At 69.9% G+C, this 56,121-nt stretch carries 55 protein-coding genes (1 of these 55 only partly in view); 25 read left to right on the top strand and 30 right to left on the bottom strand.

Features of this window, described 5'->3' with window-relative positions; genetic code table 11:
• The 3 genes in view from ACIBF7_RS06330 to ACIBF7_RS06320 are tightly spaced (at most 45 nt apart) and all read left to right on the top strand, a layout consistent with a single transcriptional unit that may run on beyond the window.
• Nucleotides 1-1,070: the 3' portion of a sensor histidine kinase gene (locus ACIBF7_RS06330; RefSeq protein ID WP_397196581.1), read on the top strand. 58 nt of this gene lie to the left of the window's left edge; the window shows 1,070 of its 1,128 coding nt (coding positions 59-1,128); its start codon lies off the left edge, out of view; it ends in the stop codon at nt 1,068-1,070.
• Nucleotides 1,067-1,660: a DNA-binding response regulator gene (locus ACIBF7_RS06325; RefSeq protein ID WP_397196580.1), complete on the top strand. Its 594-nt coding sequence runs from the start codon at nt 1,067-1,069 to the stop codon at nt 1,658-1,660. Before ACIBF7_RS06330 ends, ACIBF7_RS06325 begins: the two co-directional genes overlap by 4 nt.
• Before the next feature lie 45 nt (nt 1,661-1,705).
• The gene (locus ACIBF7_RS06320) at nt 1,706-2,695 is read left to right on the top strand and encodes a hypothetical protein (protein WP_397196579.1); all 990 of its coding nucleotides are present in this window, start codon (nt 1,706-1,708) and stop codon (nt 2,693-2,695) included.
• On the opposite strand, the gene ACIBF7_RS06315 is transcribed toward ACIBF7_RS06320, so the two are convergent.
• Nucleotides 2,674-3,225, bottom strand: a complete 552-nt coding sequence (locus tag ACIBF7_RS06315; protein ID WP_397196578.1) for a CGNR zinc finger domain-containing protein — start codon at nt 3,223-3,225, stop codon at nt 2,674-2,676. The genes ACIBF7_RS06320 and ACIBF7_RS06315 overlap by 22 nt on opposite strands.
• Nucleotides 3,226-3,310: 85 nt before the next feature.
• Here ACIBF7_RS06315 and ACIBF7_RS06310 point away from each other — a divergent pair, with 85 nt between their 5' ends.
• From ACIBF7_RS06310 to ACIBF7_RS06300, 3 genes are all read left to right on the top strand, one after another.
• A complete protein-coding gene (locus ACIBF7_RS06310) occupies nt 3,311-4,567 on the top strand; it encodes an MFS transporter (RefSeq protein WP_397196577.1) in 1,257 nt (418 codons plus the stop codon).
• A gap of 109 nt (nt 4,568-4,676) precedes the next feature.
• Nucleotides 4,677-5,792, top strand: coding sequence for a MacS family sensor histidine kinase (macS, locus tag ACIBF7_RS06305; RefSeq protein ID WP_397196576.1), 1,116 nt, complete (start codon nt 4,677-4,679; stop codon nt 5,790-5,792).
• A 21-nt stretch (nt 5,793-5,813) separates the two neighbouring features.
• The gene (locus ACIBF7_RS06300; RefSeq protein ID WP_271276667.1) at nt 5,814-6,464 is read left to right on the top strand and encodes a response regulator transcription factor; all 651 of its coding nucleotides are present in this window, start codon (nt 5,814-5,816) and stop codon (nt 6,462-6,464) included.
• A 6-nt stretch (nt 6,465-6,470) separates the two neighbouring features.
• On the opposite strand, the gene ACIBF7_RS06295 is transcribed toward ACIBF7_RS06300, so the two are convergent.
• A complete protein-coding gene (locus ACIBF7_RS06295; protein WP_148036186.1) occupies nt 6,471-6,761 on the bottom strand; it encodes a YiaA/YiaB family inner membrane protein in 291 nt (96 codons plus the stop codon).
• Between the two features lie 133 nt (nt 6,762-6,894).
• On the opposite strand from ACIBF7_RS06295, the gene ACIBF7_RS06290 reads away from it, so the two are divergent.
• Nucleotides 6,895-7,770: a hypothetical protein gene (locus ACIBF7_RS06290; protein WP_397196575.1), complete on the top strand. Its 876-nt coding sequence runs from the start codon at nt 6,895-6,897 to the stop codon at nt 7,768-7,770.
• A 10-nt stretch (nt 7,771-7,780) separates the two neighbouring features.
• Here the strand turns inward: ACIBF7_RS06290 and ACIBF7_RS06285 are convergent, their stop codons facing one another.
• Genes ACIBF7_RS06285 through ACIBF7_RS06275 form a run of 3 tightly spaced genes read right to left on the bottom strand, consistent with a single transcriptional unit; the run spans nt 7,781 to nt 9,645 of the window.
• Entirely contained in the window at nt 7,781-8,236 is a 456-nt protein-coding gene (locus ACIBF7_RS06285; protein WP_219545459.1) for a nuclear transport factor 2 family protein, read from the bottom strand.
• A 16-nt stretch (nt 8,237-8,252) separates the two neighbouring features.
• The gene (locus tag ACIBF7_RS06280) at nt 8,253-9,170 is read right to left on the bottom strand and encodes a pyridoxamine 5'-phosphate oxidase family protein (RefSeq protein ID WP_397196574.1); all 918 of its coding nucleotides are present in this window, start codon (nt 9,168-9,170) and stop codon (nt 8,253-8,255) included.
• 22 nt (nt 9,171-9,192) lie between these two features.
• The gene (locus ACIBF7_RS06275) at nt 9,193-9,645 is read right to left on the bottom strand and encodes a VOC family protein (RefSeq protein ID WP_271276664.1); all 453 of its coding nucleotides are present in this window, start codon (nt 9,643-9,645) and stop codon (nt 9,193-9,195) included.
• A 113-nt stretch (nt 9,646-9,758) separates the two neighbouring features.
• On the opposite strand from ACIBF7_RS06275, the gene ACIBF7_RS06270 reads away from it, so the two are divergent.
• The gene (locus ACIBF7_RS06270; protein WP_271276663.1) at nt 9,759-10,349 is read left to right on the top strand and encodes a CGNR zinc finger domain-containing protein; all 591 of its coding nucleotides are present in this window, start codon (nt 9,759-9,761) and stop codon (nt 10,347-10,349) included.
• 8 nt (nt 10,350-10,357) lie between these two features.
• Here ACIBF7_RS06270 and ACIBF7_RS06265 read toward each other — a convergent pair whose 3' ends face one another.
• Nucleotides 10,358-12,490 carry a DEAD/DEAH box helicase gene (locus ACIBF7_RS06265; protein WP_397196573.1) on the bottom strand — a complete coding sequence of 711 codons (2,133 nt, stop codon included), beginning with the start codon at nt 12,488-12,490 and terminating at the stop codon, nt 10,358-10,360.
• Between the two features lie 369 nt (nt 12,491-12,859).
• Between ACIBF7_RS06265 and ACIBF7_RS06260 the strand changes: the two genes are divergently transcribed.
• Complete coding sequence (locus ACIBF7_RS06260; RefSeq protein ID WP_148036179.1) at nt 12,860-13,045, top strand: hypothetical protein; 186 nt, start codon at nt 12,860-12,862, stop codon at nt 13,043-13,045.
• 110 nt (nt 13,046-13,155) lie between these two features.
• Complete coding sequence (locus ACIBF7_RS06255) at nt 13,156-13,908, top strand: DUF899 family protein (protein WP_397196572.1); 753 nt, start codon at nt 13,156-13,158, stop codon at nt 13,906-13,908.
• A 711-nt stretch (nt 13,909-14,619) separates the two neighbouring features.
• Here ACIBF7_RS06255 and ACIBF7_RS06250 read toward each other — a convergent pair.
• Together ACIBF7_RS06250 and ACIBF7_RS06245 are read right to left on the bottom strand one after the other, a co-directional pair.
• A complete protein-coding gene (locus ACIBF7_RS06250) occupies nt 14,620-16,230 on the bottom strand; it encodes a hypothetical protein (protein WP_397196571.1) in 1,611 nt (536 codons plus the stop codon).
• 27 nt (nt 16,231-16,257) lie between these two features.
• Nucleotides 16,258-17,063 (bottom strand): IS5 family transposase gene (locus tag ACIBF7_RS06245; RefSeq protein ID WP_378525268.1). Its coding sequence is split into 2 segments (ribosomal slippage): nt 16,258-16,715 and nt 16,715-17,063, totalling 807 coding nucleotides; the frame shifts between segments, so codons are not numbered across the junction.
• Nucleotides 17,064-17,523: 460 nt separating this feature from the next.
• Between ACIBF7_RS06245 and ACIBF7_RS06240 the strand changes: the two genes are divergently transcribed.
• Nucleotides 17,524-18,345, top strand: coding sequence for a hypothetical protein (locus tag ACIBF7_RS06240; protein WP_397196570.1), 822 nt, complete (start codon nt 17,524-17,526; stop codon nt 18,343-18,345).
• Between the two features lie 16 nt (nt 18,346-18,361).
• Here the strand turns inward: ACIBF7_RS06240 and ACIBF7_RS06235 are convergent, their stop codons facing one another.
• The 15 genes from ACIBF7_RS06235 to ACIBF7_RS06165 are packed head-to-tail and all read right to left on the bottom strand — an operon-like array spanning nt 18,362 to nt 32,217.
• Nucleotides 18,362-18,991, bottom strand: a complete 630-nt coding sequence (locus tag ACIBF7_RS06235; protein ID WP_364231877.1) for a histidine phosphatase family protein — start codon at nt 18,989-18,991, stop codon at nt 18,362-18,364.
• Between the two features lie 11 nt (nt 18,992-19,002).
• A complete protein-coding gene (locus ACIBF7_RS06230; protein WP_397196569.1) occupies nt 19,003-19,854 on the bottom strand; it encodes a sulfite exporter TauE/SafE family protein in 852 nt (283 codons plus the stop codon).
• Entirely contained in the window at nt 19,851-21,242 is a 1,392-nt protein-coding gene (locus ACIBF7_RS06225; protein WP_397196568.1) for a rhodanese-like domain-containing protein, read from the bottom strand. Before ACIBF7_RS06225 ends, ACIBF7_RS06230 begins: the two co-directional genes overlap by 4 nt.
• On the bottom strand, nt 21,239-23,539 hold the full coding sequence (locus tag ACIBF7_RS06220) for a xanthine dehydrogenase family protein molybdopterin-binding subunit (RefSeq protein WP_397196567.1): 2,301 nt from the start codon (nt 23,537-23,539) through the stop codon (nt 21,239-21,241). The genes ACIBF7_RS06225 and ACIBF7_RS06220 overlap by 4 nt, the downstream gene beginning before the upstream one ends.
• On the bottom strand, nt 23,536-24,012 hold the full coding sequence (locus tag ACIBF7_RS06215; protein ID WP_148036171.1) for a (2Fe-2S)-binding protein: 477 nt from the start codon (nt 24,010-24,012) through the stop codon (nt 23,536-23,538). Before ACIBF7_RS06215 ends, ACIBF7_RS06220 begins: the two co-directional genes overlap by 4 nt.
• Nucleotides 24,009-24,881: a xanthine dehydrogenase family protein subunit M gene (locus ACIBF7_RS06210; protein ID WP_271276652.1), complete on the bottom strand. Its 873-nt coding sequence runs from the start codon at nt 24,879-24,881 to the stop codon at nt 24,009-24,011. The genes ACIBF7_RS06215 and ACIBF7_RS06210 overlap by 4 nt, the downstream gene beginning before the upstream one ends.
• Nucleotides 24,881-25,495: an SRPBCC family protein gene (locus ACIBF7_RS06205; RefSeq protein WP_397196566.1), complete on the bottom strand. Its 615-nt coding sequence runs from the start codon at nt 25,493-25,495 to the stop codon at nt 24,881-24,883. The genes ACIBF7_RS06210 and ACIBF7_RS06205 overlap by 1 nt, the downstream gene beginning before the upstream one ends.
• A 13-nt stretch (nt 25,496-25,508) precedes the next feature.
• Complete coding sequence (locus tag ACIBF7_RS06200; protein ID WP_397196565.1) at nt 25,509-25,895, bottom strand: RidA family protein; 387 nt, start codon at nt 25,893-25,895, stop codon at nt 25,509-25,511.
• Nucleotides 25,892-26,713 carry a sulfurtransferase gene (locus tag ACIBF7_RS06195; RefSeq protein ID WP_397196564.1) on the bottom strand — a complete coding sequence of 274 codons (822 nt, stop codon included), beginning with the start codon at nt 26,711-26,713 and terminating at the stop codon, nt 25,892-25,894. The genes ACIBF7_RS06200 and ACIBF7_RS06195 overlap by 4 nt, the downstream gene beginning before the upstream one ends.
• Nucleotides 26,714-26,715: 2 nt before the next feature.
• Nucleotides 26,716-27,489, bottom strand: coding sequence for an ABC transporter ATP-binding protein (locus ACIBF7_RS06190; protein ID WP_271276648.1), 774 nt, complete (start codon nt 27,487-27,489; stop codon nt 26,716-26,718).
• Nucleotides 27,486-28,286 (bottom strand): ABC transporter ATP-binding protein, encoded by an 801-nt coding sequence (locus ACIBF7_RS06185; RefSeq protein ID WP_397196563.1) that lies wholly within the window; start codon nt 28,284-28,286, stop codon nt 27,486-27,488. Before ACIBF7_RS06185 ends, ACIBF7_RS06190 begins: the two co-directional genes overlap by 4 nt.
• A complete protein-coding gene (locus ACIBF7_RS06180) occupies nt 28,283-29,311 on the bottom strand; it encodes a branched-chain amino acid ABC transporter permease (RefSeq protein ID WP_397196562.1) in 1,029 nt (342 codons plus the stop codon). The genes ACIBF7_RS06185 and ACIBF7_RS06180 overlap by 4 nt, the downstream gene beginning before the upstream one ends.
• Entirely contained in the window at nt 29,308-30,183 is an 876-nt protein-coding gene (locus tag ACIBF7_RS06175) for a branched-chain amino acid ABC transporter permease (RefSeq protein ID WP_148036164.1), read from the bottom strand. The genes ACIBF7_RS06180 and ACIBF7_RS06175 overlap by 4 nt, the downstream gene beginning before the upstream one ends.
• Before the next feature lie 3 nt (nt 30,184-30,186).
• The gene (locus tag ACIBF7_RS06170) at nt 30,187-31,368 is read right to left on the bottom strand and encodes an ABC transporter substrate-binding protein (RefSeq protein WP_148036163.1); all 1,182 of its coding nucleotides are present in this window, start codon (nt 31,366-31,368) and stop codon (nt 30,187-30,189) included.
• A gap of 57 nt (nt 31,369-31,425) precedes the next feature.
• Complete coding sequence (locus ACIBF7_RS06165; protein WP_397196561.1) at nt 31,426-32,217, bottom strand: MBL fold metallo-hydrolase; 792 nt, start codon at nt 32,215-32,217, stop codon at nt 31,426-31,428.
• 325 nt (nt 32,218-32,542) lie between these two features.
• Here ACIBF7_RS06165 and ACIBF7_RS06160 point away from each other — a divergent pair, with 325 nt between their 5' ends.
• The 3 genes from ACIBF7_RS06160 (at nt 32,543) to ACIBF7_RS06150 (ending at nt 35,722) form a co-directional block, all read left to right on the top strand.
• Nucleotides 32,543-33,211, top strand: coding sequence for a TetR/AcrR family transcriptional regulator (locus ACIBF7_RS06160; RefSeq protein ID WP_148036161.1), 669 nt, complete (start codon nt 32,543-32,545; stop codon nt 33,209-33,211).
• Nucleotides 33,212-33,314: 103 nt separating this feature from the next.
• The gene (locus ACIBF7_RS06155) at nt 33,315-34,976 is read left to right on the top strand and encodes a class I adenylate-forming enzyme family protein (RefSeq protein WP_397196560.1); all 1,662 of its coding nucleotides are present in this window, start codon (nt 33,315-33,317) and stop codon (nt 34,974-34,976) included.
• Nucleotides 34,973-35,722 (top strand): SDR family oxidoreductase, encoded by a 750-nt coding sequence (locus tag ACIBF7_RS06150; protein WP_397196559.1) that lies wholly within the window; start codon nt 34,973-34,975, stop codon nt 35,720-35,722. The genes ACIBF7_RS06155 and ACIBF7_RS06150 overlap by 4 nt, the downstream gene beginning before the upstream one ends.
• 14 nt (nt 35,723-35,736) lie before the next feature.
• Here ACIBF7_RS06150 and ACIBF7_RS06145 read toward each other — a convergent pair whose 3' ends face one another.
• The gene (locus ACIBF7_RS06145; protein WP_364231898.1) at nt 35,737-36,582 is read right to left on the bottom strand and encodes a TetR family transcriptional regulator; all 846 of its coding nucleotides are present in this window, start codon (nt 36,580-36,582) and stop codon (nt 35,737-35,739) included.
• 108 nt (nt 36,583-36,690) lie between these two features.
• Between ACIBF7_RS06145 and ACIBF7_RS06140 the strand changes: the two genes are divergently transcribed.
• The 5 genes from ACIBF7_RS06140 (at nt 36,691) to ACIBF7_RS06120 (ending at nt 44,471) form a co-directional block, all read left to right on the top strand.
• A complete protein-coding gene (locus tag ACIBF7_RS06140; protein WP_271276641.1) occupies nt 36,691-37,725 on the top strand; it encodes a phosphotransferase family protein in 1,035 nt (344 codons plus the stop codon).
• A gap of 1 nt (nt 37,726) precedes the next feature.
• Entirely contained in the window at nt 37,727-38,932 is a 1,206-nt protein-coding gene (locus ACIBF7_RS06135; RefSeq protein ID WP_148036157.1) for an acyl-CoA dehydrogenase family protein, read from the top strand.
• Between the two features lie 178 nt (nt 38,933-39,110).
• The gene (locus tag ACIBF7_RS06130) at nt 39,111-40,436 is read left to right on the top strand and encodes an AfsR/SARP family transcriptional regulator (RefSeq protein ID WP_271276639.1); all 1,326 of its coding nucleotides are present in this window, start codon (nt 39,111-39,113) and stop codon (nt 40,434-40,436) included.
• 234 nt (nt 40,437-40,670) lie between these two features.
• Nucleotides 40,671-41,594 carry a LamG domain-containing protein gene (locus ACIBF7_RS06125; RefSeq protein WP_271276638.1) on the top strand — a complete coding sequence of 308 codons (924 nt, stop codon included), beginning with the start codon at nt 40,671-40,673 and terminating at the stop codon, nt 41,592-41,594.
• 66 nt (nt 41,595-41,660) lie between these two features.
• On the top strand, nt 41,661-44,471 hold the full coding sequence (locus tag ACIBF7_RS06120; RefSeq protein WP_397196558.1) for a BTAD domain-containing putative transcriptional regulator: 2,811 nt from the start codon (nt 41,661-41,663) through the stop codon (nt 44,469-44,471).
• Nucleotides 44,472-44,477: 6 nt separating this feature from the next.
• Here ACIBF7_RS06120 and ACIBF7_RS06115 read toward each other — a convergent pair whose 3' ends face one another.
• From ACIBF7_RS06115 to ACIBF7_RS06105, 3 genes are all read right to left on the bottom strand, one after another.
• Nucleotides 44,478-44,819, bottom strand: coding sequence for a TY-Chap domain-containing protein (locus ACIBF7_RS06115; protein WP_397196557.1), 342 nt, complete (start codon nt 44,817-44,819; stop codon nt 44,478-44,480).
• A gap of 81 nt (nt 44,820-44,900) precedes the next feature.
• Nucleotides 44,901-45,839 carry an ROK family protein gene (locus tag ACIBF7_RS06110; protein WP_397196556.1) on the bottom strand — a complete coding sequence of 313 codons (939 nt, stop codon included), beginning with the start codon at nt 45,837-45,839 and terminating at the stop codon, nt 44,901-44,903.
• 305 nt (nt 45,840-46,144) lie between these two features.
• The gene (locus tag ACIBF7_RS06105) at nt 46,145-46,612 is read right to left on the bottom strand and encodes a hypothetical protein (RefSeq protein ID WP_397196555.1); all 468 of its coding nucleotides are present in this window, start codon (nt 46,610-46,612) and stop codon (nt 46,145-46,147) included.
• A gap of 284 nt (nt 46,613-46,896) precedes the next feature.
• On the opposite strand from ACIBF7_RS06105, the gene ACIBF7_RS06100 reads away from it, so the two are divergent.
• Entirely contained in the window at nt 46,897-49,224 is a 2,328-nt protein-coding gene (locus tag ACIBF7_RS06100) for an NACHT domain-containing protein (protein ID WP_397196554.1), read from the top strand.
• Nucleotides 49,225-49,291: 67 nt separating this feature from the next.
• Here the strand turns inward: ACIBF7_RS06100 and ACIBF7_RS06095 are convergent, their stop codons facing one another.
• Nucleotides 49,292-50,227 carry a hypothetical protein gene (locus tag ACIBF7_RS06095; RefSeq protein ID WP_397196553.1) on the bottom strand — a complete coding sequence of 312 codons (936 nt, stop codon included), beginning with the start codon at nt 50,225-50,227 and terminating at the stop codon, nt 49,292-49,294.
• Nucleotides 50,228-50,379: 152 nt separating this feature from the next.
• Between ACIBF7_RS06095 and ACIBF7_RS06090 the strand changes: the two genes are divergently transcribed.
• The 3 genes from ACIBF7_RS06090 (at nt 50,380) to ACIBF7_RS06080 (ending at nt 51,933) form a co-directional block, all read left to right on the top strand.
• A complete protein-coding gene (locus tag ACIBF7_RS06090; protein WP_397196552.1) occupies nt 50,380-51,039 on the top strand; it encodes a DUF6461 domain-containing protein in 660 nt (219 codons plus the stop codon).
• Nucleotides 51,040-51,332: 293 nt separating this feature from the next.
• Complete coding sequence (locus ACIBF7_RS06085; protein WP_397196551.1) at nt 51,333-51,548, top strand: hypothetical protein; 216 nt, start codon at nt 51,333-51,335, stop codon at nt 51,546-51,548.
• Nucleotides 51,549-51,558: 10 nt separating this feature from the next.
• The gene (locus tag ACIBF7_RS06080) at nt 51,559-51,933 is read left to right on the top strand and encodes a hypothetical protein (protein WP_219551363.1); all 375 of its coding nucleotides are present in this window, start codon (nt 51,559-51,561) and stop codon (nt 51,931-51,933) included.
• Nucleotides 51,934-52,282: 349 nt separating this feature from the next.
• Here the strand turns inward: ACIBF7_RS06080 and ACIBF7_RS06075 are convergent, their stop codons facing one another.
• The gene (locus ACIBF7_RS06075) at nt 52,283-52,687 is read right to left on the bottom strand and encodes a GntR family transcriptional regulator (RefSeq protein WP_378525019.1); all 405 of its coding nucleotides are present in this window, start codon (nt 52,685-52,687) and stop codon (nt 52,283-52,285) included.
• Nucleotides 52,688-53,025: 338 nt separating this feature from the next.
• Here ACIBF7_RS06075 and ACIBF7_RS06070 point away from each other — a divergent pair, with 338 nt between their 5' ends.
• Entirely contained in the window at nt 53,026-53,268 is a 243-nt protein-coding gene (locus ACIBF7_RS06070) for a hypothetical protein (RefSeq protein WP_397196550.1), read from the top strand.
• 2,214 nt (nt 53,269-55,482) lie between these two features.
• Here ACIBF7_RS06070 and ACIBF7_RS06065 read toward each other — a convergent pair.
• Nucleotides 55,483-55,833 (bottom strand): hypothetical protein, encoded by a 351-nt coding sequence (locus ACIBF7_RS06065; RefSeq protein WP_397196549.1) that lies wholly within the window; start codon nt 55,831-55,833, stop codon nt 55,483-55,485.
• 68 nt (nt 55,834-55,901) lie between these two features.
• Between ACIBF7_RS06065 and ACIBF7_RS06060 the strand changes: the two genes are divergently transcribed.
• Nucleotides 55,902-56,117, top strand: coding sequence for a hypothetical protein (locus tag ACIBF7_RS06060; protein ID WP_397196548.1), 216 nt, complete (start codon nt 55,902-55,904; stop codon nt 56,115-56,117).
• The last annotated feature ends 4 nt before the right edge of the window (nt 56,118-56,121 follow it).

Below are 56,121 nucleotides of genomic sequence, written 5' to 3'. Positions count from 1 at the left end.
GCTTCCTGTCCCGCTCGCCGTCCGCCGCCGAGGTGGCGCTCGTGGCAGCGGGGCTGGTCTGCTTCGCCGCGCTCTACCTCCGGGTCGTGTGGACGGCCCTGGACCGCCCGCACGGGAACGCGACCCCGTACACGCTCGTCCTCCTGTACGCGGCCGCGGCCGGACTGGCGCCGGCGCTGGGCGAGCTGTGGGTGTTCGCCGCCTCCTTCTTCCTGATCACGGCGCTGGCCGCAGCCCTGCCCGAGCGGGCCATGCCGGCCGGGGCCGCGCTGACCGTCGGAGGCGTCGCGCTGGCGCTGCCGCTGCTGGGCGCGCCGCTCGCGGACAGCTGGTGGATCCCGCTGCAGGCGGCGGTGTTCGCCGGGGCGATGCGCGCCTTCCTCGCGCTGACCGCCGCGAACCGTGCCCTGTCCCGGGCGAACGCCGAGGTGGAGCGGCTGGCCGTGGACAACGAGCGGCTGCGCTTCGCCCGCGACATGCACGACATCCTCGGCCACAGCCTGGCGGTGATGACGTTGAAGAGCCAGCTCGCGGGCAAACTCCTCACGGCGGACCCTTCACGGGCGGCTGCGGAGATCGGGGACGTCGAGGACCTGTCCCGTCAGGCGCTGTCTGACGTGCGCGACGCGATCGCCGGCTACCGGGAGCTGTCGCTGCCGGACGAACTCGACGGGGCGCGGCGGGCGCTCGCCGCCGCCGGCGTGCCCGTGGAGGTGTCCGCCGAGCCGGTCCCCGCGGAGGTGGAGCCGGTGCTGGCGTGGGTGGTGCGGGAGGGCGCGACGAACGTGGTCCGGCACAGCCGCGCCCGCCGGTGCCGCATCGGGCTGGGGACCGCCGGCGACGAGGCGTACGTCGAGGTCACCGACGACGGCCGCGGCTCCGCCCCCGGCGACGGCGGCACCGGGCTGCGCGGGCTCGCCGAACGGGTCGAGCTCGCGGGCGGCACCCTGCACGGCGGACCGGCCGAGCACGGCGGCTTCCGCCTGCATGCCCGTGTCCCTCTGCCGGCCCGCCCGCCCCGGGAAGACGCCGTTCCCCGGGCCCGGCCGCCTGCGAAAGGAAGCCCATGATCCGCGTCCTGCTCGCCGACGACCAGCATCTCGTACGGGAGGCGCTGGCGGCGTTGCTCGGCCTGGAGCCCGGCATCGAGGTCGCCGGCCAGGTGGGCCGCGGGGACGAGGTGACGGCGGCGGTCGCCGCGACGCGGCCCGACGTCGTCCTGCTCGACATCGAGATGCCGGGCGGCGACGGCCTCACCGTCGCGGCCGGGCTCACCGGCGTACGGGTGATCATCCTGACGACGTTCGGGCGGCCCGGTTACCTGCGGCGCGCCATGGACGCCGGCGTCGCGGGTTACGTGGTCAAGGACGCCAGGGCCGGGGAGCTGGCCGACGCGATCCGCCGGGTGCACGCCGGTGAGCGGGTGTTCGACAGGAAGCTGGCCGCCGCCAGCCTCTCCGAAGGCGCCAACCCCCTCACCGGCCGGGAACGCGACGTGCTGCGCGCCGCCACCGAAGGCGGCACGATCGCCGACATCGCCCGCCGTCTCTACCTGTCGGACGGCACCGTACGCAACTACCTGTCGTCGGCCATCGGCAAGCTCGGCGCCCGCAACCGGGCCGAGGCGGCACGCGCCGCGGAGGCCAAGGGCTGGCTCTGACGAACGTCACTACCGGCCGCCCGCCGCTCTCGCGACGCTGGTGACATGGGGAAACGCATCGCGCCCGCGCTCGGGCTCTTCTTCCTGTCGCCGCTCATCGGCGAGTTCCTGCTGGGCAACCTGCCCGTCACCATGCTGGTCGCGCTGATCACCCTGGCCCCGCTGTACGGGGGCGGCGCGCTGCTCGTCCGCGAGCTGGCCAGGCGCCGGGGCGTGGGCTGGCCGGGCATCGTGCTGCTCGCCGTCGCGTACGGCCTGATCGAGGAAGGGCTGGTCACCCGATCCCTGTTCAACCCCGGCTTCGCGGGGATGGACCTGCGGTCGTACGCCTGGATCCCCGGCGTGGAGGTGAGCGCCTGGTGGACGGTGTTCGTGCTGGGCGTCCACGTGGTGGGCAGCATCTGCGTGCCGATCGCCGTCATGGAGTCGCTGGTGCCCGCCCGGGCCTCGGAGCCGTGGCTGCGCCGGCCGGGCCTGGTGGTGGCGGGGGTGCTGCTCGTCCTGGGGGCGGCGGCCTCGGCGGTGTTCGCGACGGATCCGTACGATCCCGGGTTCGGGCGGCTCGCGGGCGTGGCCCTGCTGGCGGGCCTGCTGGTGTTCCTCGCCCTGCGCCGCCGCTCCCCCGCCACGCCGGGCACCATCCGGTCCGGACGGGGGCCCGGGGGCTGGGCGGTGCTCGCGTTCTCGCTGGCGGCCGGGGCCGCGTTCTGGCTGCCGGTGATGAACGTGGACGCGCTCGGCGCCTGGCTGGTCACGGCCATCCACCTGGCTCTGTACGCCACCGTCTGCCTGCTGGTCGTGCGCTGGTCCGGGCAGCCGGGGTGGGGTGTGTGGCAGCGGTTCGGGCTGGCGGCGGGCGGTGTGCTCACCTATGCGTGGCACGGGTTCCCGCAACCTCCGGCCGTCCCCACCGATCCGATGGCCGACCTCATCGGGAACCTGGTCTTCGCGGTCGCGGCGGTCGCCCTGCTCCTCACCGCCGCCACGAGAATCCGCTCCCACGCCGCGGGCCGCTACGTCGAGCGGGTGGCGTAGTAGCGGCGGGACTTGTCGCGGCTGCCGCACGTCGTCATGCTGCACCAGCGCCGCCGCCGGTTCCTGCTCGTGTCCAGGAACAGCCACACGCATGACGGGCAGGCGCCGAGCCGGTCCAACGGCCCGTGGGTGAGCAGCTCGACCGCCGATTCGGCGACCTCCCACAGCAGCACGCGCACCGTACGGGGATCCTCCCACCGCAGCCGGTAGGTGTCGCCGTCCTCGTCGAGCCGGGCGTGGCCGGATCCCTCGGCGTAGGCGGCCATCAGCGCGGCGAGGTCCTCCCGGGGCGGCTGCCCGCCGTGGGCGAGCGCCCAGAACACCCGGAAGACGGCCTCCCGCAGCTCCCGCGCCTCGGGCAGAGCGTCCGCCAGCCCGGCCGGATCCTCGACGGCCAGGCCGACGGCGCCTGCCCAGGTCAGGGCCTCCTCGGGCGTCGCCAGCCAGTCCCGCTCGGCGACGGGGCGGGCGTTGACGGTGTTGGCGAAGTCCAGACAGAGCGCGTTCCCGACCAGTTCCACTGCGGTCATGCCTCCAGTATCTCACCAATCAATCCCGATTGACAGGTGAGACCGCGCAGTCTTACCGTTCAACCTACTTTGAAAGGTGAGATCTATGCGCATCCTTCCCGCGTCACTCGGCCGGTCGTTCAACGGCCTGTGGTTCGGCACCGGCGCCGCGAACCTCGGTGACGGCATGGCCCTGTTCGCGCTGCCCCTGCTGGCCCTCGCCGTCGGCGCCTCGCCCGGCGGGGTGGCGGCCGTGACGACCGCGCTCACCCTGGCCTGGCCGTTGTTCGGGCTGCACGCGGGCTGGATCGTCGACCGCGTCGACCGGCGCGCCCTCCTCACCGGGGTCAACCTGGCCCGCGCCGCCCTCCTGGCCGGCCTGACCGCCGCCCACCTCGCGGGAGTCCTCTCACTCCCGCTGATCATCGCCGCGGCCGTCCTGCTCGGCGTCGCGGAAACCCTCGTCGACACGGCGCTGACCTCGACCATCCCGCGAGTCGTGCCCCCCACCGCGCGCGGTCGTGCCAACGCCCGCGTCGAAGCCACCATCAACGTCACGAACCAGCTCGCCGGCCCGCCCCTCGCCGGCCTCCTGGCCGCGACCACCCTCGCCCTGGCCACCGGCGCCAGCGCCGTCCTCTACGTCCTGGCGGTCGCGGGCATCCTCGTCATGACGCTCTCCCCCGTACCGGCCGGCGCCGGCACACCCCACCCCGACCGGCCCCGTGACGGCCTGGTCGCGGGCCTGCGCTACCTCTGGCGCCAGCCCGTGGTGCGCACCCTCACCCTCTACACCGCCGTGATGAACGTCGTCTGGGCCGCCGCCACCGCCCTGCTCGTCGTGTACGCGGTCGCCCCGGGCCCGCTCGGGCTCACCACCACCCAGTACGGGCTCCTGCTCACCGCCATGGCGGTCGGCGGCCTGGTCGCGTCGGCCGTGGTGGAACCGCTGCGCCGCCGCTTCGGGGTGACCACCCTGCTCATCGCCGACGCCGCGGGCACCGTGCTCCTGGTCCTGCCCGTCGCCGTGGACGCCCCCGCCTGGGCGGTCGCCGCCGGCGCGGTGGTGGCGGGCGCCGGGTCGAGCATCTGGCGCATCCTCGTGGCCACCATCCGCCAGAACCTCTCCCCGCCCGAGCTGCTGGGCCGGGTGTACGCGGCCTCACGCGTCCTCAGCTGGGGCGTCCTTCCCCCCGGCGCGGCCCTGGCCGGAGTGATAGCGGAGCTGTGGGGGGTGCGCGCGGCGTTCGTCCTCGCCACGGTGCTCGCCCTGGCGGTGATGGCGGCCTTCATCCGCTACGCACTCCGCACCGACCTGTCAGCGGCCGTCGAAGCCCCCGACGAAACCGTCAAGGCCCACTGATGACCGACGAAACCGGTCGCAAGGTGGCGATCGTGATGTTGAGTGTCATTGCGGCACCCGGGGACGGGTCACCATATAGTCGGACGCCGATCGAGCGTGATGGGGTCGTATGGAGATCGAGGGGTCGTTCTGGCGGGCGATCGCGGTCTACCGCGTCGCCTCCCTGGTCTACGCTGCGCTGCTGCTGGCGACCGCCGGCGGTTACCAGCGTCCGCTCGCGGGCTGGCTCGTCCTCGGTGTGATGGCGGTCTGGACGGTGGTCACCACCGTCGCGTACTCCACCGTGAGAAGCCGCAGGCTCCTCACGGTGGACGTCCTCGTCACCCTCGGCTGCCTGCTGGCCTCGCCCTACGTCCAGGGAGCCCAGGCCGGGCAGGCGGGTCTGATGCCGGTCACAGCGACCTGGGTCGGCGCGCCCGTGCTCGCCTGGGCCGTCTACGGCGGGCGGCGGGCGGGCGCGGTCGCGGCCGTCGTCCTGTCGCTCGCCGACCTGTGGCTGCGCGGGCTGCACGAGTTCAACCTCTCCGTCCCGGTCAACGGAGCCGTCCTGCTCATCCTCGCCGGGGCCGTCGTCGGGCACGTGGCGCGGCTGACCAAGCAGGCGGAAGAGCGTCTTCAGCAGGCCGCCGAGCTGGAGGCGGCCAACCGGGAACGCGAGCGGCTGGCCCGCGGGATCCACGACTCGGTCCTCCAGGTCCTGGCGCTGATGCAGCGCCGCGGGCAGGAGATCGGCGGGGAGGCCGCCGAGCTGGGACGGCTCGCCGGAGAGCAGGAAGCGGCGGTACGGGAGCTGATCCGCAGCGGCCCGGCCCCGGCGGCACAGGACAGCGCGGGCCTGGTCGACGTGGGCGCCCGCTTACGCCGGTTCACCACACCGGCGGTCACCGTCTCGGCGCCGGCCACCCCCGTGCCGCTCCCCGCCCGTCAGGCCGACGAGGTGGTCGCCGCCGTCGGCGCGGCGCTCGACAACGTCCGGCGGCACTGCGGCGAGGACGCCAGGGCCTGGGTCTTCGCCGAGCACGACGGCGACACGGTGACCATCACCGTGCGCGACGAGGGCCCCGGCATCCCCGCCGGACGGCTGGAGGAGGCCGAGACGGAGGGCAGGCTCGGCATCGCGCAGTCCATCAAGGGCCGGATCGCCGGCGTCGGCGGCACCGTCGGCTTCACGTCCGTGCCCGGCCAGGGGACCGAGGTCGAATTCGTCATCCCCGTCCACACGTAGACCCGGGTCTACAGTTACGGCATGACCAGCGCACTGCGGGTGATGGTGGTGGACGACCATCCGATGTGGCGGGACGCGGTCGCCCGCGACCTGGAGCACGCCGGATACCAGGTGGTGGCGACCACCGGCGAGGGCCGCCAGGCGCTCCGCGTCGCCGGCGCCGTACGCCCCGAGGTGGTCGTCCTCGACCTGAGGCTGCCCGACCTGCCCGGCGCGGAAGTGGCCAGAGGGCTGGCCGCGTCCGAGCATCCGCCCCGCGTCCTGATGCTGTCGGCGAGCGGCGAGCACGAGGACGTGCTCGAAGCCGTCAAGGCCGGCGCCTCCGGCTACCTGGTCAAGTCGGCGAGCCGGGAGGAGTTCCTCGACGCCGTCAAACGCACGGCCGAAGGGGAGCCGGTCTTCACCCCCGGCCTGGCCGGCCTGGTGCTCGGCGAGTATCGCCGCCTCGCCACCCAGCGACCTTCCGACGACGGCCCCCGCCTCACCGACCGCGAGACCGAGGTGCTCCGCCTGGTCGCCAAGGGCCTGTCGTACAGGCAGATAGCCGAACGGCTCGTCCTCAGCCACCGGACCGTGCAGAACCACGTACAGAACACCTTGAACAAGCTCCAGCTCCACAACCGCGTCGAACTCGTCCGATACGCGATCGAACGCGGACTCGACGGGGCGTAGACCGGCTCAGAGATTGTCGACCTTGAACGGGTCGTGCTCGGAGAGCAGCTTGTCCAGGCGCGCCTGGTCGACCCGGCTGGCCGTGTTCGCCGCCTCCTGCCGATCGCGCACGCACTTGGCCAGACCGAACGCCGACGTCACCGTGTAGAGCACGGCGACCGCCAGGAACGCGCGGACCCAGGGGTTGACCGGCAGGAAGACGATGCCGATCCCCACGCTGCCGAGTGCGACCGCGAAGGAGATGACACATTGCGCGTAGTAAGCGGCCGTCATGGTGGGCTGGACTGGTTTGGTCATGCCACCCAGCGTCCGGCACGGACCGGGCGCCCGCCTGAGTACGCGTACCCAATCCCGCCTGAGTAGCAGGCACTGCCGTGACGATGACGGCCACGTTACGATCGCCTTGGAAGCATTGCCGTAGCGAGGACATATGCCGGTGAGACGATGGACCGCCCTGGCGACCGCCGCACTGATCGCGTCCGTACCGTTCGCCACGAGTCCCGCCGCCGCCCAGGCAGGCGCGCCGGATCCGGCGCGCGCTCTCAAGCGGCAGCTCGTGAACAAGCATGGCGTCCGGATCTCCGAGACCAGCCGCTACTTCTTCGGCGGGAAGTCGACGGTCTCCGGGAACGGGACCCGGATCAAGGGCCGCCTCCGGCTCGCCCCGTCGGGCCCGGCGGCCGCGGACTACACATGGTGGGACCTGCCCTCGGCGAAGACGAAGAAGAAGCCGGAGCTCCACCGCGTGATCCGCGTCGGTGCGGACGTGTACGTCGACGCCGGCCAGTATCCCGGGCCGACCCCTGAGGGCAAGGAGTGGATCCGATACCCCTCGAAGCACAGGGGGAGCATGGGCCGGGACATGGATCGGGACGTGAGCCTACAGCCGATCAGCGTGTACGACCCGTCCACGCTGAAGGCCGTGCTGAAGCGCTCGGCGAGCAAGCCCGTCTCCGGCGGATTCCTCTACTGGGGCGCCATGAGCTACAAGGACCTGCGCACGATCTCCAAGGGCGCCGCCATCAGCTGGACCTCCGGGCGGCCGATCAGCGGGAAGAACAAGGGGAAGATCGCCTGGCGCCTCTGGACCGGGCGTGACGGCCTCCTCAAGCGCCTGACCACCACCGACACCGCAGGGTCGGGGAAGAAGCCGCCGGTCAAGCGGACCGACACGCGCTACACCGGCTGGGGGTCCCGCGTCGTCGTCACCGCCCCGCCCGCCGATGAGGTCATCGACGAGCGTGACCTGCTGGAGTACGTCCGCGAGCAGAACGCGCACATCCCGGAGGACGAGAAGAACTCCTGAAGCGGGCGTGTCACCTGAGCGGGATGGACCGGCCCAGCTCGTCGGCCGGGCGCGAGCCGGAGATGCGCCGTTGCTCCTCGGTGATGGCCACGTCGTTGATGCTGGCCTCCCGCCGCCGCATCAGCCCTTCCGCGTCGAACTCCCAGAGCTCGTTGCCGTAGCTGCGCCACCACTGTCCGTCGGCGTCGTGCCATTCGTACTGGAACCGGACAGCGATCCGATCGTCGGTGAAGGCCCAGAGCTCCTTGCGGAGCACGTAGTCGAGCTCTTTCTCCCACTTACGGGTCAGGAAGGCGATGATCTCGTCCCGGCCGGTGATGAACTCGTCGCGGTTGCGCCAGACCGAGTCGGGAGTGTAGGCGAGGGCCACGCGGCGCGGGTCGCGGGTGTTCCAGGCGTTCTCGGCCGCCTGGACCTTGGCCCGGGCGGTCTCGGCCGTGAAAGGCGGGACGGGTGGCGGGGTCATGCGTACTCCTTGGTGGTCAATGTGCGGTGGCGGAAGAAGCCGGCGCCTCTTCCATTCCTTCCGGGTTGAAGCGGGAGTATTCGCCGAAAGCCCAGCGCTGCCCCATACCGCCGGAAATCTGGACCACCCGCTCGACGGAGAAGTCGACGAGCCGCTTGGCGCCGGGGACCGTCGCGGCCCTGTCAGGGTCCCAGTCGACGCGGGCGCGGCCGGTCAGGTGCAGCGTGTCCCCGTTCTCCCAGTCGAGGAACAGCAGCCCGCAGCGGGGTTCGAGTTCGAGGTTGCCCAACGTCATGTACATGGCGTTGCCCGTGTAGTCGGGCCAGGTCAGCCGCCGGTCTCCGGTCACGGTGACGAAGCCGGGGTTGCCGCCCCGATGCGACGCGTCCGCGCCCTGGCCGGGCGCGTAGGTGCCGATGAAGAACGTGTCGGCGCCGGCGATCCACCGCTGCTGCCCGGCGGTCAGCTCGCCGCCGGCGACCGCGTCCCCCCGTACCGTCTCGTTGGCGTACGTACGAGTCTGGATGTATTTGGGGCAGTTGGAATACACCTGTGCTGTACGCACCAGCAGCCGGTCACCATCTCTGCCGGCTCGCCCGTTGACGCGCATCCGTTTGCGGCTGCCGGGCTCGATCATGAGTATGCCGATGTCCCGCTCGGCGTCGAACAGGCCCGCGAGCGGATCCCCCGCAGCGGGGAGCCGCCCGACGACGAGCGTGCGGTCGTCGGGCGCGGCGACGAACCCGGGCGGACCGGTGATCACGCCGGTCCAGGCCGCGCCGGCGTCGTCGGCGGCCGCGATCACCACCAGCCGCTGCCGGCCGGCGAAGTCCGCGGCCACCAGCGGGACGGTCGCGCCGACGCGGGCCGACCCCCATCTGTCGCGGGTCAGACCGGCGCGGCGCTGCACCGTGTGTTCACCTTGGTGGAGCATGGTCAGTTCCTTCCGCGCGGTATCAGAAGAAACCGCAGGTCGGCGCGCCCTGCGTCGGCGCGGGCGCGGTGTCGGCGCCGGTCGGCGCGTAGATCTCCAGGCGGATGCCGTCCGGGTCGGTGAAGAACACGCCGCCGGAGGAGGCGCCCTCCCCGTGCGGCACCACGCCGTCGTAGACGAGCGGCACGCCGAGGTCGCGCAAAGTGGCCTCGGCAAGGCGCACCGCCTCGATGTCGGGCACCTGGAACGCCAGATGGTGCAGCCCGGGCCGGTCGGCGGCGAAGCCGCCGTCGCTCTGCTGCCACAGCGTCACCATCAGCCCGCCGTCCCGGCCGAGGAACGCGAACCTGCGATCCCCCTCGGCCTGCTCGCCGAGGACGTCGAAGCCGAAGACCTGGCGGTAGAAGGCGATGGAACGGGTGAGATCAGTCACGTTCAGGCCGACGTGCCCGGTCTTCAGGACCGGAGCGTTCATGCTGGACCTCCCATGCAGGCGACCGATCTAACGGCCGCATCAGTCATCATCCATTAGAATGGTTGCGGAGGTTTCTTACGGTGTCAAGCGGAAGAGAGCATTAGAAAGTGGACGTGGCACAGCTCCCCGGCGGCGGTGCTCCCCTTCTCGGCGAGCCACCTCCGCTCGAACTCGCCAACACCGCCTACGCGGTCCGCGGCCGCCTCCAGGACGGACTCCTGACCGTCGAGCACCTGACCGCGTGGCTGCGCGACCTGCGCCCGCGCCTCGCCGTCCCCGTCACGGACGCCGACCTCCAGGACGTGGGCGAAGGCGACCTCCACCTCGCCAGGGAGCTCCGGGACGTCATCCGGGCCCTGGCGGCTGCCGCCGTGGCGGACCACGACCCCGATCCGGACACCGTCACGACCCTCAACCGTCATGCCGGCCTGGCCCCGCGATGGCGGGAGCTGCGCACCGCCCCCGAGCCGCACACGACGGTCCGCAGCACCGGCCGCCCGGTCACGGCGGCCCTCGCCGCCCTGGCCGAGGAGGCCGTCGTCCTCTTCGCCGGGCCGGCCCGCCACGAGGTGCACGCCTGCCACGGCCCCGGCTGCGTGCTCTACTTCCTCCGCGACACCCCCCGGCGCGAATGGTGCTCAGCCGGCTGCGGCAACCGGGCCCGAGCCGCGCGCCACTACGCCAAGAAGAAGACCGCCGAATAGGACCCGTGTCACCCTGCGGCCAGGCGTTGCCGTTCCTCCCTGACGATCTGCTCGGCCAGGGTCTCCTCCGAGATGTCGATGGCGTCCGGCGTCGACTCGGCGAGATGGCTGCGCCTGGCGTAGGCGTCGAACAGCGTGGCCTTGGCGTTCATGATCTCCAGCAGCCGCTCGTCCATGCTGTCGGGCGTGAGAAGGCGGTGCACCTGCACGCGCCGCACCTGGCCCATGCGGTACGCGCGGGCCACGGCCTGGCTCTCCATGGTCGGTTTGACCTGGGGCTCGCAAATGATCACGACGGATGCCGCCTGGAGGTTGAGCCCCACCCCGCCCGTCTGGATCTGCGCGAGCAGCACCGCGTGACCCCGGGCCGCGGTGAAGGCGTCGATCACCCCCTGACGGCGTTCCGGCGCCAGCTCGCCGCTGAGCGGCCCGTGGACCGGAGAGCCGAGGGCCTGGCCGACGGCGGCGAGCACGTCGCGGAAGTAGGAGAACACCACGACCTTGAGCTCCGCCTCGGCCGCCTCGTCGACCAGTTCGCGCAGCCGTTCCAGCTTGGCGGACTTCTCCGGCACCGCGTAGGCCGCGCGGCGCATCGTCATGAACCTGCCCGACGCCACCGCGTCCCGGTAAGCCTCGGCGTCGGCCGCGCTGAACTCCTCCCACTCGTCCATGTGCACCAGATCGGGCAGCTCCGTGACCACGTCCTGCTGGTTGCGGCGCAGGTAGACGGGCGCGACGGCGCGCCGGAACGCCTGCGCGCTGTCATTCGCCTCGACCGTGCCGAACAACCCCGGCTGGAGGTAGTCCACGAGGGAGCGGAACTCCTCGATCCGGTTCTCCATCGGCGTGCCGGTCATGAACAGGACCCTGCCGACCCTGTCGCACCACCCGGCCACGGCCTTGGAGCGGCGGGCCTGCCGATTCTTCACGTAGTGCGCCTCGTCGACGACGAGCACCCCCACCCGCGGCTCGATCTCCAGCGTGTGCAGCCCGGCGTACGTCGTGACCGCGACCCCGCCGCGTTCGAGCCACGCGGCGTGAGCCAGGCGGCGATCGTCGCCATGGAGCCGATAGGTCTTGAGCGAACTGCGGGTCTCGATCTCGCGCAGCCAGTTGACCAGCACGCTCGCCGGGCAGACCACCAGGGAATGCGTCGTGCCCCGCGCGTGCAGGTGAGCCATGACGGCGATCGCCTGGATCGTCTTGCCCAGCCCCATGTCGTCTCCGAGGATCACCCGGCGCTGGGCGAGCGCGAACCGGGCGCCGAACGCCTGATAGCCGCGGAGCGAGACCCGCCGCAGGGTGTCGTCGAGCTCCTGTTCCCTGACCCGCTCGGCCAGATCGCCGGGCAGGAAGCCCTCGGCGGCGGCCCGGTCCGACGGCGCCAGGGCCGAGAGCTCCGCCAGCAGGTTGTAGTAGTCGGCCGCGTGGATCTCGAAGTCGATCCACGCCAGGGCCCCGTCCGGCGGCGGGCGCAGCAGGTCCGTGGTCGCCTGGGCGATGAGCAGCCTGGTCTCGGTCTCGTCGGCCAGCAGGGCGGCGATCCGCTCCACGGCCCGCGCGGCGCGGGCGCGGCGGCGGCTTCCCGACAGCAGCCTGCGCAGCCAGTTGCCGATGGGGCGAGCCTGGGGAATCAGCTCTCTCAGCCTTCCCCCGACCGCCTCGGCCGTACGACGGGCGCGGGGCAGCTCGGGACCGACGGCGACCAGCCGGTGCAGCGCCAGGAGCAGCCGGGTGGTCTCGGCGTCCCGGTCGTCGACGTCGATGTGGACGGTGCGGGACCGCCTCGTGGCGAGCGCGATGCCCTCGGCCGCCTTCTGCGCCTGCTTGCGGGTCTGCGGCCCGACTCCCGGCAGCTTCTGCAGTTCGTACGGCATCGCTCGCAGAACGCTCCGTACGGTGGTGTAGCCGGCTTCCTCCAGCGCCCCGATCCGCAGCCGGCCGCTGGTGACGTCCTTCAGCCGGGACACCGGCATGGCGTCGAGTTCCGCCTCGGCCTGCCGGTCGCGGAGCGGTCCGAGAGCATCGCGGACCTCGGCGACCGCTCGTTCGTGCTCGACCACCAGGTCTCGCGCGTCGCCCAGCAGCCGCCGCGCGCGCCGTAACAGGTCTCGAACATCCCCGGCAGAGGGTGGTTCCATAGGTCAGAACGTATCTTCCCCAGTCCGAGATCGTGTCCCGCTGCTTGGGCGGGTGCCGACCGGGTAGTTTGACCAGGTTTCGACGCATCTGACCGAAGGGATGCCATCATCGGCAGCGACGCTTTCTCTCCGTGGGAGGACCGGCCGAGGCCGGCGCGCCGCCGCGTCACAGAAGCGGCGATCCTGAGCACTCGTGACCACACCCGGGCCGACGTCGCCCAGTGGACCTGCCCGCACGACCGGCACGCCGGGCACGGCTGCGTCACCTGCTACCACGCCTCGGCCGACGCCGACCCGGCCCTCCCCCTGTGGGAGGTCGCGGCCTGGTTCACCACCGAGCGGCCGATCCCGATCAGGGCACTGCAGGACGTGCACCGCCACGACCGCGCCCTCACCCTCACCCAGCCGTCGACCCCCCTCGTCTACCTCCTGACCGCGCAGGTGAGAGCCACCTTGGCCGCGGAGGCGGTGGCGGGCGTCGTGGGCTTCCTGGTGCAGAACCGGCACATCGTCGACGCGTTCACCGTGACGGAGATCCGCGCCACCCACTCCTAAAACCTTTCCAAGCCCCGGCCGCGACGAGTTCCGGCCGGGTCGCGGGTCTGTTCTCATGACCGCCATGGCGTCGTACGACGCCGCCCGTCACGAGGACCACGGAGGACACCATGACACTGCCCGGCCGCCCGCCCGTCGTCGACCTCGCCACCTGGCAGGCCGCCCGTGACAAGCTCCTGGTCCGCGAGAAGGCCCACACCCACGAGGGCGACGCCATCGCCGCCGCCCGCCGCCGGCTGCCGATGGTGGAGTTCGACGGTACGGTCGAGGTCGTCGGAGCCGACGGCCCCGTCCCGTTCCTGGACCTGTTCCAGGGCCGCGACGAGCTCGTGGTCTACAAGCACATGTGGCACGACGGCGCGCCGCACCAGGGGCAGTGCGAAGGCTGCACCGTCACGGCCTGGCACCTGAAGGACGCCGTCTACCTCAACGCCCGGGGCGTCTCGTTCGCCATCCTGACCACGGGCGTCTGGGACGAGGTGGCCCCCTTCGTCGACTTCATGGGCTACACCCAGCCCTGGTACTCGGTGCGCGACGTGGACGAGCCGGTGGGTGGAGAAATGGGGCACATCACCTGCTACCTGCGCGACGGCGACCGCGTGTTCCTCACCTACACCACGACGGGTCGTGGCATCGAATCCGCCGACGGGTCCTTCGGCCTGCTCGACATGACGCCTTACGGCCGCGGCGAGGCGTGGGAGGACAAGCCGGAGGGCTGGCCCGAGGGGCGCCACGCCTGCTGGTACTGGCGCTCGGACGCGGACGGCAACGCCACCTGGGGCCCCACCTCCCGCCCCGCACCACAGTGGACCCGCCCCGGCGCGACCCCGGTGGACACCCTCGGCCGCCAAGGCGACCACTGACCGGCTGGATGGCCTTTCCTGCCCGTACAGTGATCGAACGGCGGCCACCCCGACCTGCATTCCTTGCAGGCCGGTCAGCGTGGAGACCGCCGGCGAGGAGCGGCACCGGACATGAGCGACACGCCTGCCACCGACGGCCGCAGGACGGTCGGCGTGTTCCTCGTCCTCGCCACCGCGTTGACGATCGTCTGGGCGACGGGTTCATGGCTCGGCAAGATGTTCGACTGGACGCACCAGGGCTTCGCGTCGGCTGGGCGCCGGGCTCACCACCTTCGCCCTGACGTTATGGTCGCGTGGCGACGCCCCGGTCACGACCTGGCCGCACTGGCTCCTGCTCGGCGTGATGGTGCAGGGGACGCTCGCCGGACTCGCCGGGCTCGGCCACTGCGCCTATCTCGCCCGAAAATCACGGAAGGCGGATCGACAGCCACCTGCGCGAGAAGATCGATCTGCTTGAGGCCGGCCGCAAGCAGATCGCGCAACTCACCGCCGCAGGTCGTCTCCTATCTCGATCGACTCCGGGAGATCGGGGCGTCAGAGCGGGTGGTGGAGACTGAGCTCAAGTGCCCCGCGTTCCAGGACCCGGCATCGCGACCGAGCGCCAACGTGGCTGAGATGGACATTGCATCCCCGGCCCGATGAGCCATGGGCCGCTTCCTGCGGCAGTGCTGAGCGCCGCAGCCTCTGAGGATGCGGCGCTCTACTGCGTGGCTAGCTGTCCCCGCTCCGTACGGTGACGAACTGGGCGTTCAGCGCCGAACTGGTGGCGTCGTCACCCGACCAGATGAAGTTGTAAATGTAGATGCCCTCCTGATCGGGGCGATCGCGGAATCGGAACGACCCGCCCTTGGAGACACGAACCGTACCGAGTTCCGTGCTCACGCCGTCCGGACTCGCACGTATCACCGTCAGCGACGGTCGTGCGGTGGGCGCCTTGTCACCGAACTTCAACTTGCCCGCGATGGGGAGTCGCTTCCCGATGACCCAGTCCACAGGACCCTTCAGGCTAATCGACGCGGACTGATGGACGACCTGGACGGACACCGATGCCGTGCTGCCCCGAACGTCGGCTGAGCCGCCCCAGGTCACGTCGTAGCCGACAGTCCCGGCGACTGGCGGGGTGTCGGTGATGATGAACGTACCGTCTGCTGCTGTTCGCGCGCTGCGGAGTGTCTCGCTGGTCCCGTCCGGCAGCCGGCGGGTCACTTCGAGCTGTTGCCTCCCCGCGGTCACGCCTTCGGGCATGGTGACCCGACCGGCCAGGGACAACGGCTCCAGCGCCGTCGCCTCTTCCGGAGCCGTCAGCGTCATGGTCGAGGGCAGCAGGGTGACGTCTTCCAGCCGCCACAGGCGAATCGTGTTGGCGGTGCCGGAGGTCCACAGTACGGCGAAGACGTCGTCACCGACGATGGTGAGACTTCCGCCGAGGACCTTGGGAGTCGGCCACCCGCTGGGGACCATCTTCGTGTACGTGGTCGCCCCGGTGGCCGCGTCGTAGAGCTCGATGCCTCGATCGTCCGACCACCACCCGCCCGCGATGTGGGCGCCATCCGAGCTGACCGCTACGCCTACCGCCTGCTCCAGTGCCGATGAACTGCGACCGTACTCTTGGATCTTGGTCAGGCTCGTCGTGTCCCAGGTCTCGTATCCACTTGAGAACGCCAGCACGGCCGCCGAACCGTCTGGTGTGACGACAAGGTCTCGCAGGTCGTGCCGACCGTGGGACTCATGGTCGATCTCACCGCGGAGTGCGAAAGAACTGGCGCTCACGTCGTACACCAGGATGTCCGTCAGAACCTCTCGAGGTTCAGCGAGCACCAACGTGTTCCCCGCGACATCGAAGAGAGGTGCGGCAGGCTGTCTGGTCACGACCGGGATCGGTTGCGGGGCCGAGGCCGACACATCGAGCCGGGCTAGACCGCCGGTGTCCCGTTCGCACCCATAAGCTGCCCACAGCAACCCGTCAGACATCACCAGGCGGGTAGGGCAGGGGTACGCCGCAAAGTCGATTCGCCGAATGATTGCGAGGGTGGCGGTGTCGATCTCGATGACTTCATGAGAGTCATGCAATGCCGCGTACACATGCATGCCATCCGGTGCCGCAGCGAGGCCTGCCACATCCACGAGATCGGTGATGGCACCGACCAGCACACCATCGGCGTCCGTGACCACGATGCGATCCCCGGCGGACACGAAGACCTTTCCTCCGCCCGCTGCCACATCACTGTGCGAAGAGAGGTCGACGGACACACCGAGGTCTGTTATCGAGTCGGCGGCCGAAGCCGCAGGCGCCACGACAACGAGGGCCACCGTCATGATCATGGTGCCGAGGATGGCGACTAAGAGCTCCTAACGCAATGAGGTCAGGCGTCGCCAGCAGATGAGTGCGCAGGCCAGCTTGAGGAAGGCCTCATGGATGTCGGCGCGGACTTCCCAGCGGATACGCAGGCGTCGGAAGGCGTGCAGCAGGGCGAAGGTCTGCTCGACAACCCAGCGTTGTTTGCCCAGGCCGGAGCCGTGTTCGGTACCGCGTCGGGCGATCAGCGGGCGGATCTGCAGCTCGCGTACCAGGTTGCGGTACTTGTCGTGGTCGTAGCCGCGGTCGGCGAGCACGACGTCGGGACGCTGGCGGGGTCGGCCGCGCTTGCCGCGCACCTTCGGGATGGCGTCCAGCAGCGGGCGTAGTTGCGTGACGTCGTTGCGATTGGCGCCGGTCAAGATGACGGCGAGGGGGATGCCGGTGGCCTCGGTGATCAGGTGGTGCTTGCTGCCGGCGCGTCCGCGGTCGACCGGGGACGGGCCGGTCTGCGCCCCCCTTTTAACGCTCTGATCTGCGAGGAGTCCACTGCAGCCCGGGAGAAGTCGAGGGCGTCGGCGGCCCGTAGCCGATCGAGCAGGACCTCGTGCAGCCGCTGCCAGACGCCGGCCTTGTTCCACTCGGCCAGCCGCCGCCAGCACGTCATGCCCGAGCCGTAGCCGAGTTCCTGCGGCAGGTGCTCCCAAGCGATCCCGGTGTGCAGCACGAACAAGATGCCCTGCAACGCAAGCCGGTCATCCAGCCGCTTACGTCCCGGATGCCGGAACCTGCGCTGATGCTCGGGCAACAGTGGCTTGATCACCGCCCACAGCTCGTCGCTGACCTCCCATGGCTTCAGCTTGGTCACCCGCGCTCCTCTCGCTCGGCTACAGCGAGAGATCAAAGCACAACAGAGATCATTCTGTTAGGCGTTCTAATCGGTGGATGGGCCGGACGATGTCCAACCATTTCGCGAGTGCGGAGCGCACGTGTACTTCACTCCAAGCAAAGAGCCGAGGACGAATGAGGACGTCACGATCAAGCCAGAGAAGCGAAGGTGAGGTCAAGATCCGGAATTCGTCACCGTTCGATCACGAACAAGCACTCCGGATCTCCCCAGCTCGCGGCTGGGCACCTCACACACTTGCACGGCCACCATCTGCGCCCGCTGGTGCGAAGGGGGTCGAGCACCGGCACGGGGGTACCGGTGCTGCCTGGACTGAACAGGCGCTGAAGGTCCACCGACCGTCCTGTACAGCAGCTCAGCTCAAGGTCAAAAATCCAATGCCGGAGAAGCCGCTGTACGCGAATCTGTGGACATGAACGACGATGTCCACTCGGGTCATCACTGGCGTTCCCTGTACGAGAGCGTCCTTGGCCACGAGGGCGACGGGTCGGGTGACATGCTGCTGCGGTGGTTGGATGAGCATCCGGCGCACGTGGCGGAGGTGCGGGAGGCGGGACGGCCCGGAAGCCACCTGGTCCCCCTGGGGAAGTCCACCGGGAGGGGCTACAGCCCGCTGGAGCGGTTGTATGCCGTGAACCGCATCCTTGACCTGCTCATCCTGAACTACCAGGACATCGCGAACGATGCCTATCCCCCGGTCGGCGTCTATCCCGCCTTCTGTGAGGCGCTGGGCGCGGACCGGATCGGCAGGCGGGCGTTTCACCCGTTCTTCCACGAGGTCGTCGAGGTGCGGCAGGCCGACGATCCTGACGAGCCGCCCTCGATCGTCGAGGAGCGCTGGCCCGGCTACATGATGGGGTCGATGCTGCTGACGCGAGCCGGGGTGATCGTCACCGCCGGGGCGCGGCATCTGGTCGCGGGGGTCGCCGATCGGTCAACCTTGTACTGGACCTTCTGGCGCCGGTCACGGCCCTACCAGGACCTCTCGCACGGTTGGGGGAGCAACTCGCAGTGGGGAACCAGTTTCCGCCGCGACTACCTGGTCGACGGCCGATTGCACTACAACGTGGACGAGTTCCTGGATCCGGCTGACTCTCGGGGAGGCGACGAGGGTGACCTCGACCCGGCCTCGACGATCGAGATCGTCCGCTACCGGTGCAGCACCGTCGTCGATCACGGTGGCGAACTCTTCCCCTACAACGACCATCATGTCGAGCCGGCCCCTGCGGACTGACTCGACGCAGGCCGGCTCAGCGGTAGGTCCGGGACGCCCCCAGGTGCGCGTGCTCGTTGTACGACAGCAGGCTCAGCCCTGAGGAGCCCGCCAGCACGGCGGTGATGGACGCGTTCACCATGACGCGGTTGAGTGCGACGACGCCGGTGGCCGGGACCCCCAGGAGCGAGCCTGCCGTGGCGGCGATGACGCCGGCGGAGGTCACCACGACAGCGTCCTGACCAGGCGCGAGACGGCCGGGGATGGCGTGCAGCGCCTCGACCGCGGAGCCGGCGAAGGTGTCCCATCCTCCCGGGCGGCCTTGCTCGATCCACTGCTTGAGTGCCTGGTCGAGGTGGGTCTGGAACTGGCGGCTGTCGCCGGTGGTCTGCGAAGTGCCATCGTCCAGGTACCGGCGGACGAGCCCGAGGTGGTCGTACTCGTTCCAGCGCGGATCCTCGACGGGGACGGCGGCCGGCAGGCCGAGCAGCGCGGCGGTGTCCTTCTGCCGGCGCAGCGACCCGGAAACGAGCAGCGGCTCGCGCGCCCGGCCCAAGAGCTCCTGCCCGACGAGCCGGGCCTGGTGACGGCCGAGCTCGCTCAGGGCGTCGTAGTCCGCCGCGCCGAACGACGCCTGCCCGTGCCTGACGAGATAGATCACAGCCATCGCAACTCCACCTATGACACCGACGTGCTGCGGGCACGCACCGTCCACACGTGCCACGCACCGGCCACGAGTCCGACCGCGGCCAGTATCACCATGCCAGGGAGCAGCCCTCCGGGCGGCGCCGCCTGCTCCAGCAGCACGAACGCCCCCATCACCAGCACGAACCAGCCGAAGACGCTCCGCAGCCGGGCTTCGGGGATCCGTCCGGCGAGCCAGCCGCCGAGCACGCTGCCGAGGATGGCGGCCGCGGTGACGCCGATGGCGAGGTCCCAGGCGATGGAGACGCTGGTCAGGTAGCCGGCGAGGCCGGCGAAGGACTTCATCGCGATCACGATCAGCGAGGTGCCGACCGCGGCGGCCATCGGCAGCCCGCCGAGCAGCGCGAGGGCGGGGACGACGAGGAACCCTCCCCCGGCGCCGACCAGTCCGGTCACCAGGCCGACCACCACGCCGTCGATCAGGGCGCGGACCACGGCCACGTCGCCGCGGGCGTGCGCCGGTTCGGTACGCCGGGCGCGGAGCATCGCGATGGAGGTGGCGACCATCATCAGCGCGAAGCCGATCAGCAGGAGCCGCCCGGGTACGTAGCCGCCGAGTATGCCTCCGCCGAAGGCGCCGACCATCCCGCCGGCGCCGAAGAGCACCCCCGTGCGCCACCGGATCCGGCCCGCACGGGCGTGGGTGACCGCCCCGGCGACCGAGGTCGCGGCCACGACCAGCAGGGAGGTGGCGATCGCCTGCTTCGGCTCCAGCCCCGCGACGTAGACCAGAATCGGCACCGTCAGGATCGAGCCACCACCCCCCAGAGCGCCGAGCGCGACGCCGACCAGTAACGAGAGCGCCAGCACGCCGGCGAGGGTCATGCCCCTCCGCTCGTCACCGTGAGGCCGGCGCCCGCCGCCTCGCCGAAGTGGTCGTCGACCGCCACCACGTCCCGGCCCGCCGCGGCGAGCAGCGACGCCGCCACCGAGGCGCGGTAGCCGCTCTGGCAGTGGATCCACAGCTCCCCGCCGGGCAGCTCCGATGACCGCAGCTCGTGCAGCGGCGCGTTCACCGCGCCCTCGATGTGCCCGGCCTCGAACTCGTCGGTCCGCCGTACGTCCAGGACCACGACCGGCCGCTCCCGCAGCACCTCGGCGAGGCGGCGGAAGTCGGCCTGACAGAAGGTGGCCGGCTCCCGGTCGCTCCACTGCTCGGGACCTCCGGTGGCCGCAGCCGCCGGACGGTCGATGCCGATCCGTACCAGCTCGCGCTGCGCCTGTGAGACGTGTTCGGGCAGCTCGCCCAGCAGGGTGATCGGGGTTCCCCAGTCGAACAACCAGCCCAGGTTGGTCGCGAACGAGCCGTCCAGCCCGAAGTTGAAGCTGCCCGGCACGTGGCCGGCCGCGAAGGCCGTCCTGTTCCGCAGGTCGACCACCCACTCCCCCGCGTCGACGCGGCGCCGGATCTCCTCCGGCGTCGCCTCGCGCGGGAACGTCAGATCGGGCCGTTCAGGGCCGGCGCTGTTCAGCGACGCCATGTGGACGTAGTACGCCGGCCAGTCGCCCAGCCCTTCCAGCAGCTGCCGGACGTAGGTGTCCTCGTCGTGCAGCAGCACGGGGTTGCTGGAACGCTCCATGCCGATGGTGGACTGCGCGGCGTCGGACTGCGTGGCCGAGCAGAACGAGCCGAACCCGTGGGTCGGGTAGAGCAGCGCGTCGTCCGGCAGCAGCTCGCGCAGCCGCCGCGCGGAGCCGTGCTGCAAGCGGGCCAGCCGGTCGGTGTGCTCCTCGCCCAGCAGGTCCGGCCGCCCGGTCGAGCCGTAGAGCAGCGACCCTCCGGAGAAGACCGCCAGCCCCTGCCCCGAGTGCCGGTCGTGCAGCACGTAGGAGAGGTGGTTGAAGGTGTGCCCCGGCGTGGCCACGACCTCCACCCGGATCCGGTCCCCGATCCCGAGCGACTGCCCGTCGTGGAGCGGCTCCCGGTCGAAGGCGACCTCGTCGCTGCCGTTGAGCAGGTACGCCGCGCCGGTCTCCCTGGCCAGCGCGAGCCCGCCGGTGACGTAGTCGTTGTGGACGTGGGTCTCGAACACGTGCGTCAGCGACAGGCCCACGCGGTCCAGCACCTCCAGCACCCGGTCGATGTCGCGCTGCGGGTCCACCACGAACGCCACCGATCCGTCGTGCACCAGGTAGCTGCGGTCACCCAGGCTCGGGGTGTCGATCGACACGATCGACAGCGTCCGTTGCGGGGTGACGCCGGTGGGGGTCATGCCCGGCCCCCTTCGTCGACGCACTTCAGCACGCGTTCGGCGAGCATCGGCAGGGTGGTGGGCCTGGCGCCCACGGCGTCCTCGACCGCGCTGGCGATCGTGGCCGCGCACGGCCCGATCGGCGGCTCCCCGATGCCCCGCGCGTTGAACGGCCCCACGCCCTCACCGGACTCCAGGACCTTCACCTCGATCTCCGGGCAGTCGGCGGCCGTCGGGATGGCGTACTGGTAGAAGGCGCCAGTGAGGTTGACGGCCTCGTCGTACACGATCCGCTCGGACAGGGCGTATCCCAGGCCCTGCACGACCGCGCCCTCGATCTGGCCGCGCACGCTGAGCGGGTTGATCGCCCGGCCCACGTCGTGGGCGGCGACGTAGCGCAGTGGCCGCACCTCACCGGTCCGGGTGTCGACCTCGATGTACGCCGCGTGGGCCCCGAAGGTGAAGTCCGGGACGATCCGCTCGGAGTCGATCAGCTGGGTAACCGGCTTCGCGGTGGGCGCGAAGTACGTCTTCATCGCGTTGATCGCCACGCCGTTCGCCAGGCACATCGCCACGACCTCGGCCAGCGGCACCACCCCCTCAGGCGTGAGCACGCCGCCCTCGGCGAGCGTCAGGTCGTGCTCGGCACAGCCGGTCGCCTTCGCCACGCCCGCCACCAGCTGGGCGCGGAGCTCGCGGGCCGCCGACAGCACGGCGTTGCCGGACATGTAGAGCTGCCGGGTCGCCGTGGTCCGTCCCGCCAGCGGGGTGCGCGCGCTGTCGCCGAAGTGGACCGTGACGTTCTCGATCGGCACGCCCAGCACCTCGGCGGCGATCTGCGCCAGCGACGACACCTGGCCGCCGCCCACGTCGGGCACGCCGCAGCGCACCACGACGCCGCCGTCGCGCTCGCAGCCCACCCATGCGGACGCGGAGTCGTTCATCCACGCCACCCGCCCGTACGGCTGCACGTTGCACGCCAGTCCCAGACCCACCCGGTGCTCGGGTGAGGACGGCTCGGGCCGAGGGCCGATCGCCTCCATCACCGCGTCGATGCACTGCGGCAGCCACACGGCGGTCTCGATGGGCTGTCCGGCGGGGATCCGGTCGCCCGTCTTGAAGGCGTTGCGCTTGCGGACCTCCACGCGGTCCCGGCCGGCCGCGTCGGCGACCTTGTCGATCTGCGCCTCGTAGCCCAGCACCGGCTGCATCCCGCCGAACCCGCGGAACGCCGAACCCGGCGTGTTGTTCGTGTAGGCCGCACGCGAGCGCACCCGTACGTTGTCGCACCGGTACGGCCCGGCCGCGTTCAGGGTGATGTACAGCAGCACGAAACCGCTCAGCAGCGGGTAGGCGCCCGCGTCCGAGACGATGTCGATGTCGTGGGCCAGCAGCTGCCCGTCCTCGGTCGCCGCGGTCCGGTAGCTCATCCGCACCGGGTGCCGCTTGGCCCGCGCGGTCAGCGACTCCTGCCGGCTCCAGGTCATCTTCACCGGCCGGCCGGTCCGCTGCACCGCCAGCGCGATGTACGGCTCGACGGTCATGTCCTCCTTGCCGCCGAAGCCGCCGCCGAGGTAGGGCGCCTGGACGCGCACCTTGGAGTCCGGCAGCCCGACGACGTGCGCGATGCGCCGGTAGTGCTCGATCTCCTGCGTGGAGACCTTGATGTTGATGACGCCTTCGTCGTCCAGCCACCCGATGCCGGTCTCCGGCTCCAGGTAGGCATGGTCGACGACCTGCGCCTCGTAGCGGCCCTCCACCACGATCGGCGCCTCGGCGAACACCTTGTCGACGTCGCCGCGGTCGATGTTCCACTCGCTGAGCAGGTTGCCGCCCTCGTGCACCCGCGCCGAGCCGGACTCCAGGGCCGACTCCGGGTCCGAGACCACAGGGAGCGCGTCGTACTCGATCTCCACCAGCGCCTCGGCGGCGGCCAGCGCCCGCGTGTTCTCGGCCACCACCAGCGCGACCGGTTCGCCGTGGTAGCGCACCCGCTCGGTGGCCAGCACCCAAGACGGCGGCAGCGGCCGCCCCTTGATCCCGGCGGTGTTGGTCGGGATCTCGTTGTTGGGCACGTCCTCGCCGAAGAGCACGGCGACGACCCCGGGCACCGCCAGCGCGGCGGTCGCGTCCTTGGCCACGATCCGCGCCGAGGGCAGCGGCGAACGGACCAGGCGGGCGTAGAGCTGGCCGACGACGTCGAAGTCACCGGCGTAGCGGGTCTTGCCGAGCAGCTTCTCGCGCGAGTCCTGCCGCTTCACCTCGGTGTTGACCACGCGGGTCGTCTCCCGGGCGCGGCTCGGGACCGTCTCCGTCATCGGGTCGCCCCCTCCTCCGCCGCCTTGACCACGGCGTCCACGATCGCCTGGTAGCCGGTGCACCGGCAGAGGTTGCCGTGCAGGTGCTCGCGCACCTTGGCGGGCGTGACCTCGTCGCCGGAGCGGAGCAGCTCGACGGCCGACATCAGCATCCCCTGCGTGCAGAAGCCGCACTGGGAAGCGCCGGTCTCCCAGAACTTCGCCTGCAGCGGGCTCAGCTCCTCGCCTTCGGCCAGGGACGCGCTGGTCTCCACCCGCGCGCCGTCGACCTGGACCGCCAGGGTGGTGCAGCCGGTCGCCGACCGGCCGTCGACGAGCACCGTACAGGTCCCGCAGGTGCCCTCGTTGCAGCCCTCCTTGACCTCGTAGGCGTGGGCCTGCTCGCGCAGCCAGCGCACCAGCGTGGTGTCGGCGGGCGCGTGACCGGTGACCTCCTTGCCGTTGAGCGTCATCCGGGTCTCGACGTGGCTCATGCCTGTTCCCTCCTCGCGTCGGCGCAGGCGTCCCTGACCGCCCGCACCGCCATCGCCTCGATCAGCCGGGCCCGGTCCGCACCCTTGGTGTACGGGTCGTCGGCGACGTCGAGAGCCGCGGCCAGGCCCGACATCACCCGCTCCGCCTCCGCGACGGTGACACCGGTGAGCCGTCGCTCGACCGCTTCCAGCCGGAGCGGCCGGTCGGCGGCGCCGGTCACGGCGACGGCCGCGCTCCTGATCCGGTCGCCGTCCAGCGCGACGCCCGCGGCTGCGGAGGCCAGGGCGAAGTCGCCGGCGCGGCGTGAGTACTCGTGGAAGCCCCACCCGTGGCGCGGGCGCAGCGGTATCCGGACCGCCGTCACCAGCTCCCCCGAGCGGAGGTCGGTCTGGTAGTAGCCCAGCGAGAACTCCCGCGCCGGGCGCCACTCCTGGCGGCCCAGGCTCTCGACCCGGTAGTCGGCCTCCAGTACGTGGCAGCTCACCGGCAGCTCGGCCGCCGCGTCCCCGTGGGAGACCGAGCCGCCGATGGTGCCGCGGTTGCGGATCCGCTGGCTGCCGATGTGGGCGGCGGCCATCGCGAGCAGCGGCGCGTGCTCGGCGATCAGCGGGTCGGTGGTCAGTTCGGCGTGGGTGACCGCCGCGCCGACGACGAGGTGGCCGCCGTCGACGCCGATCGTGCGCAGCGCGGGGATGCCCGACACGTCGACCAGGAACGCGGGCGCGGCCAGGCCGAGGTTCATCATCGGCACCAGGCTCTGGCCTCCCGAGATCGGGCGGGTGTCCTCGCCTCCCTCGGCGAGCAGGGTGAGCGCCTCGGGGACGCTGCGGGCCCGCTCGTAGGCCATCGTGGTGAGTACGTCCGACATCAGCGGGTCTCCCTCCTCCCGACGCTCCGGCCGAGGAGGAAGGCGAGGACCAGCGCCACCAGGCCCGCGGCCGCGCCGGCGAGCTGCTTCTTGGGCACCAGCGAGCCGTCGAGCAGGTTGATCGGCTCGGCCTCGACGGCCGGGGCGACCGGGCTGCCGGCGGCCGGGGCGGGCTCGTCGATCCTGGTGGCGAGGCTGTCGGCGAACTGGCGCATCAGCTTCGAGCTCACGTCCTTGATCGGCCCCTGCCCGAGTTGGGCGACTCGGCCGGTGAGGCCCAGGTCGGTCGCCAGGGTCACCTGCGTACCGCCGGGGACCTCGGTCAGGCCGGCCTTGATCTTGGCCTTCACCGTGCCGCCGCCGCGGCCGTCGCGGCCGCCGACCTCGATGGTGGCCACCTTGTTCACCTCGTCCTTGACGAGGAACCTGGCCTCACCCGTATAGGTCATGTTCATCGGGCCGATACGCAGCGCCACCCGGCCGGTGAGCGCCTCGCCCTCGACGGACTCCACGGTGGCGCCGGGCACGCAGGGGGCGACCCGGCCCAGGTCGGTGAGGAACTCCCACGCCCGCTCCGGGGTCGCGGGCACGATGAACTGGTTGTCGATGCGCACGGTGACTCCTCCCTTACTTACTGCCGGGTTCGCGGGCCACGGCGATCGCCTGGACCTCCAGGCGCCACGCGGGGTTGAGGAACCCGGAGACCTCCACGACGGTGCTGGTGGGCCGGTGGTCGCCGAAGAACCGGGCGCGGACCGCCGAGACCTCGGGGCCGTCGGCGACGTCGCGCAGGTAGGTCGTGATCGACACCACGTCGGACATCGCCAGGCCCTCGTCGGCCAGGCAGCCCTCCAGGTTGGCGAAGACCTGCTCGGCCTGGGCGACCAGGTCGTCGGCGGGCAGGGTGTCGCCGTTGCGGTCGACCGGCACCTGCCCGGAGACGAAGCACAGGCCGGCCGCTGTCATGGTCTGGACGTAGGCGCCGAGCGGCGTCGGGCCCTTTCGCTGGTTCATCCGTGCCTCTGGATCGGGTTGTCGGCGTGCTGGGACCATTCGGACCACGAGCCGTCGTAGAGGGCGAGGTCGCTGAAGCCGGCGTCGCGCAGGGCGATGAGCACGGCGGCCGCGGAGACGCCGCCGCCGCAGTAGAGGACCGCGGGGCGGTCCTTGTCCACGCCGGCGTCGGCGGCCAGCCGGGCGACGTCCTCGCCGCGCCTGAAGCGGCCGTCCTCCCCGATCAGGCTCGGGGAGGGGAGCCGGTTGGCGCCGGGGATCCGCCCCTCGGAGGCCGCGAAGGTCTCCTCCATCCGGCAGTCGACCAGCGTCACGTCGTCGCGGCCGAGCAGCGCGCGGACCTCGTCCATCTCCCGGCGCATCCCCTGCGGGGCGCCGGGGCGGTAGTCGCGCGGCTCCGGGCGGCCGTCGGCCTGGTCCGTGGAGACCTCGAGGCCGGCCGCCTGCCAGGCGGGGAAGCCGCCGTCGAGGATCGCGACCCGCTGGTGGCCGTGGCGCAGCAGCGCCCAGGCCAGCCGGGAGGCGGTGAACAGGGAGTTGTCGTCGTAGGCGACCACGAGGGTGTCGTTGCCGACGCCCAGGCGCGCCATGGCCTTGGCGAACTCCTCGGGCTCAGGAAGCATCCCCTCGACGCCGTCGACGGTGGTGCCCCAGTCCTCGATCCAGTCGGCGTGCACCGCGCCGGGGACGTGGCCGGCGGCCCACATGTCCCGGCCGCCGGGTCCGTCCGCGAGCGAGGCGCGGGTGTCGACGACCCGCACGTCCGGCCGGCCGAGCATCTCGGCCAGGGCCGCGGGCTCAAGGTAGATCTGGTTCATCCTCATGCTCCTAGGTAGATCGCTTGCACCCTCGACGAGCGGGCGAGGTCGGCGGCGGCGCCTTCCTCGACGATCCGCCCGGTTTCGAGGACGTAGGCGTGGTCTGCCAGTTCGAGCGCCAGGTTGGCGTTCTGCTCGGAGAGCAGGATCGTGTAGCCCTGCGCGCGCAGCGCGACCAGCGCCTCGTAGATGCGGTTGACCAGCACCGGGCTGAGCCCCATCGACGGCTCGTCGAGGACGAGCATCTCGGGCCGGGCCATCATCGCCCGCCCCATCGCGAGCATCTGCTGCTGGCCGCCGGAGAGCAGACCGGCCTTGCTGTCAGTGCGCTCCCTCAGCTCGGGGAAGAGGTCGAAGACCTCGCCGAGCTTCTCGGCGTCCCGCCAGCCGCCGGGACGCCGCACCGCGCCCATCCGGAGGTTCTCGAGCACCGTCAGGTCGGCGAAGACCCGGCGGCCCTCCGGCACGAGCGCGATGCCGTGCCGTGCGATGGCGTGGGTGGGCAGCCCGGCCAGGGACTCGCCCCGGAAGGTGACCTTCCTCGACCCGCTGGGCTGGAGCCCGAGTATGCCGCGGATGGTGGTCGTCTTGCCGGCGCCGTTGTTCCCGACCAGGCAGGTGACCTGGCCCGGCAGCGCACGGAAGCTGACGCCGTGGACGACCTCGACGCGGCCGTAGCGGACCGTGAGGCCCTCCACGACGAGGCCCTGGGTCTGGTCGTGCTCCCCGGCCCGCTCGTGGACGCCCGCCCGGGTGTTGGTGTCCATGCTGCTCATAGCGTGAGTTCCTCGCTCTTCGCGTGGCCGGGGCCCAGGTACGCCTCGATCACCCTCGGGTCCTTCTGGACCTCGGCCGGCGACCCCTCGGTCAGCACCCGTCCCTGGTCGAGGACGACGACGTGCTCGGAGATGCTCATCACCAGCTTCATGTTGTGCTCGATGAGCAGCACCCCGATGCCCTCCTGGGCCATCCCGGCGATGGTCTCGGCCAGCGGCATGGCACTGGCCGGGGGCAGCCCGGCGGCGGGCTCGTCGAGGACGACCACCTCCGGCTCCATCGCCAGCACGCGGACCATCTCGACGAGCTTCGCCTCGCCGAAGGGCAGGGACTCCACCAGGGAGTCGGCCCGGTGCTCCAGCCCGAACTTGCGCAGCAGAGCCCGTGCCGACTCCTCGGCCTCCCGCTCGTTGCGCCGGGTACGGGGTCCACGGATCAGGTCGCCCAGGTGGCTGCCCCTCTGCCGGGAGTACGCTCCCATCGCGACGTTGTGCAGCACCGTCATGCCGGTGAAGACCTCCAGGTTCTGGAAGGTCCGCCCCAGGCGGTGGCCCGCGCGGGCGACCGCCTTGCCGGCCGGCAGTTCGGCGCCGTTGACGAAGACCTGGCCGGCGTCCTGCGTGACGAAGCCGGAGATGACGTTGGCCAGCGTGCTCTTGCCGGCGCCGTTCGGCCCGATCACCGCGGTGATCGATCCCGCCGGCGCCCGCAGCGTCACGTCCTTCAGCACCTGCAGGCCGCCGTATGCCTTGGACACGCCGGTGACCCGCAGGCCCTGGCGCTCGCTCGTACTCATGCCCGCACCACCTCCTGGTCCGGCTTGGCCTGTTCGGCCGCCTCGCGCTTGGCCCGCTCGCGGCGGTCCTCGCGGCGGGCGGCCAGTTCGCCCGCGAGGCCACGGGGGAAGAGCTGGATGGCGATCAGGAAGATCACGCCCATGATCAGCGGCTCGTAGTCGGCGTAGTCGGCGGCGAACACCTCGATGCCCGTGAGCAGCAGCGCTCCGAGGATCGGGCCGATCATCCGTCCCGCCCCCGAGAGCACGAGGGCGACGACCAGGAGGACGGCCATCATGAAGTCGAAGGTCGAAGGGCTGATGAAACGGGAGTCGAAGGCCTCCAGCGCCCCCGCGACGCCGGCGTAGAAGCCGCTCATGCCGAACGCGAGCAGGCGCAGCTTGAACGGGCTGGCGCCGGCGGCCAGGGCCGCGGGCTCCGAGGCGCCGTAGGCCCGCAACGCCCGGCCGGTGCGCGACACCAGCAGGTTGTGGGCCACGATCGCGCCGATGATGGCGAGCAGCGCGACGAAGCCGTACTTCACGATCGGCTCGGTGAACTCGAAGCCGAACAGCGAGAACGGCGGGATGCCGACCAGGCCGTTGGGCCCGCCGGTGAGCTCGACCATCCGCCCGAAGAGGAGGAAGAGCACGAACCCGGCGCCCAGGGTCGCCATCTTGAAGTAGATCTCCTTCAGGCGCATCGACATCATGCCCACCAGCAGCGCCGCCAGGGTCACCACCACCGGCGCGATGACCAGCGCGAGGACGGGCGGCACGTCGAAGCGCACCGCCGCGATGCCGGCGGCGTAGGCGCCGAGGCCGAAGAATCCGGCCTGGGCCAGGGAGATCATCCCGGCCATGCCGTTGATGAAGTTCAGGCCGGTCAGCAGGATCACGTAGATCGCCATCCGGGTCCAGATGTGCAGCGCGTAGTCGGTCGCCATCAGCATCGGGAGCAGGAGCAGGAGGCCGATCGTGATCCACAGCTCCCAGGAGTTCGTCCTGCCCAGGGAGCGTGGCAAGGCGGTGAGGCGACTGCTCATGTGCGCACCGCCCGTGCCGTGCCGAACATGCCGGTGGGCTTGAAGGTCAGGATCGCGAGCAGCACCACGAAGGCGACCACGTCCGCGTACGCCGACGTCCCGTACCCCGCCACGACCGCCTCGGCGACGCCGAGCAGCAGGCCGCCCGCCAGCGCGCCCTGCGGGTTGCCGAGGCCGCCGAGCATCGCCGCGGCGAAGCCCTTGAGACCGAGCAGGGTGCCGGAGTCGAACGACATCACGGTCAGCGGGGCCAGGCCCGCGCCGGCCACGGCGCCGAGGGCCGCCGCGATGACGAACGCCCAGCGGGCGGTGGTGCGGTAGGAGACGCCGAACGTCTGCAGCGTCTCGGAGTCTCCCGCGGCGGCGCGCAGGGTGGTGCCGAGCTTGGTCCGCCGGAAGAACAGCGTCAGCGCGACCACGACCAGTACGGCGAGGACGAGGTTGAGAATCGTCTGCCGGCTGGTCGAGGCGCCCAGGATCCGCAGCGACTCCGAGCCGAGCACCGAGGGCAGCGCATAGGTGTCGCGGACCGAGATCAGCATCGCCGCGCCCTTGACGATCACCGCGATGGCGATCGTGGCGATCGTGATGGCGGCCGGCGTCCGGAGGCGGCCGAAGCCGAGCAGCCCCATCTCCGTCAGCAGCCCGAGCACGGTGGTCACCGCGATCGCGACCAGGATCGCGACGAAGATCGGGACGTCCCACGCCTCGTAGAGCATGGCGGCGCTGAGTCCGCCGACCATGACGTACTCACCCTGGACGAAGTTGATGGCTCCGGTGGCGTTGAAGATGACGCCGAAGCCCAGGGCGACGATCGCGTAGATCGCGCCCACGCTGAGCCCCGAGAGCAGGACCTGGATGAAAAGATCCATGGCTCACTCCGCCGGGACGAATCGCGAACCGTCCCACTGGACGACGGCGACGTCGTCGGCGGTCAGCCCGCTGTGGTCGTCCGGGGTGAACTTGAAGACGCCGGTAACACCCACGTGGGACCCGAGGCCCTCGATCGCCTTGGCGACCTTCTCGCCGTCGGGGTCGCCGCCGGTCGCGCGCAGCGCCTCGACCGCCACCATCATCGCGTCGTAGGCCTGGCCCGCGTAGACGTTCGGCTGCTCCCCGGCGTACTTCTCGGCGTAGCTGGTGGCGAAGTCCTCCATCGCCGCCTTCTGCTGGTCGCTGTCCTCGGTCTTGTCCCAGATCGGCAGCTTCGGCGAGACCAGGATCGTGCCCTCGGCCGCCGCGCCGGCCTGCTGCATGTAGCGGTCGTCGACGAAGCCGAAGCCGTGCATCACCATGACGTCACGGTCGGCGAGCACGCTGCGCACGTTCTTGAGGAACGTCACGCCGGAGGGCTGGATGGTCCAGGCCAGGTAGGCCTGCGGGTCGTTCCCGGCGAGCCGCTTGACCTGGGGGGTGAGGTCGTTGGCGGCCGGGTCGAAGGCCGCGGTGAACACCTTGATGCCGGCCTCGGGGGCGAGCCGCTCGAGCTCCTCCTGGGCCGACTGCCCGAAGCTGGAGGTGTCCGGCATGAACGCGACCCTGGTCACGTCCTTCGCCTTCCAGTACTCGATCAGCTTCTCGATCATCACCGTGTCGTTGAACGTGGTCTTGAAGGTCAGCCGGTGGTCCGCCGCCGGCTCGACGATCTGACGGGCGCCTTCGGTGGCGATGAAGGTGATGCCCTTGCCGCTGGTGATGGGGTCCATCGCCAGCGCGATGCCCGACGAGCCGCCGCCGCCGACGACGAGTTCCACGCCGTCGCTGTCGAGCATGCGGTTGGTCTGCTGCACGGCGGTGGAGGTGTCGCCGGCGGGGTCGTAGAAGACCCACTTGATCTTCTTGCCGTCGATGCCGCCCTGGCTGTTGACCTGCTCCACGGCCAGCTCGGCACCCTTGCGCATCTTGTCGCCCAGCTTCGCGCCAGCCCCCGAGACGGAGAACAGGGTCCCGATCGTGATAGTGTCGTCACCGCCGCCGGCCCCGGAGCTGCCCAGACCGCAGGCAGACGAGGCGAGGAGGGCCGAACCGGCCAGCAACGCGAGGATCTTCTTCCTCATCGGATCTCCTTGATCCGGGAGCCGCTCCACGGCTCCCGATGGGTGGCTAAAGGCGGATCACTCGGGGAGGGTCCCGATGCGACCCATGTCGAACGCCTCGCTCATGTGGAGCGGCAGCACGTTGTCGCCGCCGATCTCCTTGATGCGGACCATCTGGTCGTAGGCCTCGAACAGGTCGGTGTGTCCGCCGGGGGGGATCACCTTGAAGTGCTCCGACTCCTCTTCCGAGGGGTAGAAGTTCTCCTTGAGCACGCACATCCCGGCGATGACGTAGGTGCCTTCGGAGGTCTTGACGATCGCCGACTGGCCGCCTTGGGTGTGGCCAGGGGTGAGGATGAGGTCGAAGCCCTCGGCGATCTGGTGGTCGCCGTCGAGCTTGGTCAGGCCCATGTCCTCGATGCGCTGGTAGTGCTCGGCCGGGGCGAACGACGTCGCGAACATCTCGTGAGAAGGGGTGTTGTCCCACTCGGCGCGCTGGACGTAGATCTCGCTGTCGCGGAACGGCTCCATGGTCATGCAGTGGTCCCAGTCCAGGTGCGTCAGGACCGTGACGTCGATGTCGGAGGGCTTCATCCCGCGCTCGCGCAGGTGGGACTCGATCGGCTTGACGTCGACGACGTCGGCGAAGACCTGGCCGACGTGCACGAGCTCCCTGTCGACCGGGCGGATGTGCTGGTTGTAGTCGTCCGCGCTGCAGCCGACGTCGATGAGGGCGGCGAAACCGGGCTTGCGGATCAGCCAGGCGACGTAGGGGACGTCGATCGCGACACCCGCGTTGTGCATGTAGGTGAAGCGACTCTTCTCTCGGTGCGGACCGTAAGCCACGACCAGCGGCTCAATGGTGAACAACTCGATCCTCCTCAGGGGGCCGTGCAGGCATCTGCTCGGGTGAGACGACCGTCGTCCTGGAACTGAACACTCAACCAGCCCGTAGTGGAACTGAACGATCAAATAGCAGCGAAAAACGTTTGGGGGGCTCGCCTCCGCGTCTGTGCGCTGGACACTAGCCGAGAAATTCCGATTGCGGTAGTACTAACTGTATGCGCAAATAGTTTTCGCCCGAAACAAGCCCGGCGACGCTCGTGAGCCTTAGGCTGGGCGGCACAAGGTCCCCCGTAACCGCCGAGGGCGCGACGGGCACCTCACGGGGAAGCACACGACCACGAGGACAGGGATGAAGACGACACGGCAGACGCCGGTGGCGGGGCCACCTGCGAAGCGTGCCCGGAAGGTCCGCGACGCCGAGCGGTCACGGATCGCGATCCTCGACGCCGCGGAGCAACTCTTCGCCGACTTAGGCTTCCAGGGCGCCTCGCTGGCGGCGATCGCCGAACGGGCCTATGTCTCGGTCGGGCTGCCGGGCTACTTCTTCGGCTCCAAGGAGGACCTCTACCACGAGGTGCTGCAGCGGGTCTTCGAGCGGCGCGACGCGGCGCTCGAGTTGGTGGCGACCGAAGCCGAGCAGCTCCTGGAGGCGTCGCCCGGCGACGGGGAGGCGGCGCTGCGCCGGCTGATCGGCGGCTATGTCGACTTCCTGCTCGACAACCCGACCTTCGTCTCTCTGCTCACGCGCGACGCGCTCGAACGCGTCGGCCGACGCGAGGGGCAGCCGCGGCACTCCCAGCGATTCGCCGACCGGATGATCAGGATCATGGCCCAGGCCGGCGTGGTGGAGGCGGACGAAGCCCCCGAGCAGCTCTTCCTGAGCCTGATCGGGATGTGCTACTTCCCTCTTGAGCACGACGCGACCATCGTGGCCGGGATGGGACAGCGGGCCTGGGCGCAGGCGTTCCAGGAGAAGCGGGTGGCCCACATCGTGCGGCTGCTCCGCCCGTCCGCCTAGCTCTCTCCGGGGGGCCGGTCCCGGTACGCACCGGGCCGCCCTGTATACCTAACACCGACCGAACGATCACTCAGTCTCCATCGCAGACCGGGGAGGTAGCGGGATGAACGAGAGACGCTGGACGGCGCTCTACCCACAGGCGGTGACGGACGCCCGGCCCGTCAGCCACACCTCGCTCGCCGAGGCGTGGCGCGAGCGGGTGCGACGGGAGCCGGACGCCCGCGCGCTCGCGTACTTCGACGGCGCCATGACCGTCCGGGAGGCCGACGAGGCCAGTGACGCCCTCGCGGCCGCGTACCGCTCCCTCGGCACCCGGCACGGCGACCGGGTGGGGATCTACTTGCAGAACATCCCGCAGTTCGCCCTCTCGTTCCTCGCCCTGTGGAAGCTCGGGGCGACGGCGCTGGTGCTCAACCCGATGTACCGCGGCCAGGAGCTGCGGCGCCTGATCGACGACTCCGGCGCGGTCGGGATCGTCTGCGCCGACGCCGACGTGCCGCAGGTCTCCGAGACCCTGTCCGGCAGCTCGGTGCGCTGGACGGTGAGCACCTCTCCGCTCGCCTTCCAGACCCGCGACGACCCCCGGGTGTTCGGTGAAACCGAACGGAAGGCGCCCGCCTCGCACGGTGACCTGGAGGAGCTGATCGAGCGGTTCCGGGGCGACGTCGTGGAGTCGCCGGAGCTGACACCGGACGACGTCGCGCTTCTGACGTACACCTCCGGCACGACCGGGCCGCCCAAGGGCGCGATGAACACGCACGGCAACGTGCTCTCCGTCGCCGCCGGCTTCGCCACGTGGGTCGGCCTCCGGCCCGGCGACGCGGTGTACGCGATGGCGCCGCTGTTCCACATCACCGGCTCGGTCATCAACGCGGTCATCGCGATGATGCACGACGCCGTGCTCGTCCTGACCGGCCGGTTCCGTCCCGAGGTGGCGATCGACGCCTTCGTCGAGCACCAGGTGACCTTCACCATCGGGTCGATCACCGCGTTCAACGCGATCTACCAACTGCCGCACGCCTCGCGGGAGCATTTCGCGTCGATGAAGTCGGTCTACAGCGGCGGCGCCCCTATCCCGCCGTCGACCATCGAGCGGTTCCGGGAGCGGTTCGGCGTCTACATCCACAACGTCTACGGGATGACCGAGACGTCCTCGGGGGTGATCGCCGTGCCGCTGGGCGTGGAGGCGCCGGTGGACGAGGCGAGCGGGACGCTCTCCATCGGCGTGCCGCTGCCCGGCCTGGACGCGCGGGTCGTGAACGCCGCCGACGAGCCGGTCGGACCGGGCGAGCAGGGCGAGCTGGCGCTGCGCGGGCCGCAGGTGGTGCCCGGCTACTGGCGCAAGCCCGAGGCGACCGCCTCGACGATGCCCGGCGGATGGCTGCACACCGGCGACGGGGCGATCATGGACGCGGCGGGCTGGGTCTACCTGGTCGACCGGCTCAAGGACCAGATCAACACCTCCGGCTACAAGGTCTGGCCGCGCGAGGTCGAGGACGCGCTCTACGCCCACCCGGCGGTGCACGAGGTAGCGGTCGTCGGACGGCCGGATGACTATCGAGGGGAGACCGTCGTGGCATACGTGTCACTCAAGGCCGGCGAGTCGGCCGAGGAGAAGGAGCTGATCGCTTTCACCCGGGGGCGGCTGGCGGCCTACAAGTGCCCGCGCGAGATCCACCTCGTACCCGACCTGCCCAAGACGCAGACGGGGAAGATCCGGCGCAACGTCCTGCGGGACGGCGACGGGCCGGGGGCCGGCCAGTGACCGGGTCTCCGCGCCTGGCGGGGCGCGTCGCGATCGTGACCGGGGCCAGCCGGGGGATCGGCCTGGCCATCGCCGAACGGCTCGTCGCCGAGGGCGCCCGGGTGTGCGTCACGGCCCGGAAGCCGGAGCCGCTGGAGGAGGCGGCGGCGTCCTTCCCGGAAGGCTCGGTGCTGCCCGTGGCCGGCCGGGCCGACGACCCGGAGCACCGGTCCGAGGTGTTCTCGCGCGTGCTGGCCGCGTGGGGCCGGCTCGACGTCCTGGTCAACAACGCGGGCATCAACCCGGCGTACGGTCCGCTCACGGACCTCGACCTGGACGTCGCCCGCAAGATCATGGAGGTCAACGTCCTCGGCACCCTCGCCTGGACCCAGGAGGCCGTCCCCCACGGCGTGGGCTGCGTGGTCAACGTGACCTCGGTGACCGGGGACGTGCCGTCGGAGGGGATCGGGATGTACGGCATCTCCAAGGCCGCCGTCTCCCACCTCACCCGGACCCTCGCCGCCGAGCTCGGGCCGGACGTACGCGTCAACGCCGTCTCGCCGGCGGTGATCAAGACACGGTTCTCCCGTGCGCTGTACGAAGGCAAGGAGGCGGAGACCGTCGCGCGGTACCCGATGAAGCGGCTCGGCGCCCCTGAGGACGTCGCCGGCGCCGTCGCGTACCTGGTGTCCGACGACGCCGCCTGGGTGACCGGCCAGATCCTCACCCTCGACGGCGGTCTGCTGGTCGCCGGAGGGACCGCCTGAGCGGCGCGGCGGGGTCAGCCGGCCCGCAGCAGCGCGACCGCGTAGTCGGCGTACCGCCGGGCCACCTGCTCCGCCGACAGCGGGCCGTCGGGGCGGAACCACGACGGCAGCGAGGTGCACATGGTCGCGACGGCGCGGGTCGCGGTCCGCACGTCCGCCGGTGCCCCGCCGTCCACGGCTACCGCCCTCCGCGCCTGCTCGTCGAGGAGGTGCTGCACCTCGTCGCGGAGCGCGGTGATCCGGGCGCGCTCCGCCGGGGCGAGGCTGCGCATCTCGCTCGCGCCGAGAAAGGCCAGGTCGGCGCGGAGCGCGTGGAACAGCGCCAGCGCCTCGACCATCCGCGCGAACCGCCCGAGCTCGCCCCCTTCCCCGTCGGCCGTCTCGTCGCGCGCGGCGATCAGCCGCCACCGGATGTCGGCCATGGTCAGGTCGAGCAGTCGCACCAGCATGTCCTGCTTGCTCGTGTAGTGGTGGTAGACGCCGGCCACGCTCAGCCCGGCCTCGGCGGCCACCTCGCGCATCGTGGCCGCGTGGTATCCACGGGCGACGAAGACCCGCAGCGCCGCGGCCAGCGCCGGGTCGAGCCCCAACGCCCCGAAGGCCCGCCAGTCGTCTCCCCCGGGGCCGGCCGCGGCGGGCTCCGGCACCCGCACCGGGTCACCGCCCAGCAGCCTCGCCGCCGGAACGTCCAGGACCTGGGCCACCTCGCCCAGCCGGTCGACCGTCAGCGGGGTGCGCCCGGTCTCGAGAGCGCTCATCGTCGCCGGGCTGACGCCGACGCGCGCCGCCAGCGCACGCAGGCTCAGCCCACGCGCGAGGCGCGCGGCCCGGATGGCGGCGCCTGGTGTGTGTTCAGCCATACCGAACACACTACTCCACCACGCCCGCCGATTGCGCTGGTTAAGGGTGTTCGCTTACTGAGGGACCCCGCCTTTGGCGACTGAACGCACGTTCGGTACCATGCGCTCATGAGCAGCATCGACCCCGCCGCCCTGACCGGTCTCGACCGGCTCGCGCCGGCCCTGGCCGAGGCCACCGAGGACGACCGCTGGCGCTCCTGCACCGCAGAGCTGATCATCGGCGGGAAGAGCAATCTGACCTTCACCCTGCGCAGCGACGCCGGCGAGCTCGTCCTGCGCCGGCCGCCGACAGGACACCTGCTGCCGAGCGCCCACGACATGGCCCGGGAGGCCAGGGTCCAGCGCGGGCTCGCCGAGACGGACGTGCCGGTGCCCCGCATCGTGCTGGTCGACGAGGGCGACCTGATCGGCGTCCAGTTCTACGTGATGGAGAAGGTCCCCGGACACGTCGTCCGCGACCGGACGCCCGACGGCTGGGCGGAGACGCCCGAGGAGCGGCGGGCGATGTCGTTCGCCCTCGCCGACACGCTGGCCGCCCTGCACGCCGTCGACTACGACGCGGTCGGCCTCGGCGACTACGGCCGCCCCGAGGGTTTCATGGCGCGTCAGGTCCGCCGCTGGTCCGGCCAGTGGGACAAGAGCCACACCCACGAGGTCCCCGAGATGGAAGAGCTGGCCCGGCGCCTGGCCGCCGACGTGCCGCAGCAGCAGCGCGCCACGATCGTCCACGGCGACTTCCGCACCGACAACGTCGTGTACGACGCCGGCGACCCGGCGCGGATCAACGCCGTCCTCGACTGGGAGCTCTCGACGCTCGGCGACCCCATGAGCGACGTCGCCCTGCTGATGCTCTACTGGCGTGAAGCCGGCGACGACGGCCTCAGCCTGGTCCCGGGCGTCTCGCACCTGCCGGGCTTCCCCACCCGCGCCGAGATGCTCGACCGCTACGCCACCGCGGCGGGCGTCGACCTCGCCGACCTGACGTGGTACCAGGCGTTCGCCCACTTCAAGTTCGCCGTCATCGTCCAGGGCGTCGCCGCGCGCTCCAAGGCCGGCGCGATGGGCGGCCAGGACTTCGGCGACCTCGACGACCTCGTCCTCCGGCTGGGCGCCGAAGGGCTCGACCACCTGAAGGAGCACTGACATGGACTTCGCTCTCTCTTCCAAGGCTCAGCGGACCTGCGACGAGATGTGGGACTTCATGCGGTCCCACGTGTTCCCGGCCGAGCCCGTGTGGGCGGCGTACCTCGCCGAGCACGGGCCGCACGAGCACCCGCCGGTGATGGAGGACCTCAAGGCGGAGGCGCGGCGCCGCGGCCTGTGGAACCTCTTCCTGCCCAAGCTCTCCGGGCTCTCCAACGTGGAGTACGCCGCCGTCGCCGAGATCTCCGGCTGGTCTCCGGTGCTCGCCCCCGAGGCGATCAACTGCCAGGCGCCCGACACCGGCAACATGGAGACCCTCGAACTGTTCGCCACCCCCGAACAGCGTGAGCGGTGGCTCGAACCACTCCTGGAAGGGCGGATCCGCTCGGCGTTCGCGATGACCGAGCCCGACGTCGCCAGCTCCGACGCCACCAACATCCAGACCCGGATCGTCCGCGACGGCGACGAATACGTCATCAACGGCCGCAAGTGGTTCATCACCGGCGTGGCCGACGCCCGCTGCGAGATCTTCATCGTGATGGGCAAGACCGACCCCGACGCGGAGACGTACCGCCAGCAGTCGATGGTGCTGGTCCCCCGCGACACCCCCGGCCTCACCATCGAACGGCACCTGCCGCTCTTCGGCTACCAGGACCAGCACGGCCACTCCGAGATCGTCTTCCGCGACGTCCGCGTCCCGGCGGCCAACCTGCTCTCGGGCGAGGGCGACGGCTTCATGATCTCCCAGGCCCGTCTGGGGCCGGGCCGCATCCACCACGCCATGCGCGCCATCGGCATGGCCGAGCGGGCCCTCGCCCTCATGGCCGACCGGGCCAAGAGCCGGGTCGCGTTCGGCAAGCACCTCGCCGACCACGCCAACGTGCAGGACGCCATCGCCCAGTCCCGCATCGACATCGACCAGGCCCGGCTGCTCGTCTACGACGCCGCCTGGAAGATCGACCAGCACGGCGCCAAGGGCGCCCGCAAGGAGATCGCCGCCATCAAGGTTGCCGCCCCCGCCATGGCCTGCGCCGTCATCGACCGCGCCATCGAGCTGTTCGGCGGCGCGGGCATCTCCGACGACACCCCTCTGGCGTACTTCTACGCCTGGGCCAGGGCTCTGCGCATCGTCGACGGCCCCGACGCCGTCCACCGCCGCACCATCGCCCGCATGGAGCTCAAGCGCACCCCGCCGTACGTGGGGTGAGCGGCTGACTTCCCGGTGACCATCCAGCCCCGGCTGCCGCTCGTGACAGCCGGGGCATACCCGCTGCATACCGCGTGCGAGGTACGGAAGATCGCCCCGCTGATTGCCGAAACCCGCCAGCGAGAAAATCCGCCGGATCGTTAGAATTCCGGATCTCCGCTGACGACGGGAGCTTCGCTTGAGGCTGGAGATCAGGTTGCTCGGCCCGCTGGAGGTCGAGGCCGACGGCGACACGGTCAAGATCGTCGGAGAGCGACGGATCGGCGTGCTGGTCCGGCTCGCCCTGAACGCGGGACAGGCCGTACCCGCCGAGTCGCTTCTCTCCGACGTGTGGGCGAGCAGCTCCGCCGCCACCGCCGCCAAGCAGTTGCACATCGTGGTCTCGAAGCTGCGCGAGGCGTTCGCCGCCCACGGCGGCGCGGAGGCCATCGAGACCGTTCCCGGTGGCTACCGGCTCGCGGTCGAGCGGGATCAGGTGGACGTCCACGTCTTCGCCCGCCTGTCCAGGCAGGCCCGCGCCGCCCGTGCGGAGACCGCGGACGCGTTGTTCCGCGGCGCGTTGGAACTGTGGCGAGGGCCGGCGCTGGCCGAGGTGGACGCTCCCTGGGCGGGGATCGAGGCGGAGCGGCTGGAGGCGGAGCGGCTGACCGTGCTGGAGGACCATGCCGAGCTGCGCCTGGCCGCGGGTGACCACCGAGCCCTGGCCGGCGACCTCGCCGGGCACGTCCGGGCGCACCCACTTCGGGAGCGTCCCGCCGCCCAGCTCATGCTCGCTTTGTACCGCGACGGGCGGGCACCCGAGGCGCTCGACGTCTACCAGCGCCTGCGTCGTGTCATGGTCGGTGAGCTGGGCGTCGAGCCCGGCGCCGAAGCACGCCGGCTGCACCAGGCCATCCTCGTCAAGGATCCCGTGCTTGACCTGCCTGAGGTGCGGCAGATCATGCCGACCGCTCCGGCGGGGCTCCCTGCCGACATCCAGGAGTTCACGGCGCGGACGGCCGAAGTGGAGCGACTGCGCGCCGACCTGGCGAGCGACGCCGCGGTCATCGTGATCGACGGGCCCGGCGGCATCGGCAAGTCGGCGCTCGCCGTACATGTCGCTCATATCGTCGCCGAGCGCTTCACCGATGGCGTCATCTACGTCGACCTGCGTGGTTCCACCGCCGGGCTCGCCCCCCTGGCCCCGATCGAAGCGCTCCGCCACCTGCTGCGTTCCCTGGGGCTGGACGGCGCCGCCGTACCCGCCGGCACCGAGGAGGCCGCCGCCCGCTACCGCTCGCTCACCGCCACGGGCGACCTGCTGGTGATCCTCGACAACGCGCACGACGTACGCCAGGTCCGCCCGCTCATCCCGGCCGGGCGGGGCTGTCGCGTCCTGATCACCAGCCGGGATCCGCTGGCCACCCTGAACAACGCCCGGCACCTGCACCTCGGCAGACTCGACGAGCGTAGGAGGTCGCTGTGCCAAGGGTCCGGCGGGAACTCGCCTTCACGGCGACCGTGAACCGGAGCTCATACCCGCCTTCCGCAGGATGTCTGCCCGTCGCATGATGCCCACTCACGTGGGGTGATTCGTAACGGCACGAGGGACGGGTATGCCGGGAGTATGTACCGCCGTGATCGTTTTTCACCACCTGCCAGGCCTGATAGAGGCCATGCCGCCGTTTCCTACTCCGCCGCCGCGCAAAGACCTACGACCCGGACCATTCTCGCCGCGGCGGCCCTGGGCGTCTCGACGGTGTGCCTTCCGCATCCGGCCACGGCGGGCTCCCCCGGCCTGAGCGCCTACGACGCGCTGGTGCTCTCGCACCGCCCGGTCGCCTACTGGCGACTGTCGCACCCCTCAGACGGTACGGAGAGCGACCGCACCGGCAACGGCCACAAGGGGACCTTCCACGGCGTCACCAGCACGGTCCGCCTGCCCAACCAGGACGGCGCCGCCGTCTTCGACGGCTCGTCAGGATATTTCGAGGTTCCCACCGCCAAGCCGTTCCACATCTCCACCACGGGCGCGTTCACCATGGAGGCGTGGATCAGGCCGCACACTCTCCAGTTCGCCGACGAAAACCACACCGGCTACGTCCACTTCATGGGCAAGGGCACGAAGTCGGGCAGCGGCGGCAATCGCGAGTGGGCGGGTCGCATGTACTCGAAGGTGAACAAGGAGAACCGGCCCAACCGCATCTCCGGCTACGCGTGGAACCTCGACGGCGGCTTCGGCGCCGGGGCGTTCGTCCAGCAGCCGGTCAAGGTCAACGAGTGGATCCACTACGCCGTCACGTTCGACACCTCGGAGGGCGCGTACGGCAAGGTCCGGATCTACCGCGACGGCGTGCCGGCGGGCACGGACAACCTGGTCTACCGCCCCGGCACGGACGACGAGGTCGTCATCAGGCCCAAACCCGGTCCGGCGCCCGTCCGGGTCGGCACCCGCGACGGAGGGTCCTCCTTCAAGGGGGCGATCGGAAAGGTCGCGCTCTACGACCGCGAACTCTCGGCAGCGGAACTGCGCTCGCACTACGCCGCGATGACCGGACCGGCCACGCCGGACCTCGACTCTGACGGCGTGGGCGACGTCTTCTCCGCCGCCACCCGGACGCCGACCGTCTGGACCGGCAGGGGCGGCAACAGGGTCGGCGCCGGCCGGGCACCCTATCTCTGAGGAAAGCCGCCGGACCGTCGCGAGACATACCGGCGATATACCGCGCTCTCGTACGCTCCTTCCCTGATGACACTGGAGATCGGGTTCCTCGGGCCCTGGCAGATCAAGGTGGACGGGCAGCCCGTACGGCTGGCGGGCCGCCGCCGCGTCGCCGTGCTGACGCGCCTGGCGCTCGACGCCGGCAGGCCCGTCACCACGCGTCAGCTCGTCGCCGACGTCTGGGGGCAGACCCCGCCCACCACGGCCGGCAAGCAGCTCCACATCGTGGTGTCGAAGCTGCGTGACGTGCTCACCCCCGGCGCCATCGTGACCGTGCCCGGCGGCTACCTGCTGGACCTGCCCCGCGCGCGGATCGACGCACACCACTTCACGCTGCTGGCCGGCCAGGCACGGACGGCCCGCGATCGGGGCGAGACGGGCACAGCCGACGGGCGGTTCCGGCAGGCGCTGGCCCTGTGGCGGGGGCGCGCCCTGGCCGAGCTGGACGACCCGTGGGCGCGGGCCGAGTCGAGGCGGCTGGAGGAGGAACGCCTGGCCGTCTTCGAGGACCACATCGATCTGCGGCTGGCCGCGGGCGACCATCACGCGGTGGTGGCCGACCTCGCTCCGCACGTGCGGGCCCACCCGCTGCGGGAGGGACCGCGCGCCCAGCTCATGCTGGCGCTCTACCGGGCGGCCCGGCCGGCCGAAGCGCTCGCGGTCTACCAGGAGGGGCACACCGCCCTGGTCGAGGAGCTCGGCCTCGAACCGGGCGCGCGGCTGCGCCGGCTGCAGGGCGCCATCCTCACCAGGGACCCCGCACTCGACCTCGCCGCACCGGCGCGGTCCGGCACGATCATCCCCGCCGAGCTGCCCGCCGACACCCGGTCGTTCACCGCCAGGCAGGAGGAGGTGAAGTGGCTGCGTGAGGCGCTGCTGCACGCGGACGTGGCCGTCATCGACGGGCCCGGCGGCGTGGGCAAGTCGGCCCTCGCCGTTCACGTCGCGCACACGATGTCCGGACGGTTCCGCGACGGCGTCATCTACGTCGACCTGAACGGCGCCACCCCCGGACTGCACCCCCTGCCCGTGCTCGACGGCCTGGGCCACCTGTTGCGGTCGCTGGGGCTGGACGGCTCCGCCGTACCGGCCGACGTGGAGGGCGCGGTCGCCCGCTACCGGTCGCTCACGGCGGCGGGCGAGCTGCTCGTCATCCTCGACAACGCGCTCGACGCCCACCAGGTACGGCCGCTCGTCCCGGCGGGCGCGCGCTGCCGGACCGTCATCACCAGCCGCGCCGCCCTGACCACGCTCGACGACGTCCATCACCCGCACCCGACCGGGCTCGGCGACGTGCGTCATCTGCACCTGGCCGGGCTCGCCGACCGGGATGCCGTCACGCTGCTCTCCCGGATCGCCGGTCCCGACCGCGTCCAGCGCGAGCCGGAGGCCGCCGCGGAGATCGCCGGGCTGTGCGGCGGCTTCCCCCTGGCCGTCCAGGTCGCCGCCGCCCGCTTGGCGGCACGGCCCGACTGGCGGCTGGCCGACCTCGCCGACCGCCTGGCCGACGCCACCCGGCGCCTGGACACCCTGCAGTACGACGACCTGGCCGTACGCGCCAGCATCGCGGTCAGCCACCGGCACCTGCGCGAGGAGCCCAGCGGCCACGACGCCGCGTACGTTCTCCCGCTCCTGGGCCTGCTCGACACGCCGACCCACACCCCGGCCGCCACCGCCGCCCTGGCCGGCTGGCCCGAGCCACGGGCGGAGGCGGCACTCCGACAACTCCACGGCACCCGTCTCCTGGAAGCCGTGAGCCGCGACCGGTACCGTTTCCACGACCTCATCCGCCTGTACGCCCGAGAACAGGCCGCCGGCGAGCTGTCCGAGACGGACCGCGCGGTCGCGCTCCACCGCGGGTTCCACCACTACCTGGCCACGGTCAACACCGCCACACAGCTCGTGCACCCCCAGGTGCAGAATCCTTATTACGGGGCGGAGCAGCCCGGCGTCGCGCTCGCCGACGCGCGGGAGGCCGGCGAATGGACCGAGGCGGAGCGGGACAACCTCCTCGCCGTGACCCATCAGGCGATCGAGTCCGCCGACCCGCCCGTCGCCCTCGGACTGGCCCTGGGACTGCACATGCCGTTCAACTACCGCGGCTGGGTCACGCACCTGGCCGACGTCCACCTGCACGCGATCGAGGTGGCCGCCCGGTGCGGCGACTGGGCCGGTCAGGGGCAGGCGGGCAACTACCTGGGCTGGGTCTACCGCGACCAGGGACGCCACGAGCAGGCGATCGAGCAGCTGGAACGGGCCGCGGTGTGCTGGGAAAAGGCCGCCCTGCCGCACCGGAGAGCCGGATCCTTCAACAACCTGGGCATCATCAACACCATGCTGGGACGGCTCGACCTCGCCCACACCAACCTGTCACGGGCCCTGGCCATCGCCGAGGAGATCGGCGACGGCTACGCGCGCGGGGCCATCCTCAACAACCGCGCGCACGTGTTCTACCGGCAGGGCCGGTTCGATGACGCCATAGCCCAGGCGAAGGAGGCCACCGCGGTGTGGACCGGCACCCTGTACGGGGAGGGCCTGTCCCGCGCGACCCTGGCCCGCGCCTACATGCACGCCGGGCGCCTGGAGGAGGCGGCCGACACCTACCGGGTGGCGCTGACGCTCCTGCGCGAAGGCGGATACCGCATCGGCTACGCCGTGGCCTCCTGGTGGTCCGGCCAGACCCTGCACACCCTGGGCCGGCCCGCCATGGCGTGGAGGGACTGGCACGGCTGCTTCACCGCACTGCTGGAGTCCCGCCTGCTGACCCGCTCGGAGGTGGACGAGCTGCTCGATCAGCCTGTTCCGGACATGCCGCGGCCGATCAGGAACATGCTGTAGGACCACTCACCCGGTTTCGCGCAGTCCCGCCACCGCCATGGCCGCGACTCGGCGGTAATCCTGGAGGGCCGGCCGTTTGAACTCCACCCACCAGTTGTCGACGTGGCCAGGGTCCGGCAGCTGCCATCCGGTGCGGGGGATCGCGCGCCAGCCGGCGGTGTCGGGTCGTGACTCTGGTTCCAGATAGGCATCGCCTGTGAGCTCGGCGGCCAGCAGTTCATCGAGCTTGCAGAACTGCGCGAATCTGGGCGAGGCGGCCGGATGCTTCTCACTGATCACCAGGTACGAGGTTTCAGGCGCATCCGAGAGTTCGTCGCCAGGCTCTCGGCGAGATCTGCGAGGGCTCACTGTGCTGTGGAATCGAGTGCGTCCAACGGGTCGGCCAGGACGCGGGAGAAAGCGAGTTCCACAGCGCCGACCAATGAGGCGTCATAACGCAGCATCGAGGTGCGCAGCCCCACCCGTCGGGAGACGGGCAGGACACTGGCCGCCACCCTCGCGCGGACCTGGGGTGCCGCACCCTGGTAGATGTCGCCGAGTGTGCCGCTGAAGACGACGACTCCGGGATTTCCCGCCGGTGCGTCCGGACGCCTCCAGCAGCGCCGCCTCTCCCACTTCCGCCTCCAGGCAGCCGTGCGAGCCGCAGTTGCAGGAACGGCCGCCGAAGGGATTAACGATCATGTGCCCGAGTTCGGCGCCGTAACCGTCGTCCCCGCCCAGCAACCTGCCGCCCACGATGATGCCACCACCCACCCCGGCATCCCCATGCAGGTAGACCAGATTCTGGTGGCCGATGCCCGCTCCGCGTTCAAGCTCGGCCAGCGCACTCAGGTGGGCTTCGTTGCCGACAGCCACGGGCAGCCCCAGCCCCAGCCGATGGCTGAGCGCGGGCCCGAAATCCAGGTTGGTCCAGCCCACGTTGGGAGCCAGGAGCACCATCCCGTCGGCGGCCCTGACCAGACCGCAGTACGACGTGCCGACCCCGAGGCACCTCGCGCTCCGGGGCGCCGCGTCCACGAGCTCGCGGCCGAACCCGGCCAGCACACCGACCACCTCGTCGAGATCGGCATGCCTGCGCCGCCGGGGCGCCTCCCTGCGCTCCAGCACCAGACCGCCGAGCCCGACCCTGGCGGCGACCAGCCGATCCACCGCCACATCGAAGGCCAGCACATACCACCGGCCGCTCTCAGGCCGCACCACCAGCGACGGCCGACCCACCCGGCCCGTCGTACCCGAAGCCTCCTCGCGCACCAGACCCGCAGCCGTGAGCTGTGTGGCCAGCGCCAGGATCGTGCTGCGGTTCAGCCCCAGCCGGTTCGCCAGCGCCGCACGCGAGATCGCCCCTGCCAGATGCACCTGCCGCAGCACCGCCCCAAGATGGTGTCTGCGAATTTCCTCCTGCGGAGTGTCGCCCCTCACGACACTGATAGTGCCATATACCAAGAACGCGCACGAGGCACCGGGAATCGGTTGTCGGCGTATCCTTTTTTCTAGTAGAGGCGAGCTCGCGCAAACCTATCTACGACCTGCCTGCGCGATACTGGAGAAAACAATTCCGCAAAAATTCAAGCGTCGGATGCGATGGGTCTTGCACGTGATTTCAAGTTGTACGACTTGCCTTAGCCCTCACGACAGGCCCGATCGGCTGCGGGTTTGCTTTTCAGGAGGAGCTCTTACCTCGTGAGCTTCACGGCGAACACAGGGAACGAGTACTCGACCTGCTCATCCGGGCCGGCCACCTCCTCAGCGGAGACTTCCCGCAGATCAGCCCACGGCACCACACCCGGATGTACATCAGCAGCCATCAGGGCAAGCACAGGAGCGGGATCGTCCACGCAGCGGAACCGCCCTCCGAACGGCAGGTCATCCGGCTCGACCGAAGCCACCGAACACCGCAACCGACCAGCCTGCTCGTCATACCAGGCATAAACCGTCACCGGCCCGACAGCATTGACGAACCGTGCGCCGAGCCGCTCACCAACCGCGACAAGAGCCCGCTCAACGGGCCGCACGTCGAAACCCTCCGCGTCGACGGCGAACGCCACCAGATTGCTGCGCGCCGCCGCATTCACATTCCCTCGGTTGAGGATCAACTCCTCGTCCACGAAGGACAACACGGACTGCGCGAGACCGTCCGACACTCACTATCTCCGCTCACCGACACGTTCTTGGACGAGTGCGACTGTCCCACGGGTCAGACCACCGGGGCCATCCGTCGCTCTTCCCGATCCTCATCAAGCGACGTTCGGTCAACGACCAGGATTGTGCCTGGACACGCGCGAGGAAGGTTCCCAGCGTAAAATGAATCCAGCCAGGCCACCCCGTATTGGGGAGACGGCTATGCAATCAGCTTCGCCGGCGAAATACGGGTTAATCGGATGGGTGGGTTGCCGTGGGTTATCGGCGCAGGCCTGCAGGTCGTTGGGTGCTCCTGCTCCTCATTGCCGCAATCGTCACACTTCTGCTATGGGTGGGCCTGACCGTCTTCAACAACGGAATGGATGCGGGCAACCATGTCGCGGGAATCGCTTCCGCGATCTTCGCAGCGACGGCCTTGTACCTCCAGGTTCGATCGTCGCAGTCGCAGTCGCAGTCGCAGTCCCAGACACGTCCGGACGCGACCGACACGGATATACGGGTCGAGTCCACGGCCCGTGTTCTGGCCCTGCGCGTGCAGGAAATCAGCCAACAAGAGGAACGCAACTGGCGCATCGGCGATCCATGGGCGCTGCGGGTGCGATGGCGCACCGCCTCTGATGACGTGGTCGACCACTGGGAGAATATCCAAGCCTTCACGGCCGACGGCGGTGACAGACCTCTGCCGCTGACTGGCGATCTCCCCGGCGTTCACAGCCTCTACCAGAGTGTCCCCACCGGCCGCCTGGTCATCATCGGCCGGGCCGGGGCGGGGAAGACCGTACTCGCCCACCGGCTGATCCTGGAGTGTTTCAACCACCCTGGCGATTCGCTCCGCGTACCGGTGTTGTTCAGCCTCGGCAGCTGGGACCCGAGCCGCACCGGCCTGCACGACTGGCTGGCCGACCGGCTCATCGGCGACTACGCCTTTCTGGAAGGTGTCGACTCCACCGGGACCCCGTTGGCCAGAGTGCTGCTGGAAAGCGGACGGATCCTGCCGGTGCTGGACGGCTTCGACGAGATCCAGCAGCATCACCACGGTGCGGCCATCAGCGAACTCAGCCGTTTCGACGGGCCGCTGATCCTCACCACCCGGCCTGACGAATACGCGGCCGCGGTCAGTGCCACCAGAGCGCTCAGCAGAGCTGCCGCCATCGAACTCGAAGACCTCGCCCTCGACGATGTCCAGCGCTACCTGCAGGCCGTCAGCGGCAAGACCCGCACCGCCCAATGGGAGTCGGTCTTCTCGCACGTACGCACCCGTCCCGACGACGTCGTCAGCCGGAATCTCGCCGCGGCCCTGAGCACACCGCTTCTGGTCATGCTCACCCGTACCATCTACAACGAAACACCACACCAAAACCCCACGGACCTACTCGACGGCGGCCGGTTTCCCACCCAGGACGCGCTCGAAGAACACCTCTTCAGCGCTTACCTCACCGCCCTCTACGACCCACGCCGCACCGTCCGGTCCGGCGCCGGAAAGGCGACCTGGACCGACCACCAGGCCCGGCACTGGCTCGGCCACCTCGCCGACCACCTCGCTCGGCTCAACACACAGGACCTCACCTGGTGGCGACTCGACGCCACCCTCCGCCGCCGGACTCGCGTCCTCGTCACCGGCCTCGTGGCCATGCTGGTGGGCGGGATCGTGGGCGTTCTGAGCTACGTCGTCGCCAATCAACTGTCTGGGGCGCCGGTCGGAGGGGCCCAGTTCCGTGAAGGACTGCTGGAAATGGGAACCGGCCTCGTCGCGGGCCTCGCCGCCGGACTCCTGAACGAGACCAGGACCAGGCGCGGAGGCACTGGCCGGAACCCCGAACGGTTGCGCCTGGGTCCTTCCCGGCACCCCCTTCCCGCACGGTCGCGGGTTCTGCGCGGGATCGGCGTCGAACTCGTCATCGGGCTCTCGGCCGCTCTCCTGTTCTCGCTCGCCTCCTGGCTTATCTGGGGCGTCGCGGACGACGACCCCTCGAACTCTTCCGCCAGAAATTTCGTGTGGGCCTTCGCGCCGTGGCTTCACATCACAGGCACAGCCATCTACGTGGCGGCCGGTCTCATCCTCGGCTTCCTGGTCGGAATCTCGTACGCGTTCGTGAACGCGGTCGTGTACGTGTTCAGCGGGCCGAACGACCGGAATTCCGCGGTGAGTCCCTGGGACTTACTGTCCATGGACCGTGGGGTGACGCTTTTTCGCGTCGGCATGGTCGGATTCGCGGTCTTGCTGATGAACTTCGTCCTGGTGGGCAATCAGTACGGCGACTTCCCGAGTGCAGCGTTCCTGAGGCAGGGCCTCCTCTACGGCCTGCTGTACGGATCCTTCGCCGCGCTGACCCGGCTCGTCCTCTCGGCGTGGGGAGGCTGGCTGCTCTTCGCACGCTTGTGGCTCCCGCTCTGCGGCCGGCTGCCATGGCGGCCGAAGCTCTTCCTCGATGACGCTTACGACCGAGGCGTACTGCGGCAGTCCGGCGCCGTGTACCAGTTCCGCCACGTCAGGCTCCGCGACCATCTTGTCGACCAGCACCGCACCGAAGGCCGCGGCGTCCCGGAAGAGCCGGCGGCTCCACGTACGGCAAACGACCACGTGGCTGAGCAGGAAGCGCCGGAACAGGTCTGACGTGCGAAACGCATGGGTTGTCGAGCAGTGCGATATGAATCACGGACGCTCACTGGCGATCGGTCGGTCACCGAATAACGAGATCTTCGAAACCCAGCTTCAGCCAGCTCTGCCCCACGACAACATGAAGCTCACTGCCTCTACCCAGCACAGTCGCCGTCCTGGGCACCGGTCGCCCGTTGGGCATCACCAGCCATGCGGGACGATCCACCGAAAAGGCTTCTCCTCGAATGCTCCCAGCGACCAGCCGGCACCGGTTCCCGCCATAGCCGCCGACGAAAACGACTCGATCATCGGCGACTACAAGCGCCTGAGCGCCGCGCACCTCCGTGAACCAGCCGGCGATCGCCGCAGCTCGGATTCGCACGATGGGGAAATTGGTGTAGTAGTAGGCCCAGGCATCCTCCCCCGCCACATTCAACGCGTAGCAGTCGAAGATCCCACCGAACTCTCGGTCGTACGGAAAACGCCACGCGATGTCCAGGTCAGACCGAAAGCGAATCAGTCCAGCGGAGCCGATAGGTGCAGGGCTGTCCGCCTCTCCCCATCCGCGGCTGCCGCACACCCCTTCGTCGAAGTAGCTCACCCATATCTCACCGGAAGGCGTCGTCTGCACGTCTTCAATTCCGTCTCCCAGCACACCCTCTCGCCGGCGCTGCCCGTCGGCATCGTAGACGGCGGCGTTGCACTCGGCAGCCCCGTTACGCCAGCGGCACCGCGCACCCACCAAGAGCACGCCCCCGTCCGGCAGCGGCTGGGCAATGAGGTACGCGAGTGACTGCCCGGCGATGGGCACCATCGTCACCAGGTGAGAACCGTATGTGGCGACATGCACCGAGACGGGCGCGGCCGTACGTGAATCGGGGAAAGACGCCCCACTTGGTTCGACAGTCCGAGCGGTCAGCGCTTCGGCGTTCTCCCGCGACGCCCACACGACGACAAGTTCTCCCTCGGGACCCGCCGCCGCACTCACCAGCTCCGCACCCTTGAATGGTGCGACCAAGTCCGCATGGTGCCGCAGCCTCGCAACGCCCGCCTTCCGGCTTCTCCCGCTTCGGCCTCGCATGGGGGACACATTATTGATGGCTTGGCTGGATCGTGACTGGCCGCCGATCTCGAAGCTGATTGTCGGTACGGCCTGCCACCATGTCCCGCATGACGACATCCGACCCCTTGGCCCAGTTCCAGTGGCTCAACGTGTCCGAGAGCTCGGGCGGCGCACTGGGCGTGATCTTCAGCGTGGCCTTCTTCCGCGGGCTCGATCCGGCGGAGGTGGTGCGCCGCTTCAGCCGCGGTGAGAGCTCCGGCCAGGAGTCGGACTTCGGCGAGCTCAGCGACAAGGCCTACGAGTTCGTCGACAAGACAGACGGTGGGTATGGCGGCGGCTACGTGGGCGTCCTCAAGGCCGGCGAGTGGTGCGTGGCCATCGAGCCCCACGGTTGGATGGTCACGCTCCACGAGGTGGTGACCGAGCTGTCGCGGGGTTGTGAGGTGCTGGCGGTCACCCGGCACGACTACGCCGCCGAGCACAGTTTCGAGTACGCGATCGACGGCACGGTTGTCACCGGTTACCGACTACGACACCCGCACGAGCGCTACGGCTCCGACCCTGACCGGCTCAACGGCTTTATGCGGGAGCTGGGCATGGGGCTGGACAAGCCGGAGGACGAGGCCGCGTGGGACGCCGCTTGGGAGGACAACTACGACACCGCTGTGCCAAGGGGCTTCGCCCTGGCGGCGAAGGTCACGGGGGTGCCGTTCGGGCCGGACATGCTCGACCGCCCGATGCTCGTGGGGCCTATTTTTGAACAATGATCGTTTCGTGCCATCCTGCAGCACTCTCTGCTCGGAGTACCACCTGACCGCCCTGGCGGTGCCAGGGGGTTGCCTCCCACGAAGGTGTGGGAGGCGGTCAGGGGCGGGGTCTAGCCGTACTCGGTCGGCTACCAGTTCGCCGGGCGCCGGTTGACCGTCCGCATCGACGGCGCCGTGCTGCTTCTGAGCGATGGGCACACGCTGCTGCGCACCCTGCCCAACCCCCTCACCAGCAACGAAAAGGCCCGCCTGCGCGACGCCCGGCCGTCGAACCCGTCCGCGTGCAGCGGCGCGTGCGCAGCCAGCTTTCGGCCGTGGGCCAGCGCATTCGTGTGGGCATCGGCCACGCCGAAACGATCGTGACCATCGAGGACACCGACGGCACCTTCCGCATCACCACGCGTGCCGACCAGGTCATCGCCGAGGTTGCCCGCACCACCACCAAGCCGATCGCCCGGTTCAAAGCCCGCAAGCCCCAACACCAACGGAAGGTCACCTCGAGCGGGTAGAACTGCGTCCATGGACGTGATCAAGCTGCAGCAGGCGTTAGAGGACCTCTTCGACCAGGCCCTGCTGCGGCACGGCTTCGTGGATCACCTGCGCGACTACCAGCTCGTGATCCTGCCGATGCCCGATCCCCGGACCGGGACCACACCGGCGACGCGGCGTTACCTGTTCCGGTACTGCGTGCAGGCCACCTGCACCACCGCGCTGCCGGCCCACACCTGGCGGGTCTCGCTCGATGACCGGCTCACCACCTACGAAACCGGCGTCGAGCTCGACGGATACGTCTGGGGTGTCAACTGGCAGGCGCTTTATCCCGGCGCCACGCTCATCACCGACTCACCCACCGCCCGCAGCTGGGCCCGCAGCCATCGGCATCGATTTCCATGAAGTCCGGATCGAGACCAACGTGCACGACCTCACCCTGGTCTTCTCCGACCTGACCATCGAAGAACTTCCGCCCCCGTCACCGGGACACCGCCACGGATGCCCGGTTCAATAGGCACCAAGAGAACGAAAGATCATCTAGCCGGAGTGTCACACAGGTCCTGAGACCTGACAGGCTGTCCGTAGCTGTGTCTGTTGCCCTGGCCGTGTCCGCCGCCCGCAGATGCCGGAACCAGTTGCCTGCTGCCTATGACTGTCCAGCGGTGTCCTATTCGTACTGAACAGTGTCACCAGGTCGTGTAGCGGAACTGACGCCTCGCCACCTGCCGCCGAATGACGAGGCGTCGTGGTGTCAGGACTCCGGCCCGCGGACCTCCACCTCGGCGGCGGGCAGAACCTCCATCTCGCCATCGGCGCGCTCCACCACGAAAACGGCGGTGCCCTCGGCGAGGTCCAACTGTTCCCGCTCCCGGTCGGTGGCCTCGCGGTAGATCCCCCGGCTCCCCGGTTCCATGACGACGACGGCGCCGGTACCGCGCACGACCGTTCCCCAGTTGCGGACCGTATAGACGATGCCCGAGTTACGCAGGAGCCCGATCGCCTTCAATACGGTGTTCCGTGCGACGCCGTACTCATGTTCCAGGGCGACCACGGACGGGAGACGACGGCGCGGCGGGTACTCGCCCGCCTCGATACGCCTGCGTAGATCAGCGGCCACCTGCACGTACACCGGCTGTGCGCCATCAGGATCGATCACACTTCTACAGTAGGGATATGCCCTGGTGCGGGCTGATTGCGCTCATCACCTATAACGGTTCCTGCGTCACCCTTAGGGTAAGTCCTGCGATACCTATGGCCTACTCACAAGTAGAGATCTACTCTGTGCCCATGGGCCTTCCCAATGCTTCCAAGGTGCGCCGCCGAACCGGCGCCCCATCAGCAGCCGGCGCAGGGCCCCAGCCAACCAAGCAAGCGCGGGTCGAACCCATCGTGGCCGAGGTCATGCGGCAGTCGATCAGCAGGCGCGCGAAGGGTCTTGAACCTGAGTGGGCAGCCGCGCCCATGGCCACCCTCGGCGGATAGGTGGACGCAACTGTGAACATGCAGCAAACAACGGGCTACGACCTCAGCGCCCTCCGCGCTTCGTTTCCCGGCTGGGCCTTCTTCCGCAGCGACACCGGCGCGTTCTACGCGACGCGACGTGGCGTCCAACTCAACGACGCCGAACTCGGCGCGGGCCTCCAGCAGACCGTGAGCGCCGATGACGCGGACACCTTCGTGGCGCTGCTGCACGAGCAACGCCTGAGGGGGCGGAGCTGTGGCCACGCCAACGCCTGATCCAGAGCCGTGCGGCAACCAGCATGCGGCCCCGCCACTGCCCGAAGCGGAAGCGATCGACTGGGAGCCGAGTCATCCCCGCGCGAACCGAATACGAATCCGCGCGCACACCTGCTCCTGCACGTCGCCGTACTTCGAGCTGTGCACAGCAGGCGGGCTCTGGTTCGTCAGGCGCTACACCAAGGGGAACCCCACCGTCGCCGCCGAAAGTCCCTGGCTGTTGGCGACTGCCGCTCAAGACCTGTGGACACGGCTCCTGACCGGTCAGGCCCGGTAACCGGACACCACCACTCGTCGACGGTCCCGACAGCCGTCCCAGAAGTCACGATGACATTGTCCGGGCAGACCGACTGGATGCCGGGCAGCCATCGAGAGTGCGCGTCGTCTGAGTCTGGTAGCCGTCCGGGACGGCGCCCTGCCGCCCTTGGTCAAGGGCTGCTGGTGTCGTGAAACTGACCGCACAGTGGCGTTGCTGCATAACGCTGCTGTACGGCCACGAAAAAGGCCCCCCGGGATCATCCCGAAGGGCCTTTCGTATGTGCGCGGCCGAGAGGACTCGAACCCCTAACCTTCTGATCCGTAGCAGGATTCGGGGTGTCCGGAGGCTTCCACTGATGACAAGGTTGCCCTGTTCAGAGGGGGTGTTCGGCCTCGCAAACTCCGTAGTAGTCCGTGGTTGTCCAGGACTGTATCAACAGGTCAGGGAGGACCTCTGGCTCCACCTGCACACAGTCATTGACAGTCAATCGATGGGTGGCTTGATGAACCACTCCGGGTCTGATGAAAGCTCGATTCCTTGAGAGAATCGAGCCATGGCACGTCCGTCCCCTTACCTCCCGAGCTTCGTACATAACGTAACCCCACATTCACAACTCTCTAGGCGCGCCTGTGTAATGATGCGAATACCAACTCAGTGAAAGCCGGCGACTTGGGGGCTGGAGGAGGACCGTGGAAGTACTAGCGCTACTCCTGGTCATCGGATTGGTCATCTGGGCTTTGGACAACTCGGGCAGTGGCTCCGGCAGCAGCTCCGGCAGTCGCTCGGTCGGCAGCACCCGTAGCGCCGACAGGTACGCGAGGCGGGTCCAGCGGAAGCGCGAACGGGAAATTGAGAGCCTTTTGAGGAAGTATCGCCAGTCCGGCTATTCCGACGGCGGCGCCGGCTACGGCGGGGGCCGGGGTGGGGGAGGCTTCGGTGGGGATGGTGGCGACGGCGGCGACTGACCGCTCTGCACCAGCTGTCCCGTCTCGTTCAATCTGAGGCATGAGGCGACAGAGGAATCGCCAAGACCTGTGGATCAAGATCTTTTAGACGGCTATCGATGGGTCCTCCATAGCCGGTGATTCCTCGGGCCGCTCGACGAGCTTGCCCATGACAAATGTCCCCTGGCGCGGACCAGGGCGAGGAGATGAGGCGCGTTGACCGCGCGCCAGCGCTTCTACGCCGACTCGATCAGCTTGAAGGCCATGGCGAGCCCTGTCACGTGGGAGCCAGGACCCTTGGCCGCCCAGTCGTCCACCGTATTGTGCGAGTCGACGACCAGCACGACACCACCGGAACGGTCGACGGACTCCCCATACGAAGCGTTTCTCGACCCCCGGAAGGGACGATGCCATCTACGAAGATCCCGGAATTACCAGGACCGTCGACCATCGAGGCGGTCAGGCCGGCGAGGACCTGCCAGCCGACACTGCTGTACAGCCACGAAAAAGGCCCCCCGGGATCATCCCGAAGGGCCTTCTACCAGGTGCGCGGCCGAGAGGACTCGAACCCCTAACCTCCTGATCCGTAGTAGGCCGAAGGTCATCCATTGGAGTCCCCCGGCTGCAATCAGTCCAGCTGGGTGGCCTTGTTAGGTTGGTCGTCTTCTATTGCTGTCCACGGGCGTCCACGGAAGGTGTTAGCACTTCCGTTAGTAAGATCGCGTTTTACGTGGGCTGAGTCGGGATGCTGTCAGGGTGGCAAAACGATCGGGATCGACGCCAGCATGCCCAGACCGAAGGAGGCCGGACAGCCTGGCGCCTCGCATCCGCCAACGCAGGGACCGGCTGGAAGGGGCCCCGGGCGAGACCGTTCGCGGCGTAGCGGTATTCAAGAAAACTGCGAATCACACCGCTGTATAGCCGCTCACCTGGGCCTACGCTCCCAACTGCCGCCCAGCGATAGAAGATCATCCCGCACGTATCCCGCACAGCCTGGGTCGATCGCCCTAGCTAGTCGTCCTCGCCGAAGCCGTACTGGATGTTCTCCTGCTTGCAGGACGGGCAGACGATGAAGGCGTGCGAGTTGCTGCCATCTTCGTAGGGAAGGTAGCTCGTTCCACCCGAGAGCGCCGACTGACACCACTGACAGGTGCGTCCTCCGCCGCTCTTGCCACGGTTCGGCGGGTCAACGAGCATGCCGCCTTCATGGAAGTAGACCCGCCACCCAGTGCAACTGTCGTTGCGGCATTCGTACCGGCCTGAAAGCTCTCCTGAGTCGGCCCACAAGTCTTCCCGACAGTTGGGACACGACCGCCCCGAGCCGCCGCCGATGCTGCTCAGCAACTTGCCGAAGAAGCCCATGGTTGCCCCCAAAACGAGTAAGTCCTAAGTCGCTTTGATGCGGACTGTGGGAAAGGCGTAGATGATTTGTGACGACAGACATCAACACCCTTTGCACCGCACTGTACGTCAAGATCGATAACTGGCTGGGGCGTCCGGGGATCGGACGCCCGCCCAAGCTCGCCGCCGAACTGCTCACCCTAGCCATCGCTCGAGCTCTGCTCGGCATCCGCTCCAAAGCCCGATGGCCGCGCTTCCTGCCCAACCACCTGCCAGGGGCTTTCCCCTCCCTGTCCATCCCCTGAAAGC

It is taken from the genome of Nonomuraea sp. NPDC050478 (assembly GCF_044458265.1).
GTDB lineage: Bacteria > Actinomycetota > Actinomycetes > Streptosporangiales > Streptosporangiaceae > Nonomuraea > Nonomuraea ferruginea.
The sequence above is the reverse complement of the archived record's forward strand: the minus strand, read 5'-3'. Positions and strand labels throughout refer to the sequence as shown.

Coding starts and splice junctions, on each gene's coding strand:
- ACIBF7_RS06190 (WP_271276648.1), bottom strand. CDS start 27,489: ATGAGCAGCATGGACACCAACACCCGGGCGGGCGTCCACGAGCGGGCC.
- ACIBF7_RS06155 (WP_397196560.1), top strand. CDS start 33,315: ATGAACGAGAGACGCTGGACGGCGCTCTACCCACAGGCGGTGACGGAC.
- ACIBF7_RS06210 (WP_271276652.1), bottom strand. CDS start 24,881: ATGTCGGACGTACTCACCACGATGGCCTACGAGCGGGCCCGCAGCGTC.
- ACIBF7_RS06230 (WP_397196569.1), bottom strand. CDS start 19,854: ATGACCCTCGCCGGCGTGCTGGCGCTCTCGTTACTGGTCGGCGTCGCG.
- ACIBF7_RS06200 (WP_397196565.1), bottom strand. CDS start 25,895: ATGAACCAGCGAAAGGGCCCGACGCCGCTCGGCGCCTACGTCCAGACC.
- ACIBF7_RS06280 (WP_397196574.1), bottom strand. CDS start 9,170: ATGCTCCACCAAGGTGAACACACGGTGCAGCGCCGCGCCGGTCTGACC.
- ACIBF7_RS06195 (WP_397196564.1), bottom strand. CDS start 26,713: ATGAACCAGATCTACCTTGAGCCCGCGGCCCTGGCCGAGATGCTCGGC.
- ACIBF7_RS06315 (WP_397196578.1), bottom strand. CDS start 3,225: ATGACCGCAGTGGAACTGGTCGGGAACGCGCTCTGTCTGGACTTCGCC.
- ACIBF7_RS06140 (WP_271276641.1), top strand. CDS start 36,691: ATGAGCAGCATCGACCCCGCCGCCCTGACCGGTCTCGACCGGCTCGCG.
- ACIBF7_RS06300 (WP_271276667.1), top strand. CDS start 5,814: ATGACCAGCGCACTGCGGGTGATGGTGGTGGACGACCATCCGATGTGG.
- ACIBF7_RS06320 (WP_397196579.1), top strand. CDS start 1,706: ATGGGGAAACGCATCGCGCCCGCGCTCGGGCTCTTCTTCCTGTCGCCG.
- ACIBF7_RS06250 (WP_397196571.1), bottom strand. CDS start 16,230: ATGATCATGACGGTGGCCCTCGTTGTCGTGGCGCCTGCGGCTTCGGCC.
- ACIBF7_RS06255 (WP_397196572.1), top strand. CDS start 13,156: ATGACACTGCCCGGCCGCCCGCCCGTCGTCGACCTCGCCACCTGGCAG.
- ACIBF7_RS06325 (WP_397196580.1), top strand. CDS start 1,067: ATGATCCGCGTCCTGCTCGCCGACGACCAGCATCTCGTACGGGAGGCG.
- ACIBF7_RS06240 (WP_397196570.1), top strand. CDS start 17,524: ATGAACGACGATGTCCACTCGGGTCATCACTGGCGTTCCCTGTACGAG.
- ACIBF7_RS06290 (WP_397196575.1), top strand. CDS start 6,895: ATGCCGGTGAGACGATGGACCGCCCTGGCGACCGCCGCACTGATCGCG.
- ACIBF7_RS06265 (WP_397196573.1), bottom strand. CDS start 12,490: ATGGAACCACCCTCTGCCGGGGATGTTCGAGACCTGTTACGGCGCGCG.
- ACIBF7_RS06065 (WP_397196549.1), bottom strand. CDS start 55,833: ATGGGCTTCTTCGGCAAGTTGCTGAGCAGCATCGGCGGCGGCTCGGGG.
- ACIBF7_RS06175 (WP_148036164.1), bottom strand. CDS start 30,183: ATGGATCTTTTCATCCAGGTCCTGCTCTCGGGGCTCAGCGTGGGCGCG.
- ACIBF7_RS06235 (WP_364231877.1), bottom strand. CDS start 18,991: ATGGCTGTGATCTATCTCGTCAGGCACGGGCAGGCGTCGTTCGGCGCG.
- ACIBF7_RS06135 (WP_148036157.1), top strand. CDS start 37,727: ATGGACTTCGCTCTCTCTTCCAAGGCTCAGCGGACCTGCGACGAGATG.
- ACIBF7_RS06295 (WP_148036186.1), bottom strand. CDS start 6,761: ATGACCAAACCAGTCCAGCCCACCATGACGGCCGCTTACTACGCGCAA.
- ACIBF7_RS06310 (WP_397196577.1), top strand. CDS start 3,311: ATGCGCATCCTTCCCGCGTCACTCGGCCGGTCGTTCAACGGCCTGTGG.
- ACIBF7_RS06170 (WP_148036163.1), bottom strand. CDS start 31,368: ATGAGGAAGAAGATCCTCGCGTTGCTGGCCGGTTCGGCCCTCCTCGCC.
- ACIBF7_RS06180 (WP_397196562.1), bottom strand. CDS start 29,311: ATGAGCAGTCGCCTCACCGCCTTGCCACGCTCCCTGGGCAGGACGAAC.
- ACIBF7_RS06225 (WP_397196568.1), bottom strand. CDS start 21,242: ATGACCCCCACCGGCGTCACCCCGCAACGGACGCTGTCGATCGTGTCG.
- ACIBF7_RS06185 (WP_397196563.1), bottom strand. CDS start 28,286: ATGAGTACGAGCGAGCGCCAGGGCCTGCGGGTCACCGGCGTGTCCAAG.
- ACIBF7_RS06080 (WP_219551363.1), top strand. CDS start 51,559: ATGGACGTGATCAAGCTGCAGCAGGCGTTAGAGGACCTCTTCGACCAG.
- ACIBF7_RS06220 (WP_397196567.1), bottom strand. CDS start 23,539: ATGACGGAGACGGTCCCGAGCCGCGCCCGGGAGACGACCCGCGTGGTC.
- ACIBF7_RS06215 (WP_148036171.1), bottom strand. CDS start 24,012: ATGAGCCACGTCGAGACCCGGATGACGCTCAACGGCAAGGAGGTCACC.
- ACIBF7_RS06145 (WP_364231898.1), bottom strand. CDS start 36,582: ATGGCTGAACACACACCAGGCGCCGCCATCCGGGCCGCGCGCCTCGCG.
- ACIBF7_RS06285 (WP_219545459.1), bottom strand. CDS start 8,236: ATGACCCCGCCACCCGTCCCGCCTTTCACGGCCGAGACCGCCCGGGCC.
- ACIBF7_RS06275 (WP_271276664.1), bottom strand. CDS start 9,645: ATGAACGCTCCGGTCCTGAAGACCGGGCACGTCGGCCTGAACGTGACT.
- macS (WP_397196576.1), top strand. CDS start 4,677: ATGGAGATCGAGGGGTCGTTCTGGCGGGCGATCGCGGTCTACCGCGTC.
- ACIBF7_RS06090 (WP_397196552.1), top strand. CDS start 50,380: ATGACGACATCCGACCCCTTGGCCCAGTTCCAGTGGCTCAACGTGTCC.
- ACIBF7_RS06160 (WP_148036161.1), top strand. CDS start 32,543: ATGAAGACGACACGGCAGACGCCGGTGGCGGGGCCACCTGCGAAGCGT.
- ACIBF7_RS06120 (WP_397196558.1), top strand. CDS start 41,661: ATGACACTGGAGATCGGGTTCCTCGGGCCCTGGCAGATCAAGGTGGAC.